Source organism: Streptomyces sp. NPDC059452 (genome assembly GCF_042750035.1).
Taxonomy (GTDB): Bacteria; Actinomycetota; Actinomycetes; order Streptomycetales; family Streptomycetaceae; genus Streptomyces.
This window is the reverse complement of record NZ_JBHYVE010000013.1, coordinates 96,611-154,281: the sequence shown is the minus strand read 5'-3', so window position 1 is coordinate 154,281 and position 57,671 is coordinate 96,611. Positions and strand designations below refer to the sequence as shown.

At 71.5% G+C, this 57,671-nt stretch carries 50 protein-coding genes (2 of these 50 running past the window's edge); 39 read left to right on the top strand and 11 right to left on the bottom strand.

Translation table 11 applies throughout. The features are described 5' to 3' along the window. Positions 1-2,013, top strand: partial view of a RelA/SpoT family protein gene (locus tag ACFW9Z_RS19150; protein WP_384641975.1) — the 3' portion only. The gene continues 705 nt to the left of window position 1, outside the view; only the last 2,013 of its 2,718 coding nucleotides appear in the window; the start codon falls outside the window, past its left edge; the stop codon is at positions 2,011-2,013. Positions 2,014-2,093: 80 nt separating this feature from the next. Here ACFW9Z_RS19150 and ACFW9Z_RS19145 read toward each other — a convergent pair whose 3' ends face one another. Continuing rightward, positions 2,094-3,323, bottom strand: coding sequence for a DUF349 domain-containing protein (locus ACFW9Z_RS19145; RefSeq protein ID WP_384641973.1), 1,230 nt, complete (start codon positions 3,321-3,323; stop codon positions 2,094-2,096). Positions 3,324-3,525: 202 nt separating this feature from the next. After that, positions 3,526-4,320: a peptidylprolyl isomerase gene (locus ACFW9Z_RS19140; RefSeq protein WP_384641970.1), complete on the bottom strand. Its 795-nt coding sequence runs from the start codon at positions 4,318-4,320 to the stop codon at positions 3,526-3,528. A gap of 149 nt (positions 4,321-4,469) precedes the next feature. On the opposite strand from ACFW9Z_RS19140, the gene ACFW9Z_RS19135 reads away from it, so the two are divergent. Together ACFW9Z_RS19135 and hisS are read left to right on the top strand one after the other, a co-directional pair. Beyond that, complete coding sequence (locus ACFW9Z_RS19135) at positions 4,470-5,159, top strand: MBL fold metallo-hydrolase (protein WP_384641967.1); 690 nt, start codon at positions 4,470-4,472, stop codon at positions 5,157-5,159. Between the two features lie 20 nt (positions 5,160-5,179). Beyond that, the gene (hisS, locus tag ACFW9Z_RS19130; RefSeq protein WP_384641964.1) at positions 5,180-6,442 is read left to right on the top strand and encodes a histidine--tRNA ligase; all 1,263 of its coding nucleotides are present in this window, start codon (positions 5,180-5,182) and stop codon (positions 6,440-6,442) included. Between the two features lie 118 nt (positions 6,443-6,560). Here the strand turns inward: hisS and ACFW9Z_RS19125 are convergent, their stop codons facing one another. The 4 genes from ACFW9Z_RS19125 to ACFW9Z_RS19110 are packed head-to-tail and all read right to left on the bottom strand — an operon-like array spanning position 6,561 to position 10,172. Continuing rightward, positions 6,561-7,181, bottom strand: coding sequence for a response regulator (locus tag ACFW9Z_RS19125; protein ID WP_384641961.1), 621 nt, complete (start codon positions 7,179-7,181; stop codon positions 6,561-6,563). Next, on the bottom strand, positions 7,178-8,464 hold the full coding sequence (locus tag ACFW9Z_RS19120) for a sensor histidine kinase (RefSeq protein WP_384641958.1): 1,287 nt from the start codon (positions 8,462-8,464) through the stop codon (positions 7,178-7,180). Before ACFW9Z_RS19120 ends, ACFW9Z_RS19125 begins: the two co-directional genes overlap by 4 nt. Further along, positions 8,422-9,318, bottom strand: a complete 897-nt coding sequence (locus ACFW9Z_RS19115; RefSeq protein WP_384641956.1) for an ABC transporter permease — start codon at positions 9,316-9,318, stop codon at positions 8,422-8,424. Before ACFW9Z_RS19115 ends, ACFW9Z_RS19120 begins: the two co-directional genes overlap by 43 nt. Beyond that, a complete protein-coding gene (locus ACFW9Z_RS19110; protein ID WP_384641953.1) occupies positions 9,315-10,172 on the bottom strand; it encodes an ABC transporter ATP-binding protein in 858 nt (285 codons plus the stop codon). Before ACFW9Z_RS19110 ends, ACFW9Z_RS19115 begins: the two co-directional genes overlap by 4 nt. 136 nt (positions 10,173-10,308) lie before the next feature. Between ACFW9Z_RS19110 and ACFW9Z_RS19105 the strand changes: the two genes are divergently transcribed. Both ACFW9Z_RS19105 and ACFW9Z_RS19100 read left to right on the top strand, forming a co-directional pair. Then, positions 10,309-10,947, top strand: coding sequence for a vitamin K epoxide reductase family protein (locus tag ACFW9Z_RS19105; RefSeq protein ID WP_384641950.1), 639 nt, complete (start codon positions 10,309-10,311; stop codon positions 10,945-10,947). A 114-nt stretch (positions 10,948-11,061) separates the two neighbouring features. Further along, entirely contained in the window at positions 11,062-12,426 is a 1,365-nt protein-coding gene (locus ACFW9Z_RS19100; protein WP_384641947.1) for a replication-associated recombination protein A, read from the top strand. Between the two features lie 124 nt (positions 12,427-12,550). Here the strand turns inward: ACFW9Z_RS19100 and ACFW9Z_RS19095 are convergent, their stop codons facing one another. Further along, the gene (locus tag ACFW9Z_RS19095) at positions 12,551-13,252 is read right to left on the bottom strand and encodes a DUF2470 domain-containing protein (RefSeq protein ID WP_384641944.1); all 702 of its coding nucleotides are present in this window, start codon (positions 13,250-13,252) and stop codon (positions 12,551-12,553) included. 188 nt (positions 13,253-13,440) lie between these two features. Between ACFW9Z_RS19095 and rpsD the strand changes: the two genes are divergently transcribed. Then, positions 13,441-14,055: a 30S ribosomal protein S4 gene (gene rpsD / locus ACFW9Z_RS19090; protein WP_003970343.1), complete on the top strand. Its 615-nt coding sequence runs from the start codon at positions 13,441-13,443 to the stop codon at positions 14,053-14,055. Between the two features lie 17 nt (positions 14,056-14,072). Here rpsD and ACFW9Z_RS19085 read toward each other — a convergent pair whose 3' ends face one another. Beyond that, positions 14,073-16,271 carry an ATP-binding protein gene (locus ACFW9Z_RS19085; RefSeq protein WP_384641941.1) on the bottom strand — a complete coding sequence of 733 codons (2,199 nt, stop codon included), beginning with the start codon at positions 16,269-16,271 and terminating at the stop codon, positions 14,073-14,075. Positions 16,272-16,506: 235 nt separating this feature from the next. On the opposite strand from ACFW9Z_RS19085, the gene ACFW9Z_RS19080 reads away from it, so the two are divergent. From ACFW9Z_RS19080 to nusB, 13 genes are all read left to right on the top strand, one after another. Further along, positions 16,507-16,968 (top strand): DUF948 domain-containing protein, encoded by a 462-nt coding sequence (locus ACFW9Z_RS19080; protein ID WP_384641938.1) that lies wholly within the window; start codon positions 16,507-16,509, stop codon positions 16,966-16,968. Between the two features lie 7 nt (positions 16,969-16,975). Then, the gene (locus tag ACFW9Z_RS19075) at positions 16,976-17,323 is read left to right on the top strand and encodes a DUF6167 family protein (RefSeq protein WP_384641935.1); all 348 of its coding nucleotides are present in this window, start codon (positions 16,976-16,978) and stop codon (positions 17,321-17,323) included. Continuing rightward, positions 17,323-19,992, top strand: coding sequence for an alanine--tRNA ligase (gene alaS, locus ACFW9Z_RS19070; protein WP_384641932.1), 2,670 nt, complete (start codon positions 17,323-17,325; stop codon positions 19,990-19,992). The genes ACFW9Z_RS19075 and alaS overlap by 1 nt, the downstream gene beginning before the upstream one ends. Positions 19,993-20,000: 8 nt before the next feature. Further along, entirely contained in the window at positions 20,001-20,474 is a 474-nt protein-coding gene (ruvX, locus tag ACFW9Z_RS19065; RefSeq protein WP_384642097.1) for a Holliday junction resolvase RuvX, read from the top strand. Positions 20,475-20,575: 101 nt separating this feature from the next. After that, positions 20,576-22,405: an endolytic transglycosylase MltG gene (mltG, locus tag ACFW9Z_RS19060; RefSeq protein WP_384641929.1), complete on the top strand. Its 1,830-nt coding sequence runs from the start codon at positions 20,576-20,578 to the stop codon at positions 22,403-22,405. Then, positions 22,392-23,225, top strand: a complete 834-nt coding sequence (locus tag ACFW9Z_RS19055) for a shikimate dehydrogenase (RefSeq protein ID WP_384641926.1) — start codon at positions 22,392-22,394, stop codon at positions 23,223-23,225. The genes mltG and ACFW9Z_RS19055 overlap by 14 nt, the downstream gene beginning before the upstream one ends. 147 nt (positions 23,226-23,372) lie before the next feature. Beyond that, positions 23,373-24,557 (top strand): chorismate synthase, encoded by a 1,185-nt coding sequence (aroC, locus tag ACFW9Z_RS19050; protein WP_384641923.1) that lies wholly within the window; start codon positions 23,373-23,375, stop codon positions 24,555-24,557. Further along, a complete protein-coding gene (gene aroB, locus ACFW9Z_RS19045; protein ID WP_384641920.1) occupies positions 24,554-26,191 on the top strand; it encodes a 3-dehydroquinate synthase in 1,638 nt (545 codons plus the stop codon). The genes aroC and aroB overlap by 4 nt, the downstream gene beginning before the upstream one ends. Further along, entirely contained in the window at positions 26,188-26,628 is a 441-nt protein-coding gene (gene aroQ / locus ACFW9Z_RS19040; RefSeq protein ID WP_384641917.1) for a type II 3-dehydroquinate dehydratase, read from the top strand. The genes aroB and aroQ overlap by 4 nt, the downstream gene beginning before the upstream one ends. Before the next feature lie 121 nt (positions 26,629-26,749). Then, positions 26,750-27,745: an AAA family ATPase gene (locus ACFW9Z_RS19035; protein WP_384641914.1), complete on the top strand. Its 996-nt coding sequence runs from the start codon at positions 26,750-26,752 to the stop codon at positions 27,743-27,745. A gap of 122 nt (positions 27,746-27,867) precedes the next feature. Then, positions 27,868-28,974: a M24 family metallopeptidase gene (locus ACFW9Z_RS19030; protein ID WP_384641911.1), complete on the top strand. Its 1,107-nt coding sequence runs from the start codon at positions 27,868-27,870 to the stop codon at positions 28,972-28,974. A 50-nt stretch (positions 28,975-29,024) separates the two neighbouring features. Then, complete coding sequence (gene efp / locus ACFW9Z_RS19025) at positions 29,025-29,591, top strand: elongation factor P (RefSeq protein WP_311313502.1); 567 nt, start codon at positions 29,025-29,027, stop codon at positions 29,589-29,591. 2 nt (positions 29,592-29,593) lie between these two features. Continuing rightward, positions 29,594-30,025: a transcription antitermination factor NusB gene (nusB, locus tag ACFW9Z_RS19020; RefSeq protein ID WP_015607359.1), complete on the top strand. Its 432-nt coding sequence runs from the start codon at positions 29,594-29,596 to the stop codon at positions 30,023-30,025. A gap of 195 nt (positions 30,026-30,220) precedes the next feature. Here nusB and bldD read toward each other — a convergent pair whose 3' ends face one another. Beyond that, complete coding sequence (bldD, locus tag ACFW9Z_RS19015) at positions 30,221-30,721, bottom strand: transcriptional regulator BldD (protein ID WP_006123181.1); 501 nt, start codon at positions 30,719-30,721, stop codon at positions 30,221-30,223. 221 nt (positions 30,722-30,942) lie between these two features. Between bldD and pyrR the strand changes: the two genes are divergently transcribed. The 14 genes from pyrR (at position 30,943) to ACFW9Z_RS18945 (ending at position 47,678) form a co-directional block, all read left to right on the top strand. Next, complete coding sequence (gene pyrR, locus ACFW9Z_RS19010) at positions 30,943-31,527, top strand: bifunctional pyr operon transcriptional regulator/uracil phosphoribosyltransferase PyrR (RefSeq protein WP_384641907.1); 585 nt, start codon at positions 30,943-30,945, stop codon at positions 31,525-31,527. Positions 31,528-31,625: 98 nt separating this feature from the next. Next, positions 31,626-32,645, top strand: a complete 1,020-nt coding sequence (locus ACFW9Z_RS19005) for an aspartate carbamoyltransferase catalytic subunit (RefSeq protein ID WP_384641904.1) — start codon at positions 31,626-31,628, stop codon at positions 32,643-32,645. Positions 32,646-32,647: 2 nt separating this feature from the next. Then, positions 32,648-33,937, top strand: a complete 1,290-nt coding sequence (locus tag ACFW9Z_RS19000) for a dihydroorotase (RefSeq protein ID WP_384641901.1) — start codon at positions 32,648-32,650, stop codon at positions 33,935-33,937. Continuing rightward, a complete protein-coding gene (locus tag ACFW9Z_RS18995; protein ID WP_384641899.1) occupies positions 33,934-34,539 on the top strand; it encodes a hypothetical protein in 606 nt (201 codons plus the stop codon). Before ACFW9Z_RS19000 ends, ACFW9Z_RS18995 begins: the two co-directional genes overlap by 4 nt. Next, a complete protein-coding gene (carA, locus tag ACFW9Z_RS18990; protein ID WP_384641897.1) occupies positions 34,536-35,675 on the top strand; it encodes a glutamine-hydrolyzing carbamoyl-phosphate synthase small subunit in 1,140 nt (379 codons plus the stop codon). Before ACFW9Z_RS18995 ends, carA begins: the two co-directional genes overlap by 4 nt. Then, positions 35,668-38,976 carry a carbamoyl-phosphate synthase large subunit gene (gene carB / locus ACFW9Z_RS18985; RefSeq protein ID WP_384641895.1) on the top strand — a complete coding sequence of 1,103 codons (3,309 nt, stop codon included), beginning with the start codon at positions 35,668-35,670 and terminating at the stop codon, positions 38,974-38,976. Before carA ends, carB begins: the two co-directional genes overlap by 8 nt. An 83-nt stretch (positions 38,977-39,059) precedes the next feature. Further along, positions 39,060-40,172, top strand: coding sequence for a quinone-dependent dihydroorotate dehydrogenase (locus ACFW9Z_RS18980; protein WP_384641893.1), 1,113 nt, complete (start codon positions 39,060-39,062; stop codon positions 40,170-40,172). After that, the gene (gene pyrF, locus ACFW9Z_RS18975) at positions 40,169-41,008 is read left to right on the top strand and encodes an orotidine-5'-phosphate decarboxylase (protein WP_384641890.1); all 840 of its coding nucleotides are present in this window, start codon (positions 40,169-40,171) and stop codon (positions 41,006-41,008) included. The genes ACFW9Z_RS18980 and pyrF overlap by 4 nt, the downstream gene beginning before the upstream one ends. A 244-nt stretch (positions 41,009-41,252) precedes the next feature. Beyond that, positions 41,253-41,576, top strand: coding sequence for an integration host factor (locus tag ACFW9Z_RS18970; RefSeq protein ID WP_014157387.1), 324 nt, complete (start codon positions 41,253-41,255; stop codon positions 41,574-41,576). A 62-nt stretch (positions 41,577-41,638) separates the two neighbouring features. Beyond that, the gene (gene gmk, locus ACFW9Z_RS18965) at positions 41,639-42,232 is read left to right on the top strand and encodes a guanylate kinase (protein WP_384641887.1); all 594 of its coding nucleotides are present in this window, start codon (positions 41,639-41,641) and stop codon (positions 42,230-42,232) included. 60 nt (positions 42,233-42,292) lie between these two features. Next, entirely contained in the window at positions 42,293-42,565 is a 273-nt protein-coding gene (rpoZ, locus tag ACFW9Z_RS18960; protein WP_003970369.1) for a DNA-directed RNA polymerase subunit omega, read from the top strand. Between the two features lie 155 nt (positions 42,566-42,720). Then, positions 42,721-43,929, top strand: a complete 1,209-nt coding sequence (coaBC, locus tag ACFW9Z_RS18955; protein WP_384641884.1) for a bifunctional phosphopantothenoylcysteine decarboxylase/phosphopantothenate--cysteine ligase CoaBC — start codon at positions 42,721-42,723, stop codon at positions 43,927-43,929. 235 nt (positions 43,930-44,164) lie between these two features. Then, positions 44,165-45,373 (top strand): methionine adenosyltransferase, encoded by a 1,209-nt coding sequence (gene metK, locus ACFW9Z_RS18950; RefSeq protein WP_384641881.1) that lies wholly within the window; start codon positions 44,165-44,167, stop codon positions 45,371-45,373. Between the two features lie 136 nt (positions 45,374-45,509). After that, a complete protein-coding gene (locus ACFW9Z_RS18945) occupies positions 45,510-47,678 on the top strand; it encodes a primosomal protein N' (protein WP_384641879.1) in 2,169 nt (722 codons plus the stop codon). Positions 47,679-48,188: 510 nt separating this feature from the next. Here ACFW9Z_RS18945 and ACFW9Z_RS18940 read toward each other — a convergent pair. Continuing rightward, entirely contained in the window at positions 48,189-48,758 is a 570-nt protein-coding gene (locus tag ACFW9Z_RS18940) for a hypothetical protein (protein ID WP_384641876.1), read from the bottom strand. A gap of 325 nt (positions 48,759-49,083) precedes the next feature. Between ACFW9Z_RS18940 and fmt the strand changes: the two genes are divergently transcribed. The 4 genes from fmt (at position 49,084) to ACFW9Z_RS18920 (ending at position 53,515) form a co-directional block, all read left to right on the top strand. Beyond that, positions 49,084-50,016 (top strand): methionyl-tRNA formyltransferase, encoded by a 933-nt coding sequence (fmt, locus tag ACFW9Z_RS18935; RefSeq protein ID WP_384641873.1) that lies wholly within the window; start codon positions 49,084-49,086, stop codon positions 50,014-50,016. A 105-nt stretch (positions 50,017-50,121) separates the two neighbouring features. Then, complete coding sequence (locus tag ACFW9Z_RS18930; RefSeq protein WP_384641870.1) at positions 50,122-51,555, top strand: RsmB/NOP family class I SAM-dependent RNA methyltransferase; 1,434 nt, start codon at positions 50,122-50,124, stop codon at positions 51,553-51,555. A 148-nt stretch (positions 51,556-51,703) separates the two neighbouring features. After that, on the top strand, positions 51,704-52,387 hold the full coding sequence (gene rpe / locus ACFW9Z_RS18925) for a ribulose-phosphate 3-epimerase (protein WP_384641868.1): 684 nt from the start codon (positions 51,704-51,706) through the stop codon (positions 52,385-52,387). A gap of 132 nt (positions 52,388-52,519) precedes the next feature. Continuing rightward, on the top strand, positions 52,520-53,515 hold the full coding sequence (locus tag ACFW9Z_RS18920; RefSeq protein WP_384641865.1) for a sugar-binding transcriptional regulator: 996 nt from the start codon (positions 52,520-52,522) through the stop codon (positions 53,513-53,515). A 153-nt stretch (positions 53,516-53,668) separates the two neighbouring features. Here the strand turns inward: ACFW9Z_RS18920 and ACFW9Z_RS18915 are convergent, their stop codons facing one another. Beyond that, entirely contained in the window at positions 53,669-54,736 is a 1,068-nt protein-coding gene (locus ACFW9Z_RS18915) for a terpene cyclase (RefSeq protein WP_384641862.1), read from the bottom strand. A 318-nt stretch (positions 54,737-55,054) separates the two neighbouring features. On the opposite strand from ACFW9Z_RS18915, the gene ACFW9Z_RS18910 reads away from it, so the two are divergent. Together ACFW9Z_RS18910 and ACFW9Z_RS18905 are read left to right on the top strand one after the other, a co-directional pair. Beyond that, positions 55,055-56,521 (top strand): GuaB1 family IMP dehydrogenase-related protein, encoded by a 1,467-nt coding sequence (locus tag ACFW9Z_RS18910; RefSeq protein ID WP_384641860.1) that lies wholly within the window; start codon positions 55,055-55,057, stop codon positions 56,519-56,521. A 190-nt stretch (positions 56,522-56,711) separates the two neighbouring features. Then, on the top strand, positions 56,712-57,671 hold the 5' portion of the coding sequence (locus tag ACFW9Z_RS18905; RefSeq protein WP_384641857.1) for an aldehyde dehydrogenase family protein. The gene runs 498 nt beyond the window's last position; the window shows 960 of its 1,458 coding nt (coding positions 1-960); the start codon lies at positions 56,712-56,714; its stop codon lies off the right edge, out of view.

The following is a 57,671-nucleotide window of genomic DNA, read 5'->3' as shown; positions in this document are numbered from 1 at the left end:
CTCCACGACACCGTCGAGGACACCGAGTACGGCCTGGACACCCTCAAGCGCGAGTTCGGCGACCAGGTCGCCCTGCTCGTGGACGGCGTCACCAAGCTGGACAAGGTCAAGTTCGGCGAGGCCGCGCAGGCCGAGACCGTACGCAAGATGGTCGTTGCCATGGCCAAGGACCCCCGGGTCCTGGTCATCAAGCTCGCGGATCGCCTGCACAACATGCGCACCATGCGCTATCTCAAGCGGGAGAAGCAGGAGAAGAAGGCCCGCGAGACGCTGGAGATCTACGCCCCGCTGGCGCACCGGCTGGGCATGAACACCATCAAGTGGGAGCTGGAGGACCTCGCCTTCGCGATCCTCTACCCCAAGATGTACGACGAGATCGTCCGCCTCGTCGCCGAGCGGGCCCCCAAGCGCGACGAATACCTCGCCATAGTGACCGACGAGGTCCAGTCCGACCTGCGCGCCGCCCGTATCAAGGCCACCGTCACCGGCCGCCCCAAGCACTACTACAGCGTCTACCAGAAGATGATCGTGCGAGGCCGCGACTTCGCCGAGATCTACGACCTGGTGGGAATTCGGGTACTGGTCGACACCGTCCGCGACTGCTACGCGGCGCTCGGCACCGTCCACGCCCGGTGGAACCCTGTGCCCGGGCGGTTCAAGGACTACATCGCGATGCCCAAGTTCAACATGTACCAGTCGCTGCACACCACGGTGATCGGTCCCAGCGGCAAGCCCGTCGAGCTCCAGATCCGTACGTTCGACATGCACCGCCGCGCCGAGTACGGCATTGCCGCCCACTGGAAGTACAAGCAGGAGGCCGTCGCGGGCGCCTCCAAGGTGCGTACCGACGTCCCCAAGAACACCGGGCGCGGCCAGGACACCGTCAACGACATGGCGTGGCTGCGCCAGCTCCTGGACTGGCAGAAGGAGACCGAGGACCCCAGCGAGTTCCTGGAGTCCCTGCGCTTCGACCTCTCGCGCAACGAGGTCTTCGTCTTCACGCCGAAGGGCGACGTGATAGCGCTGCCCGCCGGTGCGACCCCCGTCGACTTCGCGTACGCCGTCCACACCGAGGTCGGCCACCGGACCATAGGAGCACGGGTCAACGGGCGGCTCGTCCCGCTCGAATCGACGCTCGACAACGGCGACCTGGTGGAGGTCTTCACCTCCAAGGCGGCCGGCGCCGGACCCTCCCGGGACTGGCTCGGCTTCGTCAAGTCACCGCGTGCCCGCAACAAGATCCGCGCCTGGTTCTCCAAGGAGCGCCGCGACGAGGCCATCGAGCAGGGCAAGGACGCCATCGCGCGGGCCATGCGCAAACAGAACCTGCCGATCCAGCGCATCCTGACCGGCGACTCCCTGGTCACCCTCGCCCACGAGATGCGCTACCCGGACATCTCCTCGCTGTACGCGGCGATCGGCGAGGGCCATGTCGCGGCGGCCGGTGTCGTACAGAAGCTGGTGCAGGCGCTCGGCGGCCACGACGAGGCCAACGAGGACCTGGCCGAATCCACCCCGCCCTCGCACGGCCGCAGCAAGCGCCGCGCCAACGCGGATCCCGGCGTGGTCGTCAAGGGCGTCGAGGACGTCTGGGTCAAGCTCGCCCGCTGCTGTACGCCCGTCCCCGGCGACCCGATCATCGGCTTCGTCACCCGGGGCAGCGGCGTCTCCGTGCACCGCGCAGACTGCGTCAACGTGGAGTCGCTCTCGCAGCAGCCCGAGCGCATCCTCGACGTCGAATGGGCCCCCACCCAGTCCTCGGTCTTCCTGGTCGCCATCCAGGTCGAGGCGCTGGACCGCTCCCGGCTGCTCTCCGACGTCACCCGGATCCTCTCCGACCAGCACGTCAACATCCTCTCGGCGGCCGTCCAGACCTCCCGCGACCGGGTGGCCACCTCGCGCTTCACCTTCGAGATGGGCGACCCCAAACACCTGGGCCACGTCCTGAAGGCCGTACGCGGGGTGGAGGGCGTCTACGACGTCTACCGGGTCACCTCGGCCCGCAGGCCGTAGCCGCGGCAACGGAAAAGCCCCGGTACGCGATGCGTACCGGGGCTTCTGACAGCCGTCTCTCAGCCGTCTCAGCGTTTCTTTCAGCCGCCGAACTCCTCCAGGCCCTTCAGCGCCTGGTCCAGCAGCGCCTGGCGGCCCTCCAGCTCCTTGGCCAGCTTGTCCGCGCGGGCGTTGTTGCCCGAGGCGCGCGCGGTGTCGATCTGGCCGCGCAGCTTGTCCACGGCCGCCTGGAGCTGACCGGTCAGACCCTCGGCGCGGGCCCGCGCCTCCGGGTTCGTCCGGCGCCACTCGGACTCCTCGGACTCCTGGAGCGCCCGCTCCACCGCCTGCATCCGGCCCTCGACCTTCGGACGGGCGTCACGCGGTACGTGGCCGATGGCCTCCCAGCGCTCGTTGATGGACCGGAACGCGGCGCGGGCCGCCTTGAGGTCCTTCACCGGCACCAGCTTCTCGGCCTCGGCGGCGAGCTCCTCCTTCAGCTTGAGGTTCTCGCCCTGCTCGGCGTCGCGCTCCGCGAAGACCTCGCTGCGGGCGGCGAAGAAGACGTCCTGGGCACCGCGGAAACGGTTCCACAGATCGTCCTCGGCCTCGCGCTGGGCGCGGCCCGCGGCTTTCCACTCGGTCATCAGGTCGCGGTAACGCGCGGCCGTGGTCACCCAGTCCGTGGAGCCGGACAGCGCCTCGGCCTCGGTGACCAGCTTCTCCTTGGCCTTGCGGGCGTCCTCGCGCTGGGCGTCCAGCGCGGCGAAGTGGGCCTTGCGCCGCTTGGAGAACGCCGAGCGGGCGTGCGAGAAGCGGTGCCACAGCTCGTCGTCCGACTTGCGGTCCAGGCGGGGGAGACCCTTCCAGGTGTCCACCAGCGCCCGCAGCCGCTCACCGGCCGCCCGCCACTGCTCGCTCTGCGCCAGCTCCTCCGCCTCGGCGACCAGCGCCACCTTGGCCTGCTTGGCCTCGTCGGTCTGCTTGGCCTTGAGGACCTTGCGCTCCTCGCGCCGCGCCTCGACCGTCGCCACGAGCGCGTCCAGCCGCTTGCGCAGCGCGTCCAGGTCGCCCACCGCGTGGTGCTCGTCCACCTGCTGCCGCAGATGGTCGATCGCGGTCGTCGCGTCCTTCGCCGACAGGTCGGTGGTCTTCACCCGCCGTTCGAGGAGGCCGATCTCGACCACAATGCCGTCGTACTTGCGCTCGAAATAGGCCAGAGCCTCCTCGGGGGAACCGGCCTGCCACGATCCGACGACCTGCTCGCCATCGGCTGTACGCACGTACACGGTGCCCGTCTCGTCGACGCGGCCCCACGGGTCGCTGCTCACAGCGCCTCCTCCACCTGATGCCTGCGAGGGGGTTCGCCCCCCGGGCATCGTCCACAGTTTCCTCGGGCGGGCCTCGCCCGCCCTGCACAACGCCAATCTAGGCGACCGGCCGCCCGGCTGTCCGCACTCAGCGCGGCCGAAATTCTCCGCCCCCGCCCGGTGGCCCGGGGCACCGGACGCACCCCGGGGCCGTACGGGAGAATCAGTTCTTCTCCACGGTCGCCTTCTCGATCTCCACGGCCTTCTTCGGCGCACCGTCGCCCGCGCCGCCCTCGACGCCCGCCGCGCCGACCTTCTCCACGGCCTTCAGCGAGGCCTTGTCGAGCGTGCCGAACGGGGTGTACGTGGGGGGCAGCTTGGTGTCCTTGTAGACCAGGAAGAACTGGCTGCCGCCGGAGCCCGGCTGACCGGTGTTGGCCATCGCCACCGTGCCCGCGGGGAACGTCACCGTCCCGTCGGCCCCCGCCTCGCCGAGCGCGGTGAGGTTCTCGTCCGGGATGTTGTAGCCGGGACCGCCCGTGCCGTCGCCCTTCGGGTCACCGCACTGCAGGACGAAGATGCCCTGCGTGGTGAGCCGGTGGCACTTGGTCTCGTCGAAGTAGCCCTTGTCGGCGAGCGCCTTGAAGGAGTTCGCCGTGTGCGGGGTCTTCGCCGCGTCGATGGAGAAGGCGATGTCACCCTGGCTGGTGGCGAGCGACATCGTGTACGTCGCCTTCTTGTCGATCGTCATCGGAGGCTCGGGAGCCTTGCTCTCGCTCTCCTCCGGCGTCGGCACCGGGCTCTGGCTCGCCGCGGTGTCCTTCTCCTTGTCCTTGTCGTCGCCGATCCTGTCCGCGACGACGAAGGCGCTCACGCCCACCACGGCGACCACGGCCACCGCCGACGCGACGATCGCGGTGATCCGCCTGGTCCTGCGGCGGGCTTCCTCCCGGCGCTTCTGCTGGCGCTCGTACTTCAGCCGGGCGTTCTGCCGCCGCCGCTGTTCGCTGCTGGACACCGGTTGGGCTCCTTGTCACATCGTGGGATCGGGGGCTGGGCTGCCCGTACCGTATATGGGTTACCTGTGTCATGAGGAGCGCCGGTAGGCTCTGATCCGCCGCATCCATCGCTGCGGCCGCATCCTCCGGACGAACATTAAGGACGATCGTGCTCATTGCCGGGTTCCCCGCCGGGGCCTGGGGGACCAATTGCTATCTGGTCGCCCCCGCCGCCGGTGAGGAGTGCGTGATCATCGACCCGGGTCACCAGGCCGCCCAGGGCGTCGAGGAAACGCTGAAGAAGCATCGGCTCAAGCCCGTCGCCGTCGTGCTCACCCACGGCCACATCGACCATGTCGCCTCGGTCGTCCCTGTCTGCGGCGCCCATGACGTCCCCGCCTGGATCCACCCCGAGGACCGCTACATGATGAGCGACCCGGAGAAGGCCCTCGGCCGCTCCATCGGGATGCCGCTCATGGGCGAGCTGACCGTGGGGGAGCCGGACGACGTCAAGGAGCTGACCGACGGGTCGAAGCTGACCCTGGCCGGTCTGGAGTTCGGCGTCTCGCACGCGCCCGGCCATACGAAGGGGTCGGTGACGTTCGGGATGCCCGAGGCCGCGGACATCCCGCCGGTCCTCTTCTCGGGCGACCTGCTCTTCGCCGGCTCCGTCGGACGCACCGACCTGCCCGGCGGCGATCACGCCGAGCTGTTGAAGTCGCTGGCCCGTGTGTGCCTGCCGCTCGACGACTCGACCGTGGTGCTGTCCGGCCACGGCCCCCAGACGACCATCGGCCGCGAGCGCGCCTCCAACCCGTATCTGAACGGGCTGGACGCGTCGCCGCGCCGAGGACTGTAGAAGACGAGAGACGTAACCACGTGAGCACCTTCCAGGCCCCCAAGGGCACGTACGACCTGACCCCGCCGGACTCCGCGAAGTTCCTGGCGGTGCGCGAGGCCATCGCCGCGCCCCTGCGCGACTCCGGCTACGGCTACATCGAGACGCCCGGCTTCGAGGACGTCGAGCTCTTCGCGCGCGGTGTCGGTGAGTCCACCGACATCGTCACCAAGGAGATGTACACCCTCACCACCAAGGGCGGCGCCGAGCTGGCGCTGCGCCCCGAGGGCACCGCCTCCGTCCTGCGCGCCGCCCTGGAGGCCAACCTCCACAAGGCCGGCAACCTCCCCGTCAAGCTCTGGTACTCCGGCTCGTACTACCGCTACGAGCGTCCGCAGAAGGGCCGCTACCGCCACTTCTCGCAGGTCGGAGCCGAGGCCATCGGCACCGAGGACCCCGTCCTGGACGCCGAGCTGATCATCCTCGCCGACCAGGCGTACCGTTCGCTCGGCCTGCGCCAGTTCCGCATCCTGCTGAACTCGCTCGGCGACAAGGAGTGCCGCCCGGTCTACCGGGAAGCGCTCCAGACCTTCCTGCGCGACCTCGACCTCGACGAGGAGACCCGCCGCCGCATCGAGATCAACCCGCTGCGCGTCCTGGACGACAAGCGGGCCGACGTACAGAAGCAGCTCACGGACGCCCCCCGGCTCCGGGACTACCTGTGCGACGCCTGCAAGGCGTACCACGAGGAGGTCCGCGCGCTGCTCACGGCGGCCGGAGTGGTGTACGAGGACGACGAGAAGCTCGTCCGCGGCCTCGACTACTACACCCGCACCACCTTCGAGTTCGTCCACGACGGCCTGGGCTCCCAGTCCGCGGTGGGCGGCGGCGGCCGCTACGACGGCCTCTCCGAGATGATCGGCGGCCCCGCGCTGCCGTCCGTCGGCTGGGCGCTCGGCGTGGACCGCACGGTCCTCGCGCTGGAGGCCGAGGGCGTCGAACTCGACCTGCCCGTCACCACCAGCGTGTACGCGGTCCCGCTCGGCGACGAGGCCCGCCGGGCCCTGTTCGCCGTCGTCACCGAACTGCGTCGCGCGGGCGTCGCCGCCGACTTCGCGTTCGGCGGCCGGGGCCTGAAGGGCGCCATGAAGAGCGCCAACCGCTCGGGTGCGCGCTACACCCTGGTGGCGGGCGAGCGCGATCTGGCCGAGGGCGTCGTCCAGCTCAAGGACATGGAGTCCGGCGAGCAGAGCGCGGTTCCGCTGGCCGGGGTCGTGGCCGAGCTGACCACCCGCCTCGGCTGAGCTGAGCACCCGCCTCGGCTGAGCTGAGCACTCGCCTCGGCTGAACAAGCACGAACTGAACAAGCACGGAACGCGGCGCGGGCGGAAGGACCTGAGGAGTCCTCCCGCCCGCGGCCGTTCACAGCAGCCCGTGGCGCATCGCCCCGGTCACCGCCGCAGTCCGGTCGCTGACGCCCAGCTTGCCGAAGATCCGCAGCAGATGGGTCTTCACCGTCGACTCCCCGATGAACAGCCGCCGCCCGATCTCCGCGTTGGTGCACCCCTCCGCCACCAGCCGCAGCACCTGCGTCTCGCGCTCCGAGAGCCGGGGCAGCTCCGGCACCCCGCGCAACTGGTCCACCAGCCGGGTCGCCACCGTCGGCGCGAGCACCGTCTCGCCCCGGGAAGCGGCCCGGATCGCGTCCGCCAGCTCCGCCCGGCCCAGGTCCTTGAGCAGATAGCCCGACGCCCCGGCCTCCACCGCCCGCAGGATGTCGCCGTCGCTCTCGTACGTGGTCAGCACCACGACCCGGCAGGGCAGCCCGGCCGCCCGGATCCGACGGATCGACTCGACACCCCCGCCGCCCGGCATCCGCAGGTCCATCAGCACGATGTCCGGCAACAGCTCGGCGCACAGGGCCTCGGCCCGGGGGCCGCTCGACGCCTCGCCCACCACACTGAGGTCCGGCTCCGCGTCGAGCATCCCGCGCAGCCCCTCCCGTACGACGGGGTGGTCGTCGGCCAGCAGGACTCGGATCATCGGGTACTCCTTCGAGGGGCGTCCGGGGACGGGACGGTCGGGGGCAGCGGCAGCGGCAGGGTCACGGTCACCGAGGTCCCCGAGCCCGGGGCGCTGCGGACCTCAGCGCCGCCGCCCGCCTCCTCGGCCCTGGCCCGTACCCCGTCGAGACCGTAGCCCTCGCGCCGCTCCCGGGGGTCAAAGCCGCACCCCTCGTCCCGTACGGACAGGGTCAGGGCGTCGGGGGCGTACTCCAGCGCCACCGACACCGGTACGGACGGGCCCGCGTGCTTACGGGTGTTGGCCAGGGCCTCCTGACAGGAGCGCAGGGCGACCACCTCGTACGCGGTCGGCAGCGGCCGGACCTCGCCGGTCACCGTCAACGGGGCCGGGGCACCGGTCTGCGCGGTGTGCCGGTCGGCCAGCCGGCACAGGGCGTCCGGCAGCGAGGTGCCGGCCAGATCGGCGGGGGAGCCGTCGGCCACCAGCGCCCGCGCCTCGGCAAGGTTCTCCCGCGCGGTCCGCGTCATCAGCTCCACATGGCGCCGGGCCTGCGGCAGATCGTGGTCGAGCTCGGACTCGACGGCCTGGGAGAGCATCAGCAGGCTGGTGAACCCCTGGGCCAGCGTGTCGTGGATCTCCCGCGACATCCGCTCCCGCTCCGCCAGTGCCCCGTGGGCCGTCGACAGCCGGGCGATCTCCTCGCGGCCCGCCTCCAGCTCGGCGATCAGGGCGGCCCGGTCCTTGCTCTGGGCGATGATCCGCATCGTCCACTGTCCCAGGAACGCGCTGAACGCGAAGGTCGCCACCGCCAGCAGGAGCCGGAACCCCGCCTCACCGGCCGACGGCCGCCACAGCACCGTCCAGCCGATGTACGGCACCGCGCCCATGATGCCCAGCACCCACAGCGCGTCCCGCAGCCGCAGCAGCATGAAGCACTGAGGGGCCAGCGCGAACGTGACGAGCTGGGTCTCGCCCACCAGCATCGCGGTGGGCAGGAAGAGCAGCATCGCCCCCACCACATAGCGGCGGGCCGGCCCCTGGGCCCCCGTGTCGTCCAGCACGGCCGTGCGGCCGACCAGGACGTACCACGGCAGGTTCAGCGCCACGATCGCGGCGGCGGTGGCCCGGACCGGCCACGACGGCTGGGCGGCCTCCAGCACCACGGCGAGCGTGACGGCCCAGACAACGGCGAAATAGCTGTCCCAGGGGCGCAGCGACCGGACCCAGACGTCGGAGTCCCGTGCTCCGTCCGCCCGGGTCAGCCGTCGCGCCGGTTCTTCCAGCGAAACGTCAGCAGACACAGCAGCAATCCTCCGATGCACCAGGCGCCCAGCACCAGGGCGATCCGTCCGAACTCCCAGCTCCCCGCCTGCTCCAGCACGGCGGCCGATTCGGGCAGGAAGACCCCCCGGAAGCCCTGGCACATCCACTTCAGCGGGAACAGGGCGCCGATGTTCAGCATCCATTCGGGCAGCTCGCTCGCGGGGATGTAGACACCGGAGATGAACTGGAGCACCAGGAACGGCAGGATGACCACCGACCCTGCGCTCCGCCCCGACCGGGGCACACTGCTGATCGCGATCCCCAGCAGCGCGCAGCCTGCCGTCCCGAGCAGGAAGATCCAGCCGAACGTCAGCCAGGTGACCACGTCCCGGGGCAGCGTGAGATCGAACAGACCCACCCCGACCAGCAGCAGGATGACCGCTTCCAGGACCCCGGTGACCAGGACCAGCCACACCTTCCCGAGGAAGTAGGCGGCGGGAGGCATCGGGGTGGAGATCAGCCGACGTAGCTGCCGTTCGTCGCGCTCGATCGCGATCGAGATGCCGAGCGACTGGAAGCTGGTCGCCATGATGCCCGCCCCGAGCATCGCGGCCACGTAGAGCTGCGAGACGGGGACGCCGTCCCCCATCGTCCCGCTGAAGATCGAGGCGAACAGCACCAGGAAGACGACGGGGAAGGCGAAGGCGAAGACGACCTGGTCGCGCTGGCGGAAGAACTGCTTCAGCTCCAGACCGCCGCGCAGCAGCCCCAGCCCCCAGGCGCCGGGCAGACCGGTCGTGGCCGGTGCGGTCTGCGTCGTTGGTGTTTCGGCCGTCGGTGTCGTCTGTGTCGTCTGTGTCTGCGGTGTCTTTGGTGTCTGCGGCCTCTTCATCGGGGTACCTCCGACTGCCCGGTGAGCTCCAGATAGACGTCCTCCAGGGTGGGCCGGGTGACCCAGAGCCCGGGGACCTCGCCGCCGAAGCGGTCGGCCAGGGCGGTGATCGTACGGGTCGGGGTCTCGGTCTCCTCCGAACGCGGGGAGCCGTCGGGCTCCGTCCACCGGACCGTCGCCCGGGTGCCGAACCGGGCCCGCAGCTCCTCGGGGCTCCCCTCGGCGACGGCGGAGCCCGCCGAGACGACGACGAGCCGGTCGGCGAGCGCCTCGGCCTCCTCCAGGTAGTGCGTGGTGAGGAGGACGGTGGTGCCGTCGTCCGCGAGCAGCCGGATCAGCTCCCAGAACTGCCGCCGGGCGGCCGGATCGAAACCGGTGGTCGGCTCGTCGAGGAGGAGCAGTTCGGGGGAGCCGATCACCCCGAGCGCCACGTCGAGCCGCCGCCGCTGACCACCCGAGAGCGCCTTGACCCGGGACCCCGCCTTCTCTTCGAGACCGACCAGGGCGATGGTCTCCTCGGGGTCGCGCGGGCGCGGGTAGTAGCGGGCGAAGTGCCGCACCGTCTCCCGTACCGTCAACTCGGCGGGCGCGGATTCATCCTGCCAGACGATCCCGACCCGGGACCGCCACCGTCGGTCCGCCGTCGCGGGATCGGCGCCGAGGACCTCCACGCTCCCGGCGTCCCGGGTCCGCTGCCCCTGGAGCACGCCCACACAGGTGCTCTTCCCGGCACCGTTCGGACCGAGCAGTCCGCACACCTCACCGCGCCTGATGCCCAGGTCCAGGCCGTCCAGCGCGATCGCGCCGCCGTATCGCTTGCGCAGACCGCGCACGTTCACCACGAGTTCCGTCATGAGCCCGAGCATTCCGCAGGGCCGGCGATTCCCTGCCCACCGGGCGTACACCTTTATGTCCACCGAACGGTTGACCCGTACCGGGGTGCGGCACAATGACCTTGCCCGGCTGACCACTCGGTGACGGAACGGCGATATGACGACTGCAGCGGTAGACCACGACCTCTCCTCCGGCCAGGACGAGGACGGCGGAAAGCGCACCTTCGGGGCCGGACGCGGTCTCGCCCTGCTCCTGGTGATCACCGGCGCGGCCGGACTGCTGGCCTCCTGGGTCATCACGATCGACAAGTTCAAGCTGCTGGAGGACCCCTCCTTCACCCCCGGCTGCAGCCTCAACCCGGTCGTCGCGTGCGGCAACATCATGAAGAGCGAGCAGGCCTCGGCGTTCGGGTTCCCCAACCCGATGCTCGGCCTGGTCACGTACGGCATGGTCATCGCCATCGGGGTGGGCCTGCTCGCCGGGGCCCGCTACCGCAGCTGGTTCTGGCTCGGGCTGAACGCCGGGACCCTGTTCGGCGTCGGCTTCTGCACCTGGCTCCAGTACCAGTCGCTGTACAACATCAGCTCGCTCTGCCTCTGGTGCTGCCTGGCCTGGGTCGCCACGATCGTCATGTTCTGCTACGTGACCACGCACAACGTCAAGCACCGCATCCTCCCCGCGCCCGCGTGGCTGAGGAACGGGCTGACCGAGTTCCACTGGGTGCCGCCGGTGCTGTGGATCGGGATCATCGGCATGCTGATCCTGACGCGCTGGTGGGACTTCTGGACCAGCTGACCACTTACCAATTCTCGTAAGTGGTGCCCGGAGAGTCGCCGGACCAGCCCTGGCCACCTACCACTTCGGTAGGTGGCCAGGGCGCTGTCAGTGGGGTCGCATAGGCTTCATGACGTGGAGCCCGACCTCTTTACCGCAGCCGCGGAAGACCGCCAGGAGAAGGACCCGTCCAGCAGCCCCCTCGCTGTCCGGATGCGCCCGCGCGTCCTCGACGAGGTCGTCGGCCAGCAGCACCTGCTGAAGCCGGGCTCGCCGCTGCGCCGGCTCGTCGAGGGGAGCGGCGGTCCGGCCGGCGCCTCGTCGGTGATCCTGTGGGGCCCGCCCGGCACCGGGAAGACGACCCTTGCGTACGTGGTCAGCAAGGCCACCAACAAGCGCTTCGTCGAGCTCTCCGCGATCACCGCCGGGGTCAAGGAGGTCCGCGCCGTCATCGAGAGCGCGCGCCGCGCCACCGGCGGCTTCGGCAAGGAGACCGTCCTCTTCCTGGACGAGATCCACCGCTTCTCCAAGGCCCAGCAGGACTCGCTCCTCCCCGCCGTGGAGAACCGCTGGGTGACCCTGATCGCCGCCACCACGGAGAATCCGTACTTCTCGATCATCTCCCCGCTGCTCTCGCGCTCCCTGCTGCTCACCCTGGAGCCGCTGACCGACGACGACCTGCGCGATCTGCTGCGCCGGGCGCTGACCGACGAGCGCGGGCTCGGCGGAGCGGTCACGCTGCCCGAGGACGCGGAGGCGCATCTGCTGCGTATCGCGGGCGGTGACGCGCGCCGGGCGCTCACGGCCCTGGAGGCGGCGGCCGGTGCGGCGCTCGCCACGCACGCGGCGGAGATCACACTGGAGACGGTCGAGGCGACCGTCGACCGCGCCGCCGTGAAGTACGACCGCGACGGCGACCAGCACTACGACGTGGCCAGCGCGCTCATCAAGTCCATCCGCGGCTCCGACGTGGACGCGGCCCTGCACTATCTGGCCCGGATGATCGAGGCGGGGGAGGACCCCCGGTTCATCGCCCGGCGGCTGATGATCTCCGCCAGCGAGGACATCGGGCTCGCCGACCCCACCGCGCTGCCGACGGCGGTGGCGGCCGCCCAGGCCGTCGCGATGATCGGCTTCCCGGAGGCGGCGCTCACCCTCAGCCATGCCACGATCGCGCTCGCGCTCGCGCCCAAGTCCAACGCGGCGACGCTCGCGATCTCCGCCGCACAGGAGGATGTCCGCAAGGGGCTCGCGGGCCCCGTCCCGGCCCATCTGCGCGACGGTCATTACAAGGGCGCGGCCAAGCTCGGCCACGCCCAGGGCTATGTCTATCCGCACGACGTCCAGGGTGGTATCGCCGCCCAGCAGTACGCCCCCGACGCGGTCCGTGACCGGCAGTACTACACCCCCACCCGGCACGGCGCCGAGGCACGGTACGCGGATGTGGTCGAGCGGGTCCGCGAGCGTCTGGGACGTACGGGCGGTACGGCCCCGTCCTGACGTACCTGCGGCGCGGACCCGTCCGCCACGTATACCTGCGGCGCGGACCCGTTCCGGCCGGTCCGGGGAGCCGTCCTGTCCCGGCCCGTCCGGGAAGCCGTCCTGTCCTGGACCGCCCCGGGTATCAGGACGCGGCCGCCTCGAAGAGGGTGTGCATCGCCCGGCGCAGCTCGGTGACGTCCCGCACCGGGTCCGGAAACTCGAAGCGGGCGTCGAAGCACGACCCCTTGTCCTCCACGAAGCGCACCCGCAGCCCGAAGCGGTCCAGCGCCACGGGCACGGCGGTGGGCTGGTGGGAGGAGCAGGCCTGGGCGGTGCGCTCGCCGAGCAGCCCGCACAGGGTGCGCATCTGCTCGTCATGGGCGGAGTGCAGATGCTGGAGCAGCTCCGCCTCGTGCCCGGCCAGCGGATCGGGGGCGGCGTCCCGGAAGTCCTCCGCCTCGATGTCCTCGGCGCCCCAGAGGTCGTCCACGTACGCCTCTCCGAACTCCAGCCGCAGCATCATCCGGCCCGGTTCGGCGATTCCGGGTACGGAGGTGAGCCAGCCGGAGATCCAGGCGCGGCCCCGGATGCGGTGCGGTACGGAGACCGGGGCGACGTCCGTGATCTCCAGCACGGCCGTCAGCTCGTCGCCCTGGGCGTGGGTCGCGGCCCGGACGGCCGGGGAATCCGCGGGGAATTCGAGGAACACGTCGCCCTCGGGCCCCACGCTCCTGGTGTCCGGGATCAGGGGTTCGGCGCGGGCCAGATCGAGCCCCGGTACGACGAGCAGCGCGGAGCAGGTACTCTGTACGAGAGTTCGTGTGCGTTCGGCTGCTGACGGCATCCGAGTGTTTTCAAGCCCGCTGGGACGCGGCTGACCACGATCAGATCGGCCTTCCGTCGTAGCAGCACCTTCTTGTGTGCTGCCGCTGTCTGTGCTGTCCGTGACGTGAGTGGTGTTCCCAGGGCGAGACATGCGATCTCCTTGAGTAAGGTAAGCCTAACCTAACCTACAACGGAGGTCTGGAGAACGTGCCTAACCAGTCGCGTCCCAAGGTCAAGAAGTCGCGTGCCCTCGGCATCGCTCTGACGCCCAAGGCTGTCAAGTACTTCGAAGCGCGTCCGTACCCGCCGGGCGAGCACGGCCGTGGCCGCAAGCAGAACTCGGACTACAAGGTCCGTCTGCTGGAGAAGCAGCGCCTGCGTGCGCAGTACGACATCAGCGAGCGCCAGATGGCGCGCGCCTACGACCGCGCCAAGAAGGCCGAAGGCAAGACGGGCGAGGCGCTGGTCGTCGAGCTCGAGCGCCGCCTCGACGCCCTGGTCCTGCGTTCGGGCATCGCCCGCACCATCTACCAGGCCCGTCAGATGGTCGTCCACGGCCACATCGAGGTCAACGGCGGCAAGGTCGACAAGCCGTCCTTCCGCGTGCGCCCCGACGACATCGTCCAGGTCCGCGAGCGCAGCCGCTCCAAGGTCCCCTTCCAGGTGGCCCGCGAGGGTGGTTACGACACCGACGGTGAGACCCCGCGCTACCTCCAGGTGAACCTGAAGGCCCTGGCCTTCCGCCTGGACCGGGACCCGAACCGCAAGGAGATCCCGGTGATCTGCGACGAGCAGCTCGTCGTCGAGTACTACGCCCGCTGATCCAGGCGTAGCCGCTCTCACCAGCGCTCCGGCCCGCCCCTCCCTGTCATCCGGGAGGCGGCGGGCCTCCGCGTTTTCCCGGCGGCCGGTCCACTCCCGGGCGTGTCGCGGTGCTCCCGGGGCCCGCCCCCGCTCAGCGCCCGCTCGACGGCGGCGGCCCGCTCCAGCCGCCTCCCGGCCCGCAGCCCCGCCTCGTACGCGGAATCCCCCAGCTCCCGCCGCACCTGCTCCGCGCACTCCGCCCGGGGCCGCCCGAAGTACGCCGAGCCGAACAGCGGCAGCCCCACCGAGGGCCAGATCCGCTCCGCCGCCCCCTGAAGCACCGCGGCCTCCCCGGCATCGCCCTCCACCGCCGTCACCAGCGCCAGCAGCTCCAGCGAGAGCGCGGTGGCCAGCAGGTCGTCGAAGGTCCGGCCGATCGACAGGCACTCCCCGAGCATCCGCCGCGCCCGCTCCGGCCGCCCCCGGCGCAGCGCCGCGTACGCCAGCACATAGAGCGCGTACGCCAGCGCCCACCGTTCCCCGTGGTCCTCGCAGACCTCCCGGACCTCCTCGCAGATGTCCGCAGCCGCGTCCAGATCGCCCAGGAACGCCACCGCCATGGCCAGCTCGACCTGCGCCATCAGCACATTGCTGTTCAGCTCGCCGATCTCCCGGTAGCGGCCGAGCGCGTCCCGCAGCAGCTCCTCGGCGCGCGCCGGGTCGTCCGTGACGATCGCCAGACAGCCCGTACGGTGCACCGCGTACGCCACCGCCGTGGCGTCCCCGGCCCGCTCGGCCTCCTCCCGGCACTCCTGGAGCGCCGAGACCGCACCGACCGCGTCACCCTGGAGCACCGCCACATAACCGAGCACCCACAGCACCTTGAGCCGCGAGGCGTCGTACGGGGTCGGCTCCTCCAGTACGTGCTCCAGCCAGTACCGGCCCTCCGACAGCCGCCCGCACCCGGCCCAGTAGAACCAGAGCGAGCCCGCCAGATGCTGGGCGAGGTGGACCTCCTCGGGGCTCTCCATCGAACACTCCATCGCCCGGCGGAGGTTGGGCAGCTCGCCGTCGATCCGGGCCGCCACCTCCGCCTGACGCGGCGAGAACCAGTCCAGCTCGCACCAGGTCGCGAGCCCCAGGAACCAGTCCCGGTGCCTGCGCCGCAGCCGCCGGGTGTCCCCGGTCGCGGCCAGCCACTCGGCGCCGTACTCACGGACCGACTCCAGCAGCCGGTAGCGGGTCCCGGCCGCACCGTCCTCGCGCTCCACCACCGACTGGGCCAGCAGCTCGTCCAGCACATCGAGCACCGATGCGGCCGGCAGCCCATCGCCACCGCAGACGTACTCCGCCGCCTCCAGGTCGAACTGCCCGGCGAAGACCGAGAGCCGCGCCCACAGCAGCCGCTGCGCGGGCGTGCACAGCTCATGGCTCCAGCCGATGGCCGTACGCAGCGCCCGGTGGCGGGGCGGAGCGCCCCGGCTGCCGCCGGTCAGCAGCCGGAACCGGTCGTCCAGGCGCAGCAGCACCTGGTCGACGGAGAGGGCCCGCAGCCGCCCCGCCGCCAGTTCGAGCGCCAGCGGAACCCCGTCGAGGCGGCGGCAGAGCTCCAGGGCCGCCGCCCGCTCCCCGGCCGTCGGCTCCCCGCCCGGCCGCACCGAGCGGGCCCGCCGCCAGAAGAGCTCCACCGCGTCCTCGTCGGACATCGGTGCGAGGGTGAACGTCACTTCACCCTCCACCAGGAGCGGGCGGCGCCCGGCCGCGAGCACCTGGAGCCCGGGCGCCCGGCGCAGCAACTCCCGTACGAGGTCTGCGCAGCCGTCCACGAGGTGTTCGAAGCCGTCCAGCACCAGCAGCGTCCGCCGCTCCCGCAGGTGCTGGACCAAGGCCGCGCGCGGCGGTCTGCCGGTGTGATCGGTTAGCCCCAGCGCCTCGGCCACGGCGTGTTCCAGCAGGGCGGGGTCGTGGACGGGGGAGAGCTCGGCGAGCCAGACCCCGTCGCAGTACCGTTTCTCCACCAGCGCGGCGACCCGGCCGGCGCACCGGCTCTTGCCCACCCCCGCCGCCCCGACGACGGTGACGAGTCTCGACTCCGCCAACAGCCCGTCCACCGCGGCGAGTTCGTCCGCGCGGCCCACGAACCGGTCGAGCTCCGCCGGGACGTTGCCGACCGGTGCGGAGGGGCGGGGCTCCGGGGCGTCCGGGTGGGTGGCGGGGTGCCGCAGGCGTCGCATGAGACACGCAGAGTACTGGCACGGCAGCTCTCCGTACAATTTCCCGCGATGGCCCGCGCCCTGCCCGCAGGGAATGCGGTAGGGGAGGAGATGCCCGGCGCGATAGGCTCGTGGGACGACGATCGGGCGCGCGGGCGGAAGGCCGGCTGCACCGACGGAGCCGGGCCCCCGAGGGGGCCGAGCGACAGACAGAGAAGCGACGAGCAGAGAGCGGTGCACAGTGTCCGGTGGAGAGGTGGCCGGGATCCTCGTGGCCGTCTTCTGGGCGATCCTGGTCTCGTTCCTCGCCGTGGTGCTGGTGAGGCTGGCCCAGACGCTCAGGGCGACCACCAAGCTCGTGGCGGACGTGACCGAACAGGCCGTTCCGCTGCTGGCCGACGCCTCGGCCACCGTGCGCTCCGCGCAGACCCAGCTGGACAAGGTCGACGCCATCGCGAGCGACGTCCAGGAGGTCACCTCCAACGCCTCCGCGCTCTCCACCACGGTCGCCTCCACCTTCGGCGGACCGCTCGTCAAGGTCGCCGCGTTCGGCTACGGCGTCCGGCAGGCCCTCGGCCGCCGCACCGCCCCCGAGCCCGAACCGGAACCGGCGCGGGGCCGCTTCTCCGCCCGCCGTACGGTGATCGTCGGCCGGACCGTACCTTCGGCGCGCGGGCACAAGCGCGAACGCCGAAACGCCCGCGGACAGAAGGACTGATCCAGCGATGTTCCGCCGCACCTTCTGGTTCACCGCCGGCGCAGCCGCCGGTGTCTGGGCCACCACCAAGGTCAACCGCAAGCTCAAGCAGCTGACGCCCGAGAGCCTCGCGGCGCAGGCCGCGGACAAGGCGATCGAGACCGGCCACAAGCTCAAGGACTTCGCACTCGACGTCCGCGAGGGAATGGTCCGGCGCGAAGCCGAACTGGGCGGCGCCCTGGGCCTGGAGGCACCGGTCGACCCCGACCTCCCCGTACAGCGGCACTACGCCGTCGAGGCGGCCGAGCCCGCCGCCCGCCCGAACACGTACCGCACGCTCCCCTACAGGACGAACAACCGGAATGAGGACCACTAATGGAGTCGGCTGAAATCCGCCGCCGCTGGCTGAGCTTCTTCGAGGAGCGCGGTCACACCGTCGTGCCTTCGGCGTCGCTCATCGCGGACGACCCGACTCTGCTGCTGGTCCCCGCGGGCATGGTCCCCTTCAAGCCGTACTTCCTCGGCGAGGTCAAGCCGCCCGCCCCGCGCGTCACCAGCGTGCAGAAGTGCGTCCGTACGCCGGACATCGAAGAGGTCGGCAAGACCACCCGCCACGGCACCTTCTTCCAGATGTGCGGGAACTTCTCCTTCGGCGACTACTTCAAGGAAGGCGCCATCCAGCTCGCCTGGGAGGCCCTGACCAACTCCGTCGAGGACGGCGGCTTCGGTCTCGACCCCGAGAAGCTCTGGATCACCGTCTACCTCGACGACGACGAGGCCGAGCAGATCTGGCGCGACAAGATCGGCGTCCCCGCCGAGCGCATCCAGCGCCTGGGCAAGAAGGACAACTTCTGGTCCATGGGCGTCCCCGGCCCCTGCGGCCCCTGCTCCGAGATCAACTACGACCGCGGCCCCGAGTTCGGCGTCGAGGGCGGCCCCGCCGTCAACGACGAGCGGTACGTGGAGATCTGGAACCTGGTCTTCATGCAGTACGAGCGCGGCGCGGGCGACGGCAAGGAGGACTTCCCGATCCTGGGGGACCTGCCGTCGAAGAACATCGACACCGGTCTCGGCCTGGAACGCCTCGCGATGATCCTCCAGGGCGTACAGAACATGTACGAGACCGACACCCTGCGCGTCGTCATGGACAAGGCCACCGAGCTGACCGGCGTCCGGTACGGCGCCGAGAACGGCACGGACGTCTCGCTCCGCGTCGTCGCCGACCACATCCGTACGTCGGTGATGCTCATCGGCGACGGCGTCACCCCCGGCAACGAGGGCCGCGGCTATGTGCTGCGCCGCATCATGCGCCGCGCCATCCGCAACATGCGCCTCATGGGTGCCACCGGCTCGGTCGTCAAGGACCTGGTCGACGTCGTGATCGACACGATGGGGCTCCAGTACCCCGAGCTGATCACCGACCGCAAACGCATCGAGACGGTCGCGCTCGCCGAGGAGGCCGCCTTCCTCAAGGCCCTCAAGGGCGGCACCAACATCCTGGAGACCGCCGTCACCGAGACCAAGGCCGCCGGCGGCCAGGTGCTCCCCGGTGACAAGGCGTTCCTGCTCCACGACACCTGGGGCTTCCCGATCGACCTGACCCTGGAGATGGCCGCCGAACAGGGGCTCTCCGTGGACGAGGACGGCTTCCGCCGCCTCATGCAGGAGCAGCGCGACAAGGCCAAGGCCGACGCCCGCGCCAAGAAGACCGGTCACGCCGACCTCTCCGCCTACCGCGAGGTCGCCGACACCTCCGGCGCCACCGAGTTCACCGGCTACACCTCCACCGCCGGTGAGTCCACCATCGTCGGCCTGCTGGTCGACGGGGTGCCCTCGCCCGCCGCCACCGAGGGCGACGAGGTCGAGGTCGTCCTCGACCGCACCCCCTTCTACGCCGAGGGCGGCGGCCAGCTCGCCGACACCGGCCGCATCCGGCTGGACACCGGTGCCGTGATCGAGATCCGCGACGTCCAGAAGCCGGTCCCCGGCGTCCACGTCCACAAGGGCGTCGTCCAGGTCGGCGAGGTGACGGTGGGGGCCCCCGTCTTCGCCTCCATCGACGCCACCCGCCGCCGGGCCATCGCCCGCGCCCACAGCGCCACCCACCTCACCCACCAGGCGCTGCGCGACGCGCTCGGCCCGACGGCCGCCCAGGCCGGTTCGGAGAACTCCCCGGGCCGCTTCCGCTTCGACTTCGGTTCGCCCGCCGCCGTTCCCGGCACGGTCCTCACCGATGTCGAGCAGCGGATCAACGAGGTCCTCTCGCGCGAACTGGACGTCCAGGCCGAGGTCATGTCGATCGACGAGGCCAAGAAGCAGGGCGCCATCGCCGAGTTCGGCGAGAAGTACGGCGAGCGGGTCCGGGTCGTCACCATCGGCGACTTCTCCAAGGAGCTGTGCGGCGGCACCCACGTCCACAACACCGCCCAGCTCGGCCTGGTCAAGCTGCTCGGTGAGTCCTCCATCGGCTCCGGCGTGCGCCGGATCGAGGCCCTCGTCGGCGTGGACGCGTACAACTTCCTGGCCCGGGAGCACACGGTCGTCGCCCAGCTCCAGGAGCTGGTCAAGGGCCGTCCCGAGGAGCTCCCGGAGAAGATCGCGGGCATGCTCGGCAAGCTGAAGGACGCCGAGAAGGAGATCGAGAAGTTCCGCGCGGAGAAGGTGCTGGCCGCTGCCGCCGGGCTCGTCGAATCCGCCAAGGACATCCGGGGCACCGCCCTGGTCACCGGCCAGGTCCCCGACGGCACCTCCGCCGACGACCTGCGCAAGCTGGTCCTGGACGTGCGCGGACGCATCCAGGGCGGCCGCCCGGCCGTCGTGGCCCTGTTCACCACGGCCAACGGCCGCCCGCTCACCGTCATCGCCACCAACGAGGCCGCCCGCGAGCGCGGTCTCAAGGCCGGTGACCTCGTCCGTACGGCCGCCAAGACGCTCGGCGGCGGTGGCGGCGGCAAGCCGGACGTCGCCCAGGGCGGCGGCACCAACCCGGCCGCCATCGGCGACGCCGTCGCCGCTGTCGAACGCCTCGTCACCGAGACGGCGTGACGGGCGGGATGACGCGGATGCGCCGCGGACGACGGCTCGCCGTCGACGTCGGGGACGCCCGGATCGGGGTTGCCTCGTGCGACCCCGACGGGATCCTGGCCACGCCGGTGGAGACCGTGCCGGGACGCGATGTCCCGGCCGCCCACCGGCGGCTCCGCCAGATCGTCGAGGAGTACGAGCCGATCGAGGTCATCCTCGGTCTGCCGCGCTCCCTCGGCGGCGGCGAGGGCCCCGCGGCCGCCAAGGTCCGCGCCTTCGCCCAGACGTTCGCCCGCTCGGTCGCACCCGTTCCGGTGCGGCTGGTGGACGAGAGGATGACCACAGTGACGGCCGCTCAGGGGATGCGCGCCTCGGGCGTGAAGTCCAAGAAGGGCCGTTCTGTCATCGACCAGGCTGCCGCTGTGGTGATCCTTCAGAACGCTCTGGAGTCCGAACGGGCGTCAGGCAATCCGCCGGGCGAGGGCGTCGAAGTGGTTGTCTGATCGCGATACGGTAACGTTCCGCGCGATGCGGCGGTGATTCGAACAAACACCGCACAGCGAAGCGAAGAGACGGAACCTCGTCTCGCGGCTCTAGGGGATCGATGACTGAGTATGGCCGGGGCCCCGGCTCCGAACCGTGGCATCCCGAGGACCCCTTGTACGGGGACCAGGGATGGGGAGGCCCGCAGGCTGCCCACGGCCAGGGTCAGTACGGCGACCAGCAGCAGTCCTATCCGCAGGACCCGTACGCCCAGCAGCACCAGAACCACCCGCAGCACCAGAACCACCCGCAGCACCAGGGCCACCAGCAGTACCCGCAGCAGCAGCCGTACGACCAGCAGCCGCAGCACCAGTACGACCAGAACCAGCAGCAGCACCAGAACCATCAGTACGACCAGCAGCACCAGCAGCCGCAGCAGCATCAGCAGTACGGCTCGCCGCAGCAGGATCCGTACGGTCAGCAGCCCTCCGCCCAGCCGCAGTACGACGGCGGCTGGGACTCCGGTCAGCAGGCCGCCGTACCGTACGGGGCCGAGCCCCAGGACCCGTACGCCCAGCAGGCGCCCGGCTACGGCGAATCGCACGACTACTACGGCACCCCCGAGGCCTACCCCCCGCCGCAGCCTCCCGGCCGCCGCGAGGCCGCGCCCGAGCAGCAGCAGGAGAAGCCGGCGGAGGACTGGGACCCGGACGAGCCGCAGGAAGAGACGCATCCTTTCTTCACCGGCGCCGACGAGCCCGTCGGCCGTGATTCCCGCGAGCCCCGCGACGACGACGATGACCCGGACGACGACGCCTCGCGCTCCTCGCGCCGGGACCGCGGCGGCAGCGAGCGCCGGGGCGGCAAGGGCAAGAAGAAGAGCCGCAACGGCTGTGCCTGCCTGGTGGTCTCCCTCGTCCTGGTCGGCGGCCTCGGGGGAGTGTCGTACGTCGGCTACAACTTCTGGAAGGACAAGTTCGGCGCCCCGGCCGACTACGCGGGAGCGGGCACCGACGAGCAGGTCGAGGTCGAGATCCCCGAAGGCTCGTTCGGTTCCGAAATCGCGAACATCCTGCAGAAGAAGGGCGTCGTCAAGTCTTCCGGGGCCTTCATCGCGGCGCAGAACGACAACCCCAAGGGCAAGTCGATCCAGGCGGGCGTCTACCTCCTGAACACGCAGATGTCGGCGGCCAGCGCGGTTGAGCTGATGCTCGACTCGAAGAGCCAGAACCTCCTGGTGATCCCCGAGGGCACCCGTAACGCCGCGGTCTACGAGAAGATCGACCTCCGGCTGGAGCTCAAGAAGGGCACCACGGCGAAGATCGCCAAGACCAAGGCGGAGTCGCTGGGCCTGCCCGACTGGGTGGACGACAACCCGGATGTGAAGGACCCGCTGGAGGGCTTCCTGTATCCGGCGGCCTACCCGGTCGCCAAGGGGTCGAAGCCCGAGGACGCGCTGAAGCGGATGGTCACACGGGCCAACAAGGAGTACGACAAGCTCGACCTGGAAGGCGCCGCGAAGAAGTACAAGCTGGACGGCCCGTGGCAGGTGATCACGGTGGCCAGCCTGGTGCAGGTGGAGGGCAAGACCCACGACGACTTCCGGAAGATGACCGAGGTCGTCTACAACCGCCTCAAGCCCACCAATACCGAGACGAACCAGCTGCTTCAGTTCGACTCGGCGTTCAACTACCTCAAGAAGCAGAGCAACATCAAGATCAGCGAGTCCGAGATCCTCAACAACAAGGACCCGTACAACACGTACACGCAGAAGGGCCTCACCCCGGGGCCCATCAGCAACCCCGGTGCCGATGCCCTCGGCGCGGCCCTGAACCCCACGGCGGACGGCTGGCTGTACTTCGTCGCGACCGACGGTCAGCACAAGACCGAGTTCGCCAAGACGTACGACGAGCACCTCAAGCTCAAGAGGAAGTTCGATGCCCTCGGCTGAGAAACACCGGGCCGCCGTCCTCGGTTCGCCCATCGCCCACTCGCTCTCCCCGGTGCTGCACCGCGCCGCCTACGCCGAGCTCGGCCTCGACGGCTGGTCCTACGACCGGTTCGAGGTCGACGAGGCGGCGCTGCCCGGGTTCATCGAAGGGCTGGACTCCTCCTGGGCAGGGCTCTCCCTGACCATGCCGCTCAAGCGGGCCGTCATTCCGCTGCTGGACGGGATCAGCCCGACGGCCGCCTCGGTGGAGGCCGTCAACACCGTCGTGTTCACCGAGGACGGGCGACGCGTCGGCGACAACACGGACATCCCCGGCATGATCGCCGCCCTGCGGGAGCGCGGGGTCGAGAAGGTGGAGTCCGCCGCGATCCTCGGCGCCGGAGCCACCGCCTCCTCCGCCCTCGCCGCGCTCGCGGTGATCTGCGCAGGACCGGTCACCGCCTACGTACGCAGCCGGGAGCGCGGCGACGAGATGCGCGGCTGGGGGCAGCGCCTCGGCGTGGACGTCCGGGTGGCGGACTGGGCCGACGGGGCGCGGGCGCTCGGCGCGCCGCTCGTCATCGCCACGACCCCGGCGGGCACGACCGACGCGGTGGCCACCGACGTACCGGAGCGCCCCGGCATCCTCTTCGACGTGCTGTACGAGCCCTGGCCGACCCCGCTGGCCTCGGCCTGGTCGGCGCGCGGCGGCGCGGTCGTCGGCGGGCTCGACCTCCTCGTCCACCAGGCGCTGCTCCAGGTCGAGCGGATGACCGGCCGGGTTCCGGCCCCCCTCGGCGCCATGCGGCGGGCCGGGGAAGCGGCGCTCGCGGCCCGCTGACCCGTCCCGCCGGACGGCACGGGCGTCCGTCTGCTGGACCGGCGGCCGGACAGCGCCCCCGGTCGTGGGAGGATCAAAGGCGGCGGGCCGGGGCCGCGCACCCGGTCGCGCCGTTGGATTTTCAGGCGCGAGCATGAGGGAGCACCGTTGAGCAGGTTGCGCTGGCTGACCGCGGGAGAGTCGCACGGCCCCGCACTGGTGGCGACGCTGGAGGGTCTTCCCGCCGGTGTCCCGGTCACCACGGAGATGGTGGCGGAGGCGCTCGCCCGGCGACGGCTCGGTTACGGCCGCGGTGCGCGGATGAAGTTCGAGCAGGACGAGGTGACCTTCCTCGGCGGCGTCCGCCACGGCCTCACCATGGGCTCCCCGGTCGCCGTCATGGTCGGCAACACCGAGTGGCCCAAGTGGGAGCAGGTCATGTCGGCCGACCCGGTCGACCCCGAGGTGCTGGCCCAGTCGGCCCGCAACGCCCCGCTGACCCGGCCCCGCCCCGGCCACGCCGACCTCGCCGGGATGCAGAAGTACGGCTTTGACGAGGCCCGGCCGGTCCTGGAGCGGGCCAGCGCCCGGGAGACCGCCGCGCGCGTCGCCCTCGGGGCCGTCGCCCGCTCCTACCTCAAGGAGACCGCGGGCATCGAGATCGTCAGCCATGTCGTCGAGCTGGCCGCCGCGAAGGCGCCGTACGGGGTCCTCCCGGTCCCCGCCGATGTCGACAAGCTGGACGCCGACCCGGTCCGCTGCCTGGACGCCGACGCCTCCAAGGCGATGGTGGCCGAGATCGACCAGGCCCACAAGGACGGCGACACCCTGGGCGGGGTCGTCGAGGTGCTTGCGTACGGCGTGCCCGTCGGGCTCGGCTCGCACGTCCACTGGGACCGCCGCTTGGACGCCCGGCTCGCCGCCGCGCTCATGGGCATCCAGGCCATCAAGGGCGTCGAGGTCGGCGACGGCTTCGAGCTGGCCCGGGTCCCCGGCTCCAAGGCGCACGACGAGATCGTCGCCACCGACGAGGGCATCAGGCGCGCCTCCGGCCGCTCCGGCGGCACCGAGGGTGGGCTCACCACCGGCGAGCTGCTGCGGGTCCGCGCCGCGATGAAGCCCATCGCGACCGTGCCGCGCGCCCTGGCCACCGTGGACGTCGTCACCGGCGAGGCCGCCAAGGCCCACCACCAGCGCTCCGACGTCTGCGCCGTCCCGGCCGCGGGCATCGTCGCGGAGGCGATGGTCGCCCTGGTCCTGGCCGACGCCGTGGCGGAGAAGTTCGGCGGCGACAGCGTGGCCGAGACCCACCGCAACGTCCGGTCGTACCTCGACCACCTCCAGATCCGATGAGCGGCCCCCTGGTCGTCCTCGTCGGCCCGATGGGCGTCGGCAAGTCCACCGTCGGCGAACTCCTCGCGGCCCGGCTGGGCACCACCTACCGGGACACCGACGCGGACGTCGTCGCCGGGGCGGGCAAGCCGATCGCGGAGATCTTCTACGACGAGGGCGAGGACCACTTCCGGGCCCTGGAGCGCCGGGCCGTGGAAGCGGCCGTCGCCGGGCACACGGGCGTCCTCTCCCTCGGCGGCGGGGCCGTCCTGGACGGGGCGACCAGGGAACTGCTGGCAGGCCGCCCGGTCGTCTACCTCTCCATGGATGTGGACGAGGCCGTCCGCCGCGTCGGTCTTGGCGCCGCCCGCCCGCTGCTCGCGGTCAACCCGCGCCGGCAGTGGCGCGAGCTGATGGAGGCCCGGCGCCACCTCTACGAAGAGGTCGCCACCGCGGTCGTCGCCACCGACGAACGCACCCCCGAAGAGGTCGCCCAGGCGATCATCGACGCACTGGAACTGCCGGAGGGCGCAGCGGCCCCCGGCGTGGAGAACACCGGTATGACGCAGCAGGGCCCCACCCGTATCCAGGTCGCAGGCTCGGCGGGCTCCGCCCCGTACGAGGTCCTCGTCGGCCACCAGCTCCTCGGCGAGCTGCCCCAGCTCATCGGTGACCGCGCCAAGCGGGTCGCCGTCCTGCACCCCGAGGCGCTCGACGAGACCGGTGAGGCGGTCCGCCAGGATCTCGCCGACCAGGGGTACGAGGCCATCGCGATCCAGCTGCCGAACGCGGAGGAGGCCAAGACCGTCGAGGTCGCCGCCTACTGCTGGAAGGCGCTCGGCCAGACCGGCTTCACCCGCACCGACGTCATCGTCGGCATCGGCGGCGGCGCCACCACGGACGTCGCCGGGTTCGTCGCGGCCAGCTGGCTGCGCGGGGTGCGCTGGATCGCGATCCCGACCACCGTGCTCGGCATGGTCGACGCGGCCGTCGGCGGCAAGACCGGCATCAACACCGCCGAGGGCAAGAACCTGGTGGGCGCCTTCCATCCGCCCGCCGGGGTCCTCTGCGACCTCGCCGCGCTGGACTCGCTGCCGGTCCACGACTACGTCTCCGGCATGGCCGAGATCATCAAGGCCGGGTTCATCGCCGACCCGGTCATCCTCGACCTGATCGAGGCCGACCCCGAGGCCGCCCGTACGCCCGCCGGGCCGCACACCGCCGAGCTGATCGAGCGGTCGATCCGGGTCAAGGCCGAGGTCGTCTCCAGCGACCTCAAGGAGTCCGGGCTCCGCGAGATCCTCAACTACGGCCACACCCTGGGCCACGCCATCGAGAAGAACGAGCGCTACAAGTGGCGCCACGGGGCGGCCGTCTCCATCGGCATGGTCTTCGCCGCCGAGCTGGGCCGGCTCGCCGGACGCCTCGACGACGCCACCGCCGACCGGCACCGGACCATCCTGGAGTCGGTGGGCCTGCCGCTCACCTACCGGGGCGACCAGTGGCCCAAGCTCCTGGAGAACATGAAGGTCGACAAGAAGTCCCGCGGCGACCTCCTGCGCTTCATCGTCCTGGACGCCCTCGGCAAGCCCACCGTCCTGGAGGGCCCCGACCCGGCCGTACTGCTCGCCGCCTACGGGGAGGTCTCCGCGTGACCCGTAGGGTCCTCGTCCTCAACGGCCCCAACCTCGGCCGCCTCGGCTCCCGCGAACCCGATGTCTACGGAGCCACCTCCTACGCCGGACTCGTCGAGACGTGCACCGCGCTCGGCAAGGAGCTCGGCTTCGACGTCGACGTACGCGAGACCAACGATGAGGGCGAGCTGATCCGCTGGCTTCACGAGGCGGCGGACGGCTCGATTCCGGTCGTCCTCAACCCCGGCGCGTTCACGCACTACTCGTACGGGATGCGGGACGCGGCCGCCCAGCGCACCGCCCCGCTGATCGAGGTGCACATCTCCAACCCGTACGCCCGCGAGGAGTTCCGGCACACCTCGGTGGTCGCCCCGGTGGCCACCGGCACGATCGCCGGGTTCGGCATCGGCTCCTACCGGCTCGCCCTGCGCGCCCTGGCCGACGAACTGACGGACTGACAGCCCCCGGGGCCTGCGGGCACTCCCTGCCCTCCCGGGCCGTTCACCCTGAGACGGCCCGGGAAGGTACGGTAGCCGTCCCATCAGCGTCAGTTGCAGTTACGAGACGGAGTGGCACCGGATGCAGCACGCAGTGGGGGCCCCGCTGCCGCCGCCCCAGGGACCCGGGAACGGGCCCGCGGGCTGGTCGCACCAGGCCCAGCACCCCGGCCACCCCGGACCGCCGGGCCCGCCCCCGATACCCCCGGCCCCCGGCCAGGCACCCCCAAACCCCGGCCGGGGTCAGACCCCGCAACCGCCTCCGGCCCCCGGCCACGCCCCGCAGGCTCCACCACACGGCCAGACCCCGCAGCCTCCTCCGGCCCCGGGACAGGCTCCGCAACCTCCGGCGCCCGGCCAGGCCCCGCCACCCCCTGCCCCCGCCCAGGCCCCGCAGTACGGCTGGAGCGGCACCGGGCCCACGCCGCCGCCCTCCGGCGGTCAGGTCACCGGACACGTCCAGCTGCCCCCGGGCGGCCCCGTCCCGCTGCCCGCCCCGCCCGCCGAGCCCGGCACCGGCGGCGCCACGCTCGCCGTGCTGCTGATCGGCCCGGCCGGGGCGGGCAAGACCACCGTGGCCCGGCTCTGGGCGGCCCGCCGCCGGGTGCCCACGGCCCACGTCTCGCTGGACGATGTGCGCGAATGGGTCTGCTCCGGCTTCGCCGACCCGCAGGCGGGCTGGAACGACCACTCCGAGGCCCAGTACCGGCTGGCCCGCCGCACCTGCGGCTTCGCCGCCCGTAACTTCCTCGCCAACGGCATCTCCTGCATCCTCGACGACGCCGTCTTCCCCGATCGCCCGGTCGTCGGCCTCGGCGGCTGGAAGCGCCATGTGGGCCCCGGGCTGCTGCCCGTCGTCCTGCTGCCGGGACTGGAGATCGTCCTGGAGCGCAACGCCGCCCGCAGCGGCAACCGCAGGCTCTCCGACGAGGAGGTCGCCCGTATCCACGGCCGGATGGCCGGCTGGTACGGCTCCGGGCTGCCGATCATCGACAACTCCACGTACGACGTCGAGACCACCGCCCGGGTCCTGGACGACGTGCTCGCCCGCTCCATCGCCTCCCCGCCCGCCTGGTAGCGACCGAACGTGGGGTCCTCCGGCGTCGGGGGACCGTCACTGGCCCCCGTAAGAACCCGGCCCCGGCCCCGGTCGGATGCGCTGGCCGGGCGGGGCGGCGCCCACGCTCGTACGCTCGGAGCATGTCTGAGGTGCACGCCGTCCGACGCGGGCTGCTCCGCGACCGGTGCGCCGCCGCGGGGTCCGCGGCCGCGCTGGTCTCCCGCCCCGCCAACGTCCGCTATCTCGCGGGCGGAGCGCCCCCCGGCGCCGTGCTGCTGCTCGGCCCCGGCGAGGACGTTCTGCTCTGCCCCCGCGCCCCGACCGGCGAGGGCGGCCACGGGCGGCCCGACGAGGCGCTCCGGGTCGATGTCCTGCCCGTACCGGACGGGGACCCGGTCGTGGCCGCCGCGGGGCTCGCCGCCTCCTCGGGCGCCGATTCGCTCGCCGTGGAGGAGCACGACCTGACCGTGGCCCGGCACCGGGCCATGGCGAAGGCCGCCCCCCGCCTGCTCCTGGCCGACCTGGGGTTCACCGTGGAGCAGCAGCGGATCGTCAAGGACGAGGAGGAGATCGGCTGTCTGCGGATCGCCGCCGAGATCACCGACCAGGCCCTCGGCGAACTCCTCGAATCGATCCTGGTCGGCCGCACCGAGCGCCATCTCGCGCTGGAGCTGGAGCGCCGCCTGGTCGACCACGGGGCGGACGGCCCCGCCTTCGAGACCTCCGTCGCCACCGGCCCCAACGCGGGCCAGGGACGCCACCGGCCCTCCGACCGCCGGGTGGAGGAGGGGGATTTCCTCTCCGTCCGCCTGGGCGCGAGCTACCACGGCTACCGCTGCGAGATCGGCCGGACCTTCGTCATCGGCACCGCCCCCGCCGAATGGCAGATCGAGCTCTACGACCTCGTTTTCGCCGCTCAGCGCGCCGGGCGGGAGGCTCTGGCGCCGGGCGCCGCCTACCGGGACGTGGACCGCGCCGCCCGGCATCTGCTGGAGTCCGCCGGGCACGGAGAGGGACTCCAGGCGAGGACCGGGCACGGTGTGGGGCTCGAAATCGAGGAGGACCCGCAACTGGCACCTACAGCCATGGGTAAACTGGACGCTTGTGTGCCGGTCACCGTCGAACCGGGGGTCCACCTCCCGGGCCGGGGCGGTGTCCGGATCGATGACACGCTCGTCGTGCGCCCCGAGGCGGACGGCGGACCCGAGCTACTCACCATGACGACCAAGGAGCTGCTCGCGCTCTAGCGCGCGTTCCCGGTCGTTCCACCAGCTTCAGTCCAGGAGATTCCGCAACCGTGGCTTCCACGAACGACCTCAAGAACGGCCTGGTGCTCAAGCTCGACGGAGGCCAGCTCTGGTCCGTCGTCGAGTTCCAGCACGTCAAGCCCGGCAAGGGCCCCGCCTTCGTGCGCACCAAGCTCAAGAACGTGCTCTCCGGCAAGGTCGTCGACAAGACGTTCAACGCCGGTGTGAAGGTCGAGACGGCCACCATTGACCGCCGCGACATGCAGTTCTCGTACATGGACGGCGAGTACTTCGTCTTCATGGACATGGACACGTACGACCAGCTCATGGTCGACCGCAAGGCCGTCGGCGACGCCGCCAACTTCCTGATCGAGGGCTTCACCGCCTCGGTCGCCCAGCACGAGGGCGAGGTGCTCTACGTCGAGCTGCCCGCCGCGGTCGAGCTGACCATCCAGCACACCGACCCGGGCGTCCAGGGCGACCGCTCCACCGGTGGCACCAAGCCCGCCACCCTGGAGACCGGTTACGAGATCGGCGTGCCGCTCTTCATCACCACCGGCGAAAAGATCAAGGTCGACACCCGCTCGGGCGACTACCTCGGCCGGGTGAACAGCTAACCGTGGCCGCCCGGAACAAGGCCCGCAAGCGCGCCTTCCAGATCCTCTTCGAGGCCGACCAGCGCGGCGAGTCCGTGCAGAGCGTCCTCGCGGACTGGGTCCGGCACTCGCGGACCGACGACCGTCAGCCGCCGGTCGGCGAATTCACGATGGAGCTCGTCGAGGGGTACGCGCAGTACGCGGACCGGATCGACGACCTCATCGTCACCTACGCCGTGGACTGGGAGATCGACCGCATGCCGGTCGTCGACCGCAGCATCATCCGGCTCGGCGCCTACGAGCTGATCTGGATGGACGAGACCCCGGACGCCGTGGTGATCGACGAGGCGGTCCAGCTCGCCAAGGAGTTCTCCACCGACGACTCACCGTCGTTCGTGAACGGCATGCTGGCCCGTTTCAAGGACCTCAAGCCGAACCTCCGCCGGGAGCAGTGACCCCCGGCGTGGAGGCCCCTGGGGGCCGCCGCTCGGCCACGCACGCCACGAAGGGCCCACGGTCAGCCGACCGTGGGCCCTTCGGCGTACGTACGGACGGAGGCACGCACACAACGAAACGCCGGGCCGGCGGGAACCCGAAGGCTCCCGCCGGCCCGGCGGCACGTTTCTGCTGCGGGACTGCCCGCAGGCGACTCAGCTCTCGTCGTGGGAGACCGCGCGGCGCGCGTCCGCGTCCAGGACGCCCCAGCTGATCAGCTGCTCCGTCAGCACGGACGGCGACTGGTCGTAGATCACGGCGAGCGTGCGCAGGTCGTCCTGGCGGATCGAGAGCACCTTGCCGTTGTAGTCACCGCGCTGGCTCTGGATGGTCGCCGCGTAGCGCTGCAGCGGACCGGCCTTCTCCGGCGGGACGTGGGCGAGGCGCTCCAGGTCCAGGACGAGCTTCGGCGGCGGCTCGGCGGCCCCGCCCGGCGTCGTACCGGGCAGCAGCTCCTGCACCGGGACCCCGTAGAAATCCGCCAGCTCGGCGAGGCGCTGTACGGTCACGGCACGGTCGCCGCGCTCGTACGAACCGACCACGACGGCCTTCCAGCGGCCCTGTGACTTCTCCTCCACGCCGTGGAGGGAGAGGCCCTGCTGGGTGCGGATGGCACGGAGTTTGGCCCCGAGCTGTTTTGCGTATTCGCTGGACATATGGCTCCCCGGACGCTGGAACAGTGTGCGGCTCCGCCGCGTGGCTGGTAACTCACTGTGAGGTTACGCAGCGTTACTTGGATGCGTCAAGCCGAATGGTCCGGACCGGCACCTCCAGGGGGCGGGGCCAAGGCCTTACGCAAGCCCTGGTAACGTGGATGACGTAATTTCGACGTCCTTTAAGGTCCGTCCCGTGAGGCGGAGAAGGAGGTCCGTTTCTTATGGACGCACAGCACGACGACACCGGCAACGCGGCACGCCCCGTTCTCGAGGCCCCCGACATCGCCCGTGTTCTGACCCGTATCGCCCACGAGATCGTCGAACGCGCCAAGGGCGCCGACGACGTGGTGCTGCTCGGCATCCCGACGCGGGGCGTCTTCATCGCCCGTCGGCTCGCCGACAAACTCGAAGAGATCACCGGCCGGAAGATGCCCGTCGGCTCCCTCGACATCACCATGTACCGCGACGACCTGAGGCTGCGCCCCGCCCGGGCCCTGGCCCGTACCGACATCCCCGGCGAGGGGATCGAGGGCAAGCTGGTCGTCCTGGTCGACGACGTGCTCTTCTCCGGCCGCACGATCCGCGCCGCACTCGACGCGCTCGGCGACATCGGCCGCCCGCGCGCCGTGCAGCTCGCGGTCCTCGTCGACCGCGGTCACCGCGAACTCCCGATCCGCGCCGACTACGTCGGCAAGAACCTCCCCACGTCGCTGCGGGAGACGGTCAAGGTCCAGCTCGCCGAGGAGGACGGCCGCGACGCCGTGCTGCTCGGTGTCCAGCAGGCCGCTCCCGCGGACGCGCGGTAGCCCGAGCCCTCCCGTACGCCCTTCCGGGGGACCGTACGGCCGCTCCCGCGCGCCCGCATGCCGTGAAACACCCCCCTCCAGCCACCGGAGAACCCCAGATGAAGCGTCACCTCATCTCGGCCGCCGACCTCACCCGCGACGACGCCGTCCTGATCCTCGACACCGCCGAGGAGATGGCCCGGGTCGCGGACCGGCCGATCAAGAAGCTCCCGACCCTGCGCGGCCGTACCGTCGTCAACCTCTTCTTCGAGGACTCGACCCGGACCCGCATCTCCTTCGAGGCCGCCGCCAAGCGGCTCTCCGCCGACGTCATCAACTTCTCCGCCAAGGGCTCCTCCGTCTCCAAGGGCGAGTCCCTGAAGGACACCGCGCTGACCCTGGAGGCGATGGGCGCCGACGCCGTCGTCATCCGGCACGGCGCCTCCGGCGCCCCCTACCGGCTCGCCACCTCCGGCTGGATCGACGGGGCCGTGGTCAACGCCGGTGACGGCACCCACGAGCACCCCACCCAGGCCCTGCTGGACGCCTTCACCATGCGCCGCCGCCTCGTCGGCGCCGACGCCGGGCTCGGCCGGGACCTGGACGGCCGCCGGATCACGATCGTCGGCGACATCCTGCACAGCCGGGTCGCCCGCTCCAACGTCCACCTGCTCACCACCCTGGGCGCGCACGTCACCCTGGTGGCCCCGCCCACCCTGGTGCCCGTGGGCGTCGAACAGTGGCCCTGCGACGTCAGCTACAGCCTGGACGACGTGCTGGCGAAGTCCGATGCGGTGATGATGCTGCGTGTGCAGCGCGAACGGATGAACGCCGCCTACTTCCCGACCGAGCGCGAGTACTCCCGCCGCTACGGCCTGGACGGCCAGCGCATGGCGAAGATGCCCGGGCACGCCATCGTCATGCACCCCGGCCCGATGGTCCGCGGCATGGAGATCACCGCCGAGGTCGCCGACTCCGACCGCTGCACGGTCGTCGAGCAGGTCGCCAACGGCGTCTCCATCCGGATGGCCGTCCTCTACCTGCTGCTCGGCGGCTCCGACACCGCCCTGTCAGCCCCTGCCCGTCCCGAGAGCCCCGCCCGTACCGAGGCCACTGCCCGTACCGAGGAGACCAAGTAACCATGAGCAAGATCCTTATCCGCGGGGCGCGCATCCTCGGCGGCGAGCCGCAGGACGTACTGATCGACGGCGAGACCGTCGCCGAGGTGGGCACCGGCATCGACGCCCCCGAGGGCGCCACCGTGATCGAGGCGGCGGGCCAGGTCCTGCTGCCCGGCCTCGTCGACCTCCACACCCATCTGCGCGAGCCCGGCCGCGAGGACTCCGAGACCGTCCTCACCGGCACCCGGGCCGCGGCGGCGGGCGGCTTCACCGCCGTCCACGCCATGGCCAACACCTTCCCCGTCGCCGACACCGCGGGCGTCGTCGAGCAGGTCTGGCGGCTCGGCAAGGAGTCCGGCTACTGCGACGTCCAGCCCGTCGGCGCCGTCACCGTCGGCCTGGAGGGCAAGCAGCTCGCCGAGCTCGGCGCGATGCACGACTCGGCCGCCGGGGTGAAGGTCTTCTCCGACGACGGCAAGTGCGTCGACGACGCGGTGATCATGCGCCGCGCCCTGGAGTACGTGAAGGCCTTCGACGGCGTCGTCGCCCAGCACGCCCAGGAGCCGCGCCTCACCGAGGGCGCCCAGATGAACGAGGGCATCGTCTCCGCCGAACTCGGGCTCGGCGGCTGGCCCGCCGTCGCCGAGGAGTCGATCATCGCCCGCGATGTCCTCCTCGCCGCCCACGTCGGCTCCCGCGTCCACATCTGCCACCTCTCCACCGCCGGATCCGTGGAGATCGTCCGCTGGGCCAAGTCCAAGGGCTGGAACGTCACCGCCGAGGTCACCCCGCACCACCTCCTCCTCACCGACGAGCTGGTCCGCTCCTACAACCCGGTCTACAAGGTGAACCCGCCGCTGCGCACCGAGGCCGACGTCCTGGCCCTGCGCGAGGCGCTCGCGGACGGCACGATCGACTGTGTCGCCACCGACCACGCCCCGCACCCGCACGAGGACAAGGACTGCGAGTGGGCCGCCGCCGCCATGGGCATGGTGGGGCTGGAGACCGCGCTCTCCGTCGTCCAGCAGACGATGGTGGACACCGGTCTGATCGACTGGGCGGGCGTCGCGGACCGCATGTCGTTCCGCCCCGCGGCCATCGGCCGTCTCGAAGGACACGGCCGTCCCGTCTCGGCGGGTGAGCCCGCCAACCTGACGCTGGTGGATCCGGCATACCGTGGAGCCGTGGACCCCGCGGGCTTCGCGTCCCGCAGCCGAAACACCCCCTACGAGGGGCGTGAGCTGCCGGGCCGCGTCACCCATACCTTCCTGCGGGGCCGTGCCACGGTCGTCGACGGGAAGCTCGCGTGACAACACTTACCCCCCTGTACCTGCTGGCCGCCGAGAAGAAGTCGGCGGAAGTGACGGACTGGTCCGCCCGCATCGCCTGGGTGATCGGGCTGGCGCTCTTCGTCGCCCTCGTCTACTGGCTGATGCGCGAGGGCTGGAAATGGCGCGGAAGGCTCCAGTCCGACCTGCCGGAGCTGGCCGCCGCCCCCGACGGCTTCGCCTCCGACGACGTCCTCCTGACGCTCACCGGGCGCTACCACGCCTCCACCACCGCCGGGCAGTGGCTCGACCGGATCGTCGCGCACGGCCTCGGCACCCGCAGCCGGACCGAGCTCACGCTCACCGCACGCGGCCTGGACGTCGTACGCCCCGGCGCGAGCGACTTCTTCATCCCGGCCGAGGCGCTGCGCGAGGCCCGGCTCGACAAGGCGCTCGCGGGCAAGGTCCTCCCCGAGGGCGGCCTGCTGATCATCACCTGGGAGCACGGCGGTACGCGGATCGACTCCGGCTTCCGCTCCGACCAGGCCGCCGAGCACCAGGCCTGGGTCGACGCCGTCACGAACCTCATCAGCCCCGAGGCCGCCAAGAACCTCACCAGAACTACGGAAGGCACCGCACGATGACGATCTCCACCCGGGGAGCCCAGGCTCCCGCCGTACTCGTCCTGGAGGACGGCCGCACCTTCCGCGGCCGTGCCTACGGGGCCGTGGGGGAGACCTTCGGCGAGGCGGTGTTCTCCACCGGCATGACCGGCTACCAGGAAACGCTGACCGACCCCTCGTACCACCGTCAGGTCGTCGTCATGACGGCCCCGCACGTCGGCAACACCGGGGTGAACGACGAGGACCCCGAGTCGGCCCGTATCTGGGTCTCCGGCTACGTCGTCCGCGACCCCGCCCGCAAGCCCTCCAACTGGCGCTCGCAGCGCTCGCTGGACGAGGAGCTGGTGGCCCAGGGCGTCGTCGGCATCAGCGGCGTCGACACCCGCGCCCTCACCCGCCACCTGCGCGAGCGCGGCGCGATGCGCGTCGGGATCTTCTCCGGCAACGCGCTCCAGGACGAGGGCACGCTGCTCGCCAAGGTCCGACAGGCCCCCGAGATGGCCGGCGCCGACCTCTCCGCCGAGGTGGCGACCAAGGAGGCGTACGTCGTCCCCGCGATCGGCACGAAGAAGTTCACCGTCGCCGCGATCGACCTCGGCATCAAGGGCATGACCCCGCACCGGATGGCCGAACGCGGCATCGAGGTGCACGTCCTGCCCGCCACCGCCACCCTGGAGGAGGTGTACGCGGTGAAGCCGGACGGCGTCTTCTTCTCCAACGGCCCCGGCGACCCCTCCACCGCCGACCACCCGGTCGCCCTCATGCGGGGCGTCCTGGAGCGGTCCACCCCGCTCTTCGGCATCTGCTTCGGCAACCAGATCCTCGGCCGCGCGCTCGGCTTCGGCACGTACAAGCTGAAGTACGGCCACCGGGGGATCAACCAGCCGGTGCAGGACCGCACCACCGGCAAGGTCGAGGTCACCGCGCACAACCACGGCTTCGCCGTGGACGCCCCGCTCGACAAGGTCTCCGACACCGAGTTCGGCCGCGCGGAGGTCTCCCACGTCTGCCTGAACGACCAGGTCGTCGAGGGGCTCCAGCTCCTGGACCGGCCCGCCTTCAGCGTCCAGTACCACCCCGAGGCGGCCGCCGGCCCGCACGACGCCGCGTATCTCTTCGACCGTTTCGTCTCCCTGATGGAGGGCCAGCGTGCCTAAGCGCTCCGATATCCAGTCCGTCCTGGTCATCGGCTCCGGCCCGATCGTCATCGGCCAGGCAGCCGAGTTCGACTACTCCGGCACCCAGGCGTGCCGCGTCCTCAAGGCCGAGGGCCTGCGGGTCATCCTGGTGAACTCCAACCCCGCGACGATCATGACCGACCCGGAGATCGCCGACGCCACCTACGTCGAGCCGATCACCCCCGAGTTCGTCGAGAAGATCATCGCCAAGGAGCGCCCCGACGCCCTCCTGCCCACCCTCGGCGGCCAGACCGCGCTGAACACCGCGATCTCCATGCACGAGCAGGGAGTGCTGGAGAAGTACGGTGTGGAGCTGATCGGCGCCAACGTCGAGGCGATCAACAAGGGCGAGGACCGCGACCTCTTCAAGGGCGTCGTCGAGGCCGTCAAGGCGAAGATCGGCTACGGCGAGTCCGCCCGCTCGGTCATCTGCCACTCGATGGACGACGTCCTCAAGGGCGTCGACACCCTCGGCGGCTACCCCGTCGTCGTACGCCCCTCCTTCACCATGGGCGGCGCCGGTTCCGGCTTCGCCCACGACGAGGAGGAGCTGCGCCGCATCGCCGGACAGGGCCTCACGCTCTCCCCGACCACCGAAGTGCTCCTGGAGGAGTCCATCCTCGGCTGGAAGGAGTACGAGCTGGAGCTGATGCGCGACCGCAACGACAACGTCGTGGTCGTCTGCTCCATCGAGAACTTCGACCCGATGGGCGTCCACACCGGCGACTCGATCACCGTCGCCCCCGCGATGACGCTGACCGACCGCGAGTACCAGCGGCTGCGCGACATCGGCATCGCGATCATCCGCGAGGTCGGCGTCGACACCGGCGGCTGCAACATCCAGTTCGCGATCGACCCCACCGACGGCCGGGTCATCGTCATCGAGATGAACCCCCGCGTCTCCCGCTCCTCGGCGCTCGCCTCCAAGGCCACCGGCTTCCCGATCGCCAAGATCGCCGCCAAGCTGGCCGTCGGCTACACGCTCGACGAGATCCCGAACGACATCACGGAGAAGACCCCGGCCTCCTTCGAGCCGACGCTCGACTACGTCGTCGTCAAGGCTCCCCGGTTCGCCTTCGAGAAGTTCCCCTCCGCCGACTCCACCCTCACCACCACCATGAAGTCGGTGGGCGAGGCCATGGCGATCGGCCGGAACTTCACCGAGGCCCTTCAGAAGGCCCTGCGCTCGCTGGAGAAGAAGGGCTCGCAGTTCGCCTTCACCGGCCCGGTAGGTGACAAGGCCGAGCTGCTGGCCGAGGCGGTACGGCCCACCGACGGCCGCATCAACACGGTCATGCAGGCGATCCGCGCCGGAGCCACCCCGGAGGAGGTCTTCGACGCGACGAAGATCGACCCCTGGTTCGTCGACCAGCTCTTCCTGATCAAGGAGATCGCCGACGAGCTGGCCTCCGCCGAGCGCCTGGACGCCGAACTGATCGCCGAGGCCAAGCGGCACGGCTTCTCGGACGCCCAGATCGGCGAGATCCGGGGCCTGCGCGAGGACGTCGTCCGCGAGGTCCGCCACGCGCTGGGCATCCGGCCGGTGTACAAGACGGTTGACACCTGCGCGGCGGAGTTCGCGGCGAAGACGCCGTACTTCTACTCCTCCTACGACGAGGAGAGCGAGGTCGCCCCGCGCACCAAGCCCGCGGTGATCATCCTCGGCTCGGGCCCCAACCGGATCGGCCAGGGCATCGAGTTCGACTACTCCTGTGTGCACGCCTCCTTCGCCCTGAGCGACGCGGGTTACGAGACCGTCATGGTCAACTGCAACCCGGAGACCGTCTCCACGGACTACGACACCTCCGACCGGCTCTACTTCGAGCCGCTCACCCTGGAAGACGTCCTGGAGATCGTCCACGCCGAGTCGCTGGCGGGACCGCTCGCCGGGGTCATCGTCCAGCTCGGCGGCCAGACCCCGCTGGGCCTCTCCCAGGCGCTGAAGGACAACGGCGTACCCGTCGTCGGTACGTCCCCGGAGGCGATCCACGCCGCCGAGGACCGCGGCGCCTTCGGCCAGGTCCTCGCCGAGGCCGGACTGCCCGCGCCGAAGCACGGGACGGCGACCACGTTCGCCGGGGCCAAGGCCATCGCGGACGAGATCGGCTACCCGGTCCTGGTCCGCCCCTCCTACGTGCTCGGCGGGCGCGGCATGGAGATCGTGTACGACGAGACGCGGCTCGCCTCGTACATCTCCGAGTCCACCGAGATCAGCCCCACCCGGCCCGTCCTGGTCGACCGCTTCCTCGACGACGCGATCGAGATCGACGTCGACGCCCTCTACGACGGCACCGAGCTCTACCTCGGCGGCGTCATGGAGCACATCGAGGAGGCCGGGATCCACTCCGGCGACTCCGCCTGCGCCCTGCCCCCGATCACGCTCGGCGGGTTCGACATCAAGCGGCTGCGCGCCTCCACCGAGGCCATCGCCAAGGGCGTCGGCGTGCGCGGACTGATCAACATCCAGTTCGCGCTCTCCGGGGACATCCTCTACGTCCTGGAGGCCAACCCGCGCGCCTCCCGCACGGTCCCCTTCACCTCGAAGGCGACCGCCGTCCCGCTCGCGAAGGCCGCCGCCCGCATCTCGCTGGGTGCCACCGTCGCCGAGCTCCGGGCGGAGGGCCTGCTGCCGAAGACCGGCGACGGCGGCACCCTGCCGCTGGACGCGCCGATCTCCGTCAAGGAGGCCGTCATGCCGTGGTCGCGGTTCCGCGACATCCACGGCCGGGGCGTGGACACCGTCCTCGGCCCGGAGATGCGCTCCACGGGCGAGGTCATGGGCATCGACTCCGTCTTCGGGACGGCGTACGCGAAGTCGCAGGCGGGCGCGTACGGGCCGCTGCCGACCTCGGGGCGGGCGTTCATCTCGGTCGCCAACCGGGACAAGCGCTCGATGATCTTCCCGGCCCGTGAGCTGGTCGCCCACGGCTTCGAGCTGATGGCCACCTCCGGCACCGCCGAGGTCCTCAAGCGCAACGGGATCAACGCCACGATCGTGCGCAAGCAGTCCGAGGGGGAGGGGCCGAACGGTGAGAAGACCATCGTCCAGCTCATCCACGACGGTCAGGTCGACCTCATCGTCAACACCCCCTACGGCACCGGCGGCCGGCTCGACGGCTACGAGATCCGTACGGCGGCCGTCGCCCGGTCGGTGCCCTGCCTGACCACGGTCCAGGCGCTCGCCGCGGCCGTCCAGGGCATCGACGCCCTCAACGGCGGCGACGTCGGCGTCCGCTCCCTCCAGGAACACGCCGAACACCTGACCGCGACGCGCGACTAGCAGCCCAGCAGGGGGACACCGGAAACGGTGTCCCCCTCTCTGTGAGCCCCACCGAGCCACTGAGCACCCGAGGACCTCTCTCCATGTACAAGTTCTTCTTCCGGCTGGTCTTCAAGCGGATGGACCCCGAGCAGGCCCACCACGCCGCCTTCCGCTGGATCCGCCTCGCCGCCCGCGTCCCCGTACTGCGTACCTTCGTCGCCGCCGTCCTCGCCCCCCGCTACAAGGAGCTGCGCACCGAGGCGCTGGGCCTGCGGATGCACGGCCCCTTCGGACTCGCCGCGGGCTTCGACAAGAACGCGGTCGCGATCGACGGCATGGCGATGCTCGGCTTCGACCACGTCGAGATCGGTACCGTCACCGGCGAACCGCAGCCCGGCAACCCCAAGCAGCGGCTCTTCCGGCTCGTCGCGGACCGCGCGCTGATCAACCGCATGGGCTTCAACAACGAGGGCTCCGCCGCCGTCGCCGCCCGGCTCGCCTCCCGTAACCCGGTCTTCCGCACCACGGTCGGCGTCAACATCGGCAAGACCAAGGTCGTGCCGGAGGCCGAGGCCGCCGCCGACTACGTGAAGTCCACCGAGGCCCTCGCCGCCCACGCGGACTACCTCGTCGTCAACGTCTCCTCGCCCAACACCCCCGGCCTGCGCAACCTCCAGGCCACCGAGTCGCTGCGCCCCCTGCTGACCGCCGTCCGCGAGGCCGCCGACCGCACCGTCACCGCCCGGCGCGTACCGCTGCTCGTCAAGATCGCCCCGGACCTCGCGGACGAGGACGTGGACGCGGTCGCCGACCTCGCCGTGGAGCTGGGTCTCGACGGGATCATCGCCACCAACACCACCATCGCCCGCGAAGGGCTCGGCCTGAAGTCCGCCCCCGAACTGGTGGGCGAGACCGGCGGGCTCTCCGGCGCACCCCTCAAGGAACGCTCCCTGGAGGTCCTGAGCCGCCTGTACGCCCGTGTGGGGGACCGGATCACCCTGGTGGGCGTCGGGGGCGTCGAGAGCGCCGAGGACGCCTGGCAGCGCATCCTGGCCGGGGCCACCCTCGTACAGGGCTACAGCGCCTTCATCTACGAGGGCCCCTTCTACGCACGCGCGATCCATAAGGGCCTCGCGGCCCGGCTCGCCGCATCCCCGTACGCCACCCTCGCCGAGGCCGTCGGCGCCGAGACCCGGAAGAAGGCAGCGCAGTGACCCTCGAACCCTTCGGCGCCCGGCTGCGCCACGCCATGGACACCCGTGGGCCGCTCTGCGTCGGCATCGACCCGCACGCCTCCCTCCTCACCTCCTGGGGGCTGAACGACGACATCGCGGGCCTGGAGCGCTTCACCCGGACCGTCGTGGAGGCGCTGGCCGACCGGGTCGCCGTCCTCAAGCCGCAGTCGGCGTTCTTCGAGCGGTTCGGCTCGCGCGGCATCGCCGTCCTGGAGAAGGCCGTCGAGGAGGCGCGGGCCGCCGGGGCGCTGGTCCTGATGGACGCCAAGCGCGGTGACATCGGCTCCACCATGGGCGCCTACGCGGCGACCTACCTGGACCAGGACTCCCCGCTCTTCTCCGACGCGGTGACCGTCTCCCCGTACCTCGGCTTCGGCTCGCTGCGCCCGGCGCTGGACGCGGCGGCGGCCTCCGGCGCGGGCGTCTTCGTCCTCGCGCTCACCTCCAACCCGGAGGGCGCCGAGGTCCAGCGCGCCACCGCGGCCGACGGCCGCTCGCTGGCCCAGCTGATGCTGGACCACATGGCGGCGGAGAACGCGGGGGCGGCCCCGCTCGGCTCGGTCGGCGCGGTGGTCGGGGCGACGCTCGGGGACGCGGGGGTGGACCTGGCGATCAACGGACCGCTCCTCGCGCCCGGCATCGGCGCCCAGGGGGCGACCCCGGCGGACCTTCCGGCGGTCTTCGGTGACGCGGTCGGCAACGTCGTGCCCAGCGTGAGCCGGGGCGTGCTGCGCCACGGTCCGGACGCGTCGGGGCTGCGCGAAGCGGCCGAGCGGTTCGCGGACGAGGTCCGTGGCGCCGTCTCCGGCAGTTGACCCTGGCACGTTTACAGGCTGTTGACGAATTACTGACCGGAAACCCGGTGGTTATGCGGTAAATGTCCTGGTCGGCCAAGGCTGACCAGGACTTTTCGTCTGTTCTCGCTGACTACAGCGGCCATGGCCGCTAGTCTCCGTCGAGAGCAGCCGAGCACAGTGTGTTCGTCGCTCACCTGGTGGAGGGCGTCCAGCTTCCCCACCGGTCCGTATCCGACAGATCGACATCCGAGGTGACGTAGGCGTGGCTCTTCCGCCCCTTACCCCTGAACAGCGCGCAGCCGCGCTCGAAAAGGCCGCCGCGGCTCGCCGGGAGCGGGCCGAGGTCAAGAATCGACTCAAGCACTCCGGAGCCTCCCTCCACGAGGTCATCAAGCAGGGCCAGGAGAACGACGTCATCGGCAAGATGAAGGTCTCCGCGCTCCTGGAGTCCCTGCCGGGCGTCGGCAAGGTCCGTGCCAAGCAGATCATGGAGCGTCTCGGCATCTCCGAAAGCCGCCGGGTCCGGGGGCTCGGCTCCAACCAGATCGCATCCCTGGAGCGTGAGTTCGGCGGCAGCGCCGCCTGACATTCCGGCCGCCGTTCCGTCCCGCGTTCTCAGGCACCCCTGAGAACCTGGATAATCGGTCCATGGCTGCAACATCCCGGGGGACGTCCCCCGTACCCCCGGACGTACGTCCGCGGCTGACCGTGCTCTCCGGCCCCTCAGGGGTCGGCAAGAGCACGGTCGTCGCCCATATGCGCACCGTGCACCCCGAGGTCTGGCTCTCCGTGTCGGCGACGACCCGCAAGCCCCGCCCCGGGGAGCGCAACGGTGTCCACTACTTCTTCGTGGACGACGAGGAGTTCGACAAGCTCATCGCCAACGGGGAACTGCTGGAGTGGGCCGAGTTCGCGGGCAACCGCTACGGCACACCGCGCCGCGCCGTCCTGGACCGCCTGGAGGCGGGGGAGCCCGTCCTGCTGGAGATCGACCTCCAGGGTGCCCGGCTGGTCCGCCAGTCGATGCCCGAGGCGCGCCTGGTCTTCCTGGCACCGCCGAGCTGGGACGAGCTGGTGCGCCGGCTCACCGGCCGGGGCACCGAGGCGCCCGAGGTGATCGAGCGCCGGCTCGCCGCCGCCAAGGTCGAACTGGCCGCCGAGGCCGAGTTCGATACGACGCTCGTCAACACCTCCGTCGAGGATGTGGCACGTGAGCTGCTAGCCTTGATGCTTCAGGCTTAGATCCCCGTGATCGTTCAGATCCCCTGATCTTTGATCTACACCCCCTTCGGAAGGCAGAGAGTGTCCTCTTCCATCACCACGCCCGAGGGCATCATCAACCCGCCGATTGATGAGCTCCTTGAGGCCACCGACTCGAAGTACAGCCTGGTCATCTACGCCGCCAAGCGCGCGCGTCAGATCAACGCGTACTACTCGCAGCTCGGCGAGGGTCTCCTTGAGTACGTCGGTCCGCTCGTCGACACCCACGTACACGAGAAGCCGCTGTCGATCGCGCTCCGCGAGATCAACGCGGGCCTGCTGACCTCCGAGGCCATCGAGGGCCCCGCGCAGTAAGCAGGACAAGCACCTTCATTCTCAGGCCCGGCGGCCCGTCCGCCGGGCCTGAGGTGTGTCCGGGGCCGGGTGAACGCGTTCCGCGCGGTGAGGCAGCATGGGAGTCACGTTCTGACGTAGCCGAGTTCTTACGTTGCCGAGTGCGGGGAGACGCAGTGGACAAGCCGAAGGTCGTCCTGGGGGTCAGCGGGGGCATCGCCGCCTACAAGGCGTGCGAGCTGCTGCGCCGACTGACCGAGTCCGGGCACGATGTACGGGTCGTCCCGACCGCCTCCTCGTTGCACTTCGTGGGCGCGGCCACCTGGTCGGCGCTCTCCGGCCACCCCGTCTCCGACCAGGTCTGGGACGACGTCCACGAGGTCCCGCACGTCCGGATCGGGCAGCACGCGGACCTCGTCGTGGTCGCCCCGGCCACCGCGGACATGCTGGCCAAGGCGGCCCACGGGCTCGCCGACGACCTGCTCACCAACACGCTTCTGACCGCTCGCTGTCCGGTGGTCTTCGCCCCCGCCATGCACACCGAGATGTGGGAGCACCCGGCCACCCAGGAGAACGTGGCGACCCTGCGCCGCCGGGGCGCCGTCGTCATCGAGCCCGCCGTGGGGCGGCTGACCGGCGTCGACACCGGCAAGGGGCGGCTGCCCGACCCGGGCGAGATCTTCGAGGTCTGCCGCCGGGTGCTGGCGCGCGGCGTCACCGCGCCCGACCTCGCGGGCCGCCATGTGGTGATCAGCGCGGGCGGCACCCGCGAGCCCCTGGACCCGGTGCGCTACCTCGGCAACCGCTCCTCGGGGAAGCAGGGGTACGCGCTGGCGCGCACCGCCGTCGCCCGGGGCGCCCGGGTCACCCTGATCGAGGCCAATACCGGGCTGCCCGACCCGGCCGGGGCCGATGTCGTCCGGGTCGGCACGGCGGTCCAGCTGCGGGAGACCGTCCTGAAGGCGGCTCCGGACGCGGACGTCGTGGTGATGGCGGCGGCGGTGGCCGACTTCCGGCCCGCCGAGTACGCCCCGGGCAAGATCAAGAAGAAGGACGGCGAGGAGGCGCCCGTCGTCCCCCTCGTCCGCAACCCCGACATCCTCGCCGAGGTCGCCGCCGAGCGGGCCCGGGCGGGCCAGCTCGTGGTGGGATTCGCCGCCGAGACCGACGACGTCCTCGCCAACGGCCGGGCCAAGCTCCGCCGCAAGGGCTGCGATCTGCTCGTGGTCAACGAGGTCGGGGAGCGCCGGACCTTCGGCTCCGAGGAGAACGAGGCGGTGGTCCTCGCCTCGGACGGAACGGAGACCCCGGTGCCGTACGGACCCAAGGAAGCCCTGGCCGACACGGTCTGGGATCTGGTTTCGGGCAGGTTCCAGGAGATGTGACAATCAACCCCTCGGGCGAGCCAAAGCGGCTCAGAACGGGGCAGAATCACCGTTCTGAAGGACGGATTATCCTTCAGGTGTCCGCTGTGTCACGGGCTGTCGCGCTCCAAAGGGCGAGACGCATGCCCCGCACGCCGGACGCGCCCGATAAACTGGTCCACGGCACGCGCCGAGCGCAGCTCTCGGCCGTACCACCCATGATCAGCCAGCAGCCGCTGCAACCCCAGGGAGCGATGTGTCCCGCCGTCTCTTCACCTCGGAATCTGTCACCGAGGGTCACCCCGACAAGATCGCTGACCAGATCAGCGACACGATTCTCGACGCGCTCCTGCGCGACGACCCCGCCTCGCGCGTCGCCGTCGAGACCTTGATCACCACCGGTCTGGTGCATGTCGCGGGCGAGGTCACGACCAAGGCCTACGCCGACATCCCCAACCTCGTGCGCAACAAGGTGCTGGAGATCGGCTACGACTCCTCCAAAAAGGGCTTCGACGGTGCTTCCTGTGGCGTCTCGGTCTCCATCGGCGCGCAGTCGCCGGACATCGCCCAGGGTGTCGACACCGCGTACGAGAAGCGGGTCGAGGGCGATGAGGACGAGCTCGACAAGCAGGGCGCCGGCGACCAGGGCCTGATGTTCGGCTACGCCTGCGACGAGACCCCGGAGCTGATGCCGCTCCCGATCCACATCGCGCACCGCCTCTCCCGGCGGCTGTCCGAGGTGCGGAAGAACGGGACCATCCCCTACCTCCGCCCCGACGGCAAGACCCAGGTCACCATCGAGTACGACGGTGACAAGGCGGTCCGTCTGGACACCGTGGTCGTCTCCTCGCAGCACGCCAGCGACATCGACCTGGACTCGCTGCTCGCGCCCGACATCCGCGAGTTCGTCGTCGAGCACGTGCTCGGCCAGCTCGTCGAGGACGGCATCAAGCTCGACACCGAGGGCTACCGCCTCCTGGTGAACCCGACCGGCCGCTTCGAGATCGGCGGCCCGATGGGCGACGCCGGGCTCACCGGCCGCAAGATCATCATCGACACCTACGGCGGCATGGCCCGCCACGGTGGCGGCGCCTTCTCGGGCAAGGACCCCTCCAAGGTCGACCGCTCGGCGGCGTACGCGATGCGCTGGGTCGCCAAGAACGTGGTGGCCGCAGGCCTCGCCACCCGCTGCGAGGTCCAGGTCGCCTACGCGATCGGCAAGGCCGAGCCGGTCGGTCTCTTCGTCGAGACCTTCGGCACCGCCGCCGTCGACACGGAGAAGATCGAGAACGCGATCGGTGAGGTCTTCGACCTCCGCCCGGCCGCGATCATCCGTGACCTCGACCTGCTGCGCCCGATCTACGCCCAGACCGCCGCGTACGGGCACTTCGGCCGCGAGCTCCCCGACTTCACCTGGGAGCGCACCGACCGCGTGGACGCCCTCCGCGCGGCCGCCGGTCTCTAGGTCCCCGGAGTCTCCGGCGGTACTGCACAGCTCATGACAGCGGGGCCCGGACACCGAACGTGGTGGCCGGGCCCCGCTGCTCCGCTTTCTTCGCGCGGGGCCGCCGCTGTCAGTGCCGTCTGGTAGGAATTTGGCTGTGAGCAGCGAGAACGAGCAGTCCGCCGAACCCGGTGCCGGGGCGGACGGGCCCGGGTCCGGGGCGCCGGAGCAGCTTGCGCTGATCCGGGAGACGGTGCGTCAGGCCAAGGTGCCGCGGGCCAAGCCGCGCACCTGGCGCGGCGCCCCGCTCGCCGAGGAGCTGCCCGTGGCCCGGGTCCTGGTCAACAAGGGCGTCCTCCACCTCGACCAGTACTTCGACTACGCGGTCCCCGAGGAGCTGGACGCCGACGCCCAGCCGGGCGTGCGGGTGCGGGTGCGGTTCGGTGCCGGGCGCCACAACGTCCAGGGCGGGCGGCGCGAGGGGGGCGGCCTGATCGACGGGTTCATCGTCGAGCGCCGCGCCGAGTCCGACTACCAGGGCACCCTGGCCGCCCTCGCCTATGTGGTCTCCCCGGAGCCGGTCCTCGGGCCGGAGCTGCTCGCCCTCTCCCGCGCGGTGGCCGACCGGTACGCGGGCAGCCTCGCTGACGTCCTCCAGCTCGCCGTCCCGCCCCGCAACGGCCGTGCCGAGTCCAAGCCCTCCCCGGAGCCGCTGCCGCCGCCCCCGCCCCCGGAGCCGGGCACCTGGGAGCGGTACGGCCAGGGCCCCGCCTTCCTGCGTGCCCTGGCCGAGGGCGGTGCGCCCCGTGCGGTCTGGACGGCGCTGCCCGGTCCCCACTGGCCCGCCGAGATCGCCCGTGCCGTCGCCGCCACGCTCTCCTCGGGGCGCGGCGCGCTCGTCGTCGTCCCCGACGGGCGGGTCGCCGGGCGGATCGACGCCGCCCTGACCGAGGTGCTCGGCGCGGGCCGGCACGCCCTGCTCACCGCCGAATCCGGCCCCGAGAAGCGCTACCGGCAGTGGCTCGCGGTGCGCCGGGGCTCGGTGCGGGCGGTCGTCGGGACCCGGGCCGCCATGTTCGCCCCCGTCCGGGACCTCGGTCTGGTCGCCGTCTGGGACGACGGGGACTCCAGCCACAGCGACACCAACGCCCCCTTCCCCCATGTCCGCGAGGTCCTGGAGCTGCGGGCCGCGCAGGGCCGGTGCGCCTTCCTGCTCGGCGGGACGAGCTGCACGGTCGAGGCCGCGCAGCTCGTGGAGAGCGGCTGGGCGCTGCCCCTGATCGCGGACCGGGAGCAGTTGCGGCGGGCCGCGCCCCTGATCCGTACGGTCGGCGACGGGGAGCTGGCCCGGGACGGTGCAGCCCGTTCGGCCCGGCTGCCCAGCCTCGCCTGGCAGACCGTGCGCGAGGGGCTGCGCAGCGGTCCGGTCCTGGTCCAGGTGCCCCGCCGGGGGTACGCGCCCCGCCTCGCCTGCGAGCGCTGCCGCACCCCCGCCCGCTGCCGCCACTGCGCGGGCCCCCTGGAGGCGCCGGACCAGCAGGACTTGAACTGCGCCTGGTGCGGGCAGGCCGAGCGCGCCTGGCAGTGCGCGGAGTGTGGCTCCCCCCGGCTCCGCGCCCAGATTGTCGGCGCCCGCCGCACCGCCGAGGAGCTGGGCCGGGCCTTCCCCGCCGTGCCCGTCCGCACCTCGGGGCGCGACCACATCCTGGACGCGGTGCCCGCCGCCCCCGCGCTGGTCGTCTCCACGCCCGGCGCGGAGCCCGTGGCCGAAGGGGGGTATGCGGCGGCGCTGCTCCTGGACGGCTGGGCCATGCTCGGGAGGCCCGATCTGCGGGCGGGGGAGGAGGCGCTGCGCCGGTGGACGGCGGCGGGCGCACTCGTACGGGGGCAGGAGGCGGGCGGCACGGTGGTGATCGTGGCCGAGCCGACGCTGCGCCCGGTGCAGGCGCTGGTCCGCTGGGACCCGGCCGGTTTCGCCCGGCGGGAGCTGGCGGACCGGGCCGAGCTGCGCTTCCCGCCGGTCTCCCGGATGGCGTCGGTGACCGGCCCCGCCGAGGCCCTGGCATCCTTCCTGGCCGGGGCCGCACTGCCGCCGGAGGCCGAGATCCTGGGCCCGGTGCCGGTCCCGTCGGCCGAGCCGGGCCGCCCGCGCAGACCCTCGGACGCCCCGCCCGGCGAGAGCTGGGAGCGGGTCCTGATCCGGGTGGTGCCGGGGCGCGGGGCGGCGCTGGCGGGCGCCCTGAAGACGGCGCAGGCGGCGCGTACGGCCAAGGGCGGGGGCGAGCAGCGGGTGCGGATCAGGATCGACCCGCCGGACATCGGCTGACCGCCGCGCCGACCTCGGCCAAGGGGTCTGTCCGGACGGCGTGCGGGGCCCGGTGGTCCCCGGGCGCGAGCCTGGCGGCGGGGCCGGGCAGGGAAGCCCGCCGGGTGTGGGGTGCGGGCCTGGCCGGGCTGCGGCTGAAGGCCCGCCGGACGGTGGCCGTGAAGCCCGCCGGGCAGGGGGTGAGGGGCCGCCGGGCGAGGCGAGGGCCCCGCGCCGACCACCGGTCGCGCGCCGGGCGCAGCTGCGAGCCTTGTGGGTCTCGCCCGGCTGCCGCGGAAAGGTTCATCGGCGGCTGGGAATCTCGCGGGGTGCGGGTCCTGCCGTGCTGCGGTTGAGACGTTCGCCGGGTGGCGGCCCAGGAAGGGAAGTTCGCCCTCGGCGCGAGCGGGGCGGCGGGCCGGGGAGACCGCCGCTCCGGTTGCGTAACCCCGGCACAGCGCCCCTGCGCGGGCGCTGTGCCGCCGTGCGACCGGGCACGGCGGGGCAGGGAGGGAAGGGGCGTGTGTACGGTCAGCCGTTGCGCGGGCCCGGGAAGGCCCCGGGGCGCAGCTCCTCACGGACCGGCTGCTTGCTCAGCGACGGCTGCGGCGGCATCGAGCGGGCGGCAGGCACAGAAGGCACCGGGGAGACACCACCGCCGGAGGGCGATCCCGGCAGGCCGGGACCCACGGAGACCGGGCGGGGCGTCGCCGCGTTCTCGGCGTTCGCCTCGGCGGACGCCGACTGCGCGGTGGCCCGGCGCGTTCCGTAACGGCGGTGCACCGCCTGCTTGGTGACGCCCAGTGCCGAGCCCACCGCGTCCCAGGAGAAGCCGAGCGAGCGGTCGAAGTCCACCGCCGCGGTGACCAGGGTCTCGACGCTGTCCCGCAGCTCCTGGGCGAGGCGGACGGTGGGGGCCGGGGCCCTGCCGTAGACGACGAAGCCCGCGGAGGGGCCGGAACGGCGCGGGCGGTAGACGTTGCCGAGCTGGGCGGTGAGTGTCCGCAGCGCGTCCACCTGCCGCCGGACCCGCTCGATGTCCCGCACCAGGAGATGCAGGCTGGCCCGCGCTTGGGCGTCGTGGGTTGCGTGGTCGGCCATGAAGAGAAGCCTCTCGAACCGGCGTTGAAAGGGATCGGGCCGCATCGGGGCGGCCCGCTTCGGTCAATCTCCTTTGACCAACGCCCGAGCCGGGGATGTGGTCACGCTATCGGGGCGTATGTGCATATGCACGGGGCGCGCACGGCGCGCGTACGCCCCCTGACCGCCGTGCGGCCGCCCGGCAGGTGGGCCGGGTGCGTTCCGGGGCACTGCGGGCGACGACGGCCGTCCGACGACACCCCCTAGACTGGTGTGCTGCTCGTCACCGTACGTCCTGGCCCCTGGGGCCGGGAGTCCGAGAAGCCCGAGAGGCAGTCAGCCACCCATGAAGCTCGTCTTCGCCGGCACCCCCGAGGTAGCCGTCCCCGCCCTGGACGCCCTGATCGCCTCCGACCGCCACGAGGTGGCCGCCGTCGTGACCCGGCCCGACGCCCCCGCCGGGCGCGGCCGCCGGCTGGTGGCCAGTCCGGTGGCCGAGCGGGCGGCGGAGGCCGGGATCGAGGTCCTCAAGCCGGTGAAGCCCCGGGACGAGGAGTTCCTCGCCCGGCTGCGGGAGATCGCCCCGGACTGCTGCCCGGTCGTCGCCTACGGGGCCCTGCTGCCCAGGGTGGCCCTGGACGTGCCCGCCCGGGGCTGGGTCAACCTGCACTTCTCGCTGCTGCCCGCCTGGCGCGGCGCCGCGCCCGTACAGCACTCCCTGATGGCCGGGGACGAGGTGACCGGGGCGTCGACCTTCCTGATCGAGGAGGGGCTGGACTCCGGACCGGTCTACGGGGTCCTCACCGAGGAGATCCGCCCCACCGACACCAGCGGCGACCTGCTCACCCGGCTCGCCTTCGCCGGGGCCGGGCTGCTCGCGGCCACCATGGACGGTATCGAGGACGGCACCCTGCACGCCGTGCCCCAGCCCCACGAGGGCGTCACCCTGGCCCCGAAGATCACCGTGGAGGACGCCCAGGTCGACTGGTCGGTCCCCGCCCTGCGCGTCGACCGCGTCGTGCGCGGCTGCACCCCCGCCCCCGGCGCCTGGACCCTGTTCCGGGGCGAGCGGCTCAAGCTCATCCAGGCGACGCCCGTCCTGGACCGCACCGACCTGGCGCCCGGCGAGCTGTCGGCGGCGAAGAACAACGTGTACGTGGGCACCGGCTCGCACGCCGTCGAGCTGCTCTGGGTCCAGCCGCAGGGCAAGAAGCCGATGAGGGCCGCCGACTGGGCGCGCGGCGTCCGGATCGTCCACGGCGAGCTGCTGGGGTCGTAGAACCTCCCGCACGAGAGGGCGTAGAACCTCCCGTACGAGGGCCCGGGGACGGCGACGTACGCTGGGAGGGTTCGCCCCCCTCACCATCTGCGGAGCACCTTTCACGTGAACGACCAGCCGCGTCGCCGTCCCGCCAAGCCCCACCGCCGCCCCCAGAAGGACCCCGTACGCTTCCTCGCCTTCGAGGCGCTGCGGGCCGTCGACGAGCGGGACGCGTACGCCAACCTCGTCCTGCCCCCGCTGCTGAAGAAGGCCCGCGCCAAGGGCGACTTCGACGGCCGGGACGCGGCGCTGGCGACCGAGCTGGTCTACGGGACGCTGCGCCGACAGGGCACGTACGACGCGATCGTGGCGGCCTGCATCGACCGGCCGCTCCGCGAGGTCGACCCGCCGGTCCTCGACGTTCTGAACATGGGCGTCCACCAGCTGCTGGGCACCCGCATCCCCACCCACGCGGCCGTCTCCGCGAGTGTGGAGCTGGCCCGGGTAGTGCTGGGCGAGGGGCGCGCGAAGTTCGTCAACGCGGTGCTGCGCAAGGTCACCGCGCACGACCTGGACGGCTGGGTGGAGAAGGTCGCGCCCTCGTACGAGGAGGACGCCGAGGACCACCTCGCGGTCGTCCACTCGCACCCGCGCTGGATCGTCTCGGCGCTCTGGGACGCGCTGGGCGGGGGCCGGGCCGGGATCGAGGACCTGCTGGAGGCCGACAACGAGCGGCCCGAGGTGACGCTGGTGGCCCGCCCCGGCCGCTCCACCACCGAGGAGCTGGTCGAGGCGCTCGGCGACGAGAACGCGCTGCCGGGGCGCTGGTCGCCGTATGCCGTACGGATGGCCGAGGGCGGCGAACCCGGCGCGCTGACGGCGGTCCAGGAGGGCCGGGCGGGCGTCCAGGACGAGGGCAGCCAGCTGGTGGCCGCCGCGCTCGCCGCCGCCCCCGTGGAGGGCCGGGACAGCCGCTGGCTGGACGGCTGCGCGGGCCCCGGCGGCAAGGCCGCCCTGCTGGCCGCGCTCGCCGCCGAGCGCGGTGCCACCCTGCTCGCCGCCGAGAAGCAGCCGCACCGCTCCCGGCTGGTTGAGCGGGCGCTCGCCGGCAACCCCGGCCCGTACCAGGTGGTCACCGCCGACGGCACCCGCCCGCCGTGGCGGCCCGGCACCTTCGACCGCATCCTGATGGACGTGCCGTGCTCCGGCCTGGGCGCGCTGCGCCGCCGCCCGGAGGCCCGGTGGCGGCGTCGCGCCGAGGACCTGGAGAGCTTCGCCCCGCTCCAACGCGGGCTGCTGCGCGAGGCGTTGAAGGCCGTACGGGTCGGGGGGATCGTCGGCTACGCGACCTGCTCGCCGCACCTCGCGGAGACCCGGGTGGTCGTCGAGGACGTACTGAAGGGGCGCGGCGGCGAGCCGGTGGAGGCCGAGTGGGTCGACGCCCGTCCGCTGATGCCGGGGGTGCCCGCGCTGGGCGACGGTCCCGATGTCCAGCTGTGGCCGCATCTGCACGGGACCGACGCCATGTATCTGGCCCTGCTGCGCCGGACCGGCTGAAAATCGCTTCGGCCGAAAGCCTTCCCGTACCGCAAAAGAACAGTAAAGCGCAGGCAAAATGGGCGGAATGTGCGAACTGTGATGGCCCGGTGAGGCTTTGGCGACCGCCGAGGCGGGGAACCGGCGCGGAACGTGGCAGGCTTGGGTCATGGCGCAGATCAACCCCAGCATCCTGTCCGCCGATTTCGCACGTCTCGCCGAGGAGGCGAAGGCCGTCGAAGGCGCGGACTGGCTCCACGTCGACGTGATGGACAACCACTTCGTGCCCAACCTGACCCTCGGCGTGCCGATCGTCGAGGCGCTGGGCAAGGCCACGGACACCCCGCTGGACTGCCACCTCATGATCGAGGACGCGGACCGCTGGGCCCCGCAGTACGTCGAGGCGGGCGCCGGCTCCGTGACCTTCCACGTGGAGGCCGCGGCGGCGCCGGTGCGCCTCGCGCGGGAGATCCGGGCGAAGGGGGCGCGGGCGTCGATGGCGCTCAAGCCCGCGACGCCCATCGAGCCGTACGAGGACCTGCTCCCCGAGCTCGACATGCTGCTGATCATGACGGTCGAGCCGGGCTTCGGCGGCCAGGCCTTCCTGGACATCATGCTGCCGAAGATCCGCCGCACCCGTGAGCTGATCAGCAAGCACGGCCTCGAACTCTGGCTCCAGGTCGACGGCGGGGTCTCGGCCACCACGATCGAGCGGTGCGCCGAGGCGGGCGCCGACGTCTTCGTCGCGGGATCGGCGGTGTACGGGGCCGAGGACCCGGCGGCGGCGGTGCGGGGTCTGCGGGCGCAGGCGGAGGCGGTCACGGCCGCCGCGCCCTGGGCGTGCGGCCACTGAGCGAAGGGCAGATGAACGCGGCCCGACGGGGCTGATCAAGGATCGCCGGATCTGACAGGATGAAGGCGTATCGGGCGTGTGAACAGCAGTGAGGAGATCGCGGTGTCTGGCATCTCGGCGGGTCGGTCAGCCATGCGGATGGGACCCGCGGAGCTGGTGCAGGCGGCGGCCATGGCCCGCCGGTTCTACCTGGAGGGCAAGTCCAAGATCCAGATCGCCGAGGAGTTCGGCGTCAGCCGCTTCAAGGTGGCCCGGGTCCTGGAGACGGCCCTGGAGCGTGATCTCGTACGGATCGAGATCCGGGTGCCGGCCGAGCTGGACGCCGAACGCTCCGACGCGCTCCGGGCCCGCTACGGGCTGCGCCACGCGGTCGTCGTCGAGTCCCCGGCCGAGGCGCAGGAGGACGCCCCCGACCCGGAGAACCTGGGCGAGGTCGCCGCCGACCTCCTGGGCGAGCTGGTGGCCGAGGGCGATGTGCTCGGGCTGGCCTGGGGCCGCTCCACGATCCACATGGCGGCGGCGCTCGACCGGCTGCCGCCCTGTACGGTCGTCCAGCTGACCGGGGTCTACGACGCGGGCACCGCCGAGCGCGGCTCCGTCGAGGCGGTCCGCCGGGCCGCCCAGGTCTCCGGCGGCGAGGCCCACCCCATCTACGCCCCGATGCTGCTGCCCGACCCGGCGACGGCCGCCGCGCTGCGCGAGCAGACGGGTATCGCCCGCGCCTTCGAGTACTTCGACAAGGTGACGGTCGCCGCGGTGTCGATCGGCTCCTGGGAGCCGGGCATCTCCACGGTCCACGACATGCTCTCCGACGCGGAGCGCGCGCACTACGCCTCCCTCGGGGTCGCCGCCGAGATGTCCGCGCACCTCTTCGACTCCGACGGCCGAAGGGTCGGCCGCGACCTGGGCGAGCGCTGCATCACCGTGGAGGCGGACCGGCTGCGCCGGATCCCCGAGGTGGTGGCGATCGCGGGCGGGCTGCGCAAGGCGGCGGCGATCGGGGCCGTACTGCGGTCGGGTCTCGTCACCAGCCTGGTGACGGACACCGCTGCCGCCGACTACCTGCTCACCGAGTCGGCGGCCGGGGTCCGCCCGGCGCTGGAGCGGGCGGACCCGGACGGGGAGTGACCCCGGGCCGGTACAGGGGAGTGACCCCGGGCCGGTACTGCTGACGCGAGGAGGCCGGGCACCCACCGCGGGTGCCCGGCCTCCTTTCCGTACGGTCCCGGCTTCTCAGCCCCGTACGGTTCCGGCTTCTCAGCCCCGTACGGTCCCGGGTTCTCAGCCCTGACGCGGGGCCTCCACCACGCACGGCGTCGCCTCCGCGTGGGTGGGCGCTATGCCCAGCACGGTCTCCTCCAGATACTCCTGGGGCTCCTCGTACTGGCCCACGTCCGCCGGGTTGTAGCGCGGCGTCTGGCGCGACCAGTCCAGGTTCCCGCGCATCCAGCTGCGCATCCCTTCGAGGTAGGGCACCAGCAGCCCGGTCAGCTCCGGATAGAGCTCCAGCAGCTCGTCCTCGGCGGTCAGGAACCGCTCCGTCTCCAGGGCCAGCCGCTCAGCGACGTAGTCAAGCGCCTGCTGCTCGCCGAAGCCCCGGTGGTGGCGGACCAGGTGGACGAGGTTGTGGATCTCGCCGAGCACCTGCTCCTTCTCGAAGGAGTACACGTCGTTGGCCCAGCACACGTGGTTGCAGGCGGCTTCCAGGGCGGTGATGAACCGGGGGTCGTTGTGGAGCGACTCCGGAGCCTCGATGCCGGTGACGATCTCTATGAGGTCCATGCAGACGTGGATGGCCCCGGTGTGCCGCCGCTTGGCGATGTACGTCTCCTCGGACGGCACCACGTCGTCCGCGCGGTTGCCCGCCTCCCAGGTGGTGGCCGTCGTGAGGTAGGTGACCAGATGCCAGGCGAACCGGGTTCGCCAGTGGGGGGCCGCGTTCGGTGTCGTACGTTCCCACAGGTCCATCAGGGCGATGACGGCCGCGGGCAGCTCCTCGTCCGGCAGGGGCGCGGGGGCGGTGCCGTCCACGACGGCGCGCATCCGTTCGACCACGGCGCGCACCAGCTCGGGGGAGCGGCCGAGATGGCCGTCGTCGAGCTGGTCGTCGACGAGGAAGAGCCAGACGAACCAGTCGGCCACCAGATCGAGGTGTTCCGGGTCGGCGGTCGGGTAGACCATGCCGACGAAGGCGCCGAAATCGGCTTGTTCGAAGCGGTGCATCGCGGACTCGCGGTGCACCAGACCCGTCTGTCTGATCCAGCTGGCCAGGTGACCGCGTGTGTGCCCGACGTGCGGGTTCGTCCGCTGGGGGAACGGGCAGTAGATGTCCGGCAGTTCGCTGTCCACAGGCGGATCTGGATCCTCTCCGGTCAAACGGTGTGCCGAGGCTGCCGACGTGCCGGGCGGCACCTCGGACACCCCCGAGACCTGCGGCTTTGAAGCTACCTGACCCCTTGTCACCGGGTCCAGGGATGGTGATCACGAATGAATCGAATCCTGTTCGGGTAGAGTCCGTGGGTAAGGCAGGTTCCACTTGCCCGGGACCCCCCGACCGCCTCCCTGGAGGCCTCCAAGGATCTTTTGGAGGAACAGACGAACGCGGGGGTCTTTTGCTGTGTCTTCGTGGAAACGACCTGCGCCGTTTCGTATGAAAAAATGAGATTTATGCGCTTTCTTGAGCCGGGCACCGGTCGCTACACAGACTCCTCCGTGGTTCCGTACGACCTCACGTACGACGACGTCTTCATGGTTCCGGGCCGTTCCGCCGTCGGCTCCCGCCAGGCCGTGGACCTCTCCTCGCCGGACGGGACCGGTACCACCATCCCGCTCGTGGTCGCCAACATGACCGCCATCGCGGGCCGCCGGATGGCCGAAACCGTTGCCCGCCGCGGCGGGCTCGTCGTCATCCCCCAGGACATCCCGATCGAGGTCGTCACCGACGTCATCACCTGGGTCAAGACGCGCCACCTTGTCCTGGACACCCCGATCGAGCTGGCCCCCAGCCAGACCGTCGCCGACGCGCTCTCCCTGCTGCCCAAGCGGGCGCACGGCGCGGGCGTCGTCGTGGACGAGGACCGCCGCCCCGTCGGTGTCGTCACCGACCACGACCTGACGGGCGTCGACCGCTTCACCCAGCTCTCCGAGGTCATGTCCAAGGACCTGGTCGTCCTGGACGCGGACATCGACCCGCGCGACGCGTTCAACAAGCTCGACGGCGCCAACCGCAAGCTCGCCCCCGCCGTGGACAAGGACGGCCGGCTCGTCGGCATCCTCACCCGCAAGGCCGCCCTGCGCGCCACCCTCTACACCCCGGCCACCGACGCCCAGGGGCGGCTGCGCATCGCCGCCGCCGTCGGCATCAACGGCGACGTCGCGGGCAAGGCCAAGCAGCTCCTGGACGCGGGCGTCGACACGCTCGTCGTGGACACCGCCCACGGCCACCAGGAATCCATGATCGCCGCGGTGAAGGCCGTACGGGCGCTGGACCCGCGGGTCCCGATCGTCGCGGGCAACATCGTCGCCGCCGAGGGCGTACGCGACCTGATCGAGGCGGGCGCCGACATCATCAAGGTCGGCGTCGGCCCCGGCGCCATGTGCACCACCCGGATGATGACCGGCGTCGGCCGGCCGCAGTTCTCCGCCGTCCTGGAGTGCGCCGCCGAGGCGAAGAAGCACGGCAAGCACGTCTGGGCGGACGGCGGCGTCCGCCACCCGCGCGATGTCGCCATGGCGCTCGCCGCGGGCGCGTCCAACGTGATGATCGGCTCCTGGTTCGCGGGTACGTACGAGTCGCCCGGCGACCTCCAGCAGTCCGCCGACGGCCGCTTCTACAAGGAGTCCTTCGGGATGGCCTCGGCGCGCGCCGTGAAGAACCGCACGTCGGACGAGTCCGCGTACGACCGGGCCCGCAAGGCGCTCTTCGAGGAGGGCATCTCCACCTCGCGGATGTTCCTCGACCCGACCCGTCCGGGCGTCGAGGACCTGATCGACTCGATCATCGCGGGCGTCCGCTCCTCCTGCACCTACGCGGGTGCGGCCTCCCTGGAGGAGTTCGCCGAGAAGGCGGTCGTCGGCGTCCAGAGCGCCGCCGGTTACGCCGAGGGCAAGCCGCTCCACGCCAGCTGGAGTTGATCCTCCGGGTCCGCCGACGCCTCCGCCCCTTCCGGTGCTTCGCACCAGGAGGGGCGGAGGCGTTTTCCGGGCCCGTGGCCGGGTCGTGTACGGGCCCTTCGGAGGTGGCCGGGACCCTGCTTCAACTCTGTTGAGATATAAGTAATATGAAGCGCAATCAGCTGCCTGCCTCTCTGCGGTAAGGGATCTCATGTCCTTCTTCACTGACCTGGCCCATCAGTACATCGACGGCGAGTGGCGGCCGGGGAAGGGGTCCTGGGACATCATCGACTTCAACCCCTTCAACGGGGAGAAGCTCGCCTCGATCCCGGTCGCCACCGCCGAGGAGGTCGACCAGGCCTACCGCGCCGCCGAGCAGGCCCAGCAGGCGTGGGGCGACACCAACCCGTACGCCCGGCGCACGGTCCTGGAGAAGGCGCTGCGCATCGTCGAGGAGCGCGAGGCGGAGATCAGTGAGGCGATCGTCGCCGAGCTGGGCGGCACCCGGCTCAAGGCCGGCTTCGAACTGCACCTGGCCAAGGAGTTCCTGCGCGAGGCGATCCAGCTCGCCCTGCGCCCCGTCGGCCAGATCCTCCCTTCGCCGACCGAGGGCAAGGAGAACCGGGTCTACCGGGTGCCCGTCGGGGTCGTCGGGGTCATCAGCCCGTTCAACTTCCCCTTCCTGCTCTCCCTGAAGTCCGTCGCCCCCGCCCTCGCCCTCGGCAACGCCGTCGTCCTCAAGCCGCACCAGAACACCCCGATCTGCGGCGGCACCCTGCTCGCCAGGATCTTCGAGGACGCCGGACTGCCCGCCGGGCTGCTCAACGTCGTGGTCACCGACATCGCGGAGATCGGCGACACCCTGCTGGAGCACCCCGTACCGCAGGTCATCTCCTTCACCGGCTCGGACAAGGTCGGCCGGCACGTCGCGACCGTCTGCGCCGCCAACCTCAAGCGCGTGGTCCTCGAACTCGGCGGCAACAGCGCCCTGATCGTGCTCGACGACGCCGATGTGGACTACGCGGTCGACGCCGCGGTCTTCAGCCGCTACGTCCACCAGGGCCAGGTCTGCATGGCCGCCAACCGCATCCTGGTCGACCGGTCGGTCGAGGCGGAGTTCACCGAGAAGTTCGTCGCCAAGGTCGCCTCCCTCACCGTCGGGGACCCGGCC

What these genes read in the sequence shown, in the direction of transcription:
- aroB (WP_384641920.1), top strand. Translation starts at nt 24,554, where the DNA reads ATGAGCGGCCCCCTGGTCGTCCTCGTCGGCCCGATGGGCGTCGGCAAG.
- ACFW9Z_RS19075 (WP_384641935.1), top strand. Translation starts at nt 16,976, where the DNA reads ATGTTCCGCCGCACCTTCTGGTTCACCGCCGGCGCAGCCGCCGGTGTC.
- mltG (WP_384641929.1), top strand. Translation starts at nt 20,576, where the DNA reads ATGACTGAGTATGGCCGGGGCCCCGGCTCCGAACCGTGGCATCCCGAG.
- ACFW9Z_RS19030 (WP_384641911.1), top strand. Translation starts at nt 27,868, where the DNA reads ATGTCTGAGGTGCACGCCGTCCGACGCGGGCTGCTCCGCGACCGGTGC.
- rpe (WP_384641868.1), top strand. Translation starts at nt 51,704, where the DNA reads ATGGCGCAGATCAACCCCAGCATCCTGTCCGCCGATTTCGCACGTCTC.
- gmk (WP_384641887.1), top strand. Translation starts at nt 41,639, where the DNA reads ATGGCTGCAACATCCCGGGGGACGTCCCCCGTACCCCCGGACGTACGT.
- ruvX (WP_384642097.1), top strand. Translation starts at nt 20,001, where the DNA reads ATGACGCGGATGCGCCGCGGACGACGGCTCGCCGTCGACGTCGGGGAC.
- ACFW9Z_RS18920 (WP_384641865.1), top strand. Translation starts at nt 52,520, where the DNA reads ATGCGGATGGGACCCGCGGAGCTGGTGCAGGCGGCGGCCATGGCCCGC.
- fmt (WP_384641873.1), top strand. Translation starts at nt 49,084, where the DNA reads ATGAAGCTCGTCTTCGCCGGCACCCCCGAGGTAGCCGTCCCCGCCCTG.
- ACFW9Z_RS19110 (WP_384641953.1), bottom strand. Translation starts at nt 10,172, where the DNA reads ATGACGGAACTCGTGGTGAACGTGCGCGGTCTGCGCAAGCGATACGGC.
- ACFW9Z_RS19115 (WP_384641956.1), bottom strand. Translation starts at nt 9,318, where the DNA reads ATGAAGAGGCCGCAGACACCAAAGACACCGCAGACACAGACGACACAG.
- alaS (WP_384641932.1), top strand. Translation starts at nt 17,323, where the DNA reads ATGGAGTCGGCTGAAATCCGCCGCCGCTGGCTGAGCTTCTTCGAGGAG.
- ACFW9Z_RS19000 (WP_384641901.1), top strand. Translation starts at nt 32,648, where the DNA reads ATGAGCAAGATCCTTATCCGCGGGGCGCGCATCCTCGGCGGCGAGCCG.
- pyrR (WP_384641907.1), top strand. Translation starts at nt 30,943, where the DNA reads ATGGACGCACAGCACGACGACACCGGCAACGCGGCACGCCCCGTTCTC.
- bldD (WP_006123181.1), bottom strand. Translation starts at nt 30,721, where the DNA reads ATGTCCAGCGAATACGCAAAACAGCTCGGGGCCAAACTCCGTGCCATC.
- ACFW9Z_RS19055 (WP_384641926.1), top strand. Translation starts at nt 22,392, where the DNA reads ATGCCCTCGGCTGAGAAACACCGGGCCGCCGTCCTCGGTTCGCCCATC.
- ACFW9Z_RS18940 (WP_384641876.1), bottom strand. Translation starts at nt 48,758, where the DNA reads ATGGCCGACCACGCAACCCACGACGCCCAAGCGCGGGCCAGCCTGCAT.
- ACFW9Z_RS19105 (WP_384641950.1), top strand. Translation starts at nt 10,309, where the DNA reads ATGACGACTGCAGCGGTAGACCACGACCTCTCCTCCGGCCAGGACGAG.
- ACFW9Z_RS19085 (WP_384641941.1), bottom strand. Translation starts at nt 16,271, where the DNA reads ATGCGACGCCTGCGGCACCCCGCCACCCACCCGGACGCCCCGGAGCCC.
- ACFW9Z_RS18980 (WP_384641893.1), top strand. Translation starts at nt 39,060, where the DNA reads ATGTACAAGTTCTTCTTCCGGCTGGTCTTCAAGCGGATGGACCCCGAG.
- ACFW9Z_RS19035 (WP_384641914.1), top strand. Translation starts at nt 26,750, where the DNA reads ATGCAGCACGCAGTGGGGGCCCCGCTGCCGCCGCCCCAGGGACCCGGG.
- ACFW9Z_RS19005 (WP_384641904.1), top strand. Translation starts at nt 31,626, where the DNA reads ATGAAGCGTCACCTCATCTCGGCCGCCGACCTCACCCGCGACGACGCC.
- ACFW9Z_RS19125 (WP_384641961.1), bottom strand. Translation starts at nt 7,181, where the DNA reads ATGATCCGAGTCCTGCTGGCCGACGACCACCCCGTCGTACGGGAGGGG.
- carA (WP_384641897.1), top strand. Translation starts at nt 34,536, where the DNA reads ATGACGATCTCCACCCGGGGAGCCCAGGCTCCCGCCGTACTCGTCCTG.
- ACFW9Z_RS18910 (WP_384641860.1), top strand. Translation starts at nt 55,055, where the DNA reads ATGCGCTTTCTTGAGCCGGGCACCGGTCGCTACACAGACTCCTCCGTG.
- ACFW9Z_RS19095 (WP_384641944.1), bottom strand. Translation starts at nt 13,252, where the DNA reads ATGCCGTCAGCAGCCGAACGCACACGAACTCTCGTACAGAGTACCTGC.